The organism is Methylobacterium sp. WL116, from assembly GCF_008039455.1.
Lineage (GTDB): Bacteria > Pseudomonadota > Alphaproteobacteria > Rhizobiales > Beijerinckiaceae > Methylobacterium.
In genome coordinates, this window is sequence record NZ_VRUV01000001.1 from 54,833 (window position 1) to 109,867 (window position 55,035).

Below are 55,035 nucleotides of genomic sequence, written 5' to 3' on the forward strand. Positions count from 1 at the left end.
ATCTCGAACATGCCGGAGCTCCAGGGACGACGTAGGATGATGTTGCGGCAGGTGCGCCGGAGCCCCGGGGTCGCTTTCCGCTTCGAGCCACGAATGCGGCACCCGTCGGAAACCGCCGGCCGAACAACCTGCCTGGGGCAAGCCGCGGTCCCCGAGGGCGGTATCGCCGGCTACCCGGCAATCGCCACGAAACCTCATCGGCGACCGCGCCGGCTCATGAGCCCGCGGACGCCGCGGCCATCATACCCCGTGGGGGTTTAATGACGAAATGTAAGCTTGGCAAATCGCGATGTCGAGCGACACGCGTCCGCTTGACGAACTTGCAACTCCGTCGCTCGACATCGCGTCATGAGCCTAAGACCCGTCAATGCCGGTCGTCGGAGTGTCCGTCCTCGCCGTGGCCATGCTCGTGCACGACCTCGTGATGGTCTTCGTGGTGTCCCATCTCTCGATGCTCTTCGACGACGTGATGTTCGTCATGATGGCCATCGTGATGGTCGCCATGGATGGTTACGGAGGGTCCGTCGTCGGCCCTGGCGGGATGCCCGGCAAGGGACAGCGCCAAAGAGGCGGATACCGCCAAGGTGAATGCAAAGAATGGCTTGTTCATCGTCGTCTCCCATCGGATCGTGGACGGCCTATGGAACGCGACATTGCCCATATACGATCCGGGGGTATAGTCGGATTTATCTCGGACGGGACAGCCGCGGTCCGGCCTGCGGCAGCGATGACCTTCCCGAGGCGGATGCGTGCCTCGGGCTCCGTGGCGTCGGCTTACGCGTATCGTGCGATGTAACCTTCCCGGTCTTCTCGTCGGATTGATGGATGTGACGGTCGACCCGTTGTTCGCGCGACCGACGCGGGCGGTCGGAGCTACGCAACGCCGCCGGTCCCACCGGTGCCGGTGTTCCTGCGAGAGGGAGCGGACAATCATGACGGCAGGCACGCTCGCTGATCTTCCCTCGGGCGAAGGCCTGTCGCGTTACCTCGACGAGATCCGCAGGTTTCCGATGCTGGAGCCGAACGAGGAGCTCACTCTCGCCAAGAGCTGGCGCGGCGGGGGTGACCGGGAGGCCGCGCACCGCCTCGTGACATCACACCTGCGTCTCGTCGCCAAGATCGCCATGGGCTATCGCGGCTACGGCCTGCCGATCGGCGACGTGGTGTCGGAGGGCAACGTCGGGCTGATGCAGGCGGTCAAGCGCTTCGATCCGGACAAGGGCTTCCGGCTGGCCACCTACGCGATGTGGTGGATCAAGGCCGCGATCCAGGAATACGTCCTGCGCTCGTGGTCGCTCGTGAAGATGGGTACCACTGCCAACCAGAAGAAGCTGTTCTTCAACCTGCGCAAGGCCAAGGGCAAGATCTCGGCCCTCGACGAGGGCGACCTGCGGCCCGATCAGGTGAAGCAGATCGCGACCCGTGTCGGCGTGCCCGAGCAGGACGTCATCGACATGAACCGCCGCCTCTCCGGCGACGCCTCCCTCAGCGCGCCCCTGCGCGAGGAGGGCGAGGGCGAGTGGCAGGACTGGCTGGTGGACAACAGCCCGAGCCAGGAGACGGTGCTCGTGCGCGAGCAGGAGGGCAAGAACCGCCTGACGGCGCTCCGCGATGCGCTGAGCGTCCTCAATCCGCGAGAGCGGCGCATCTTCGAGGCGCGCCGGCTCGCCGACGACCCGATCACGCTGGAGGACCTTTCGGGCGAGTTCGGCGTATCGCGCGAGCGTGTCCGCCAGATCGAGGTGCGCGCCTTCGAGAAGGTGCGGGAGGGGGTCAAGCGCAACGTCGCCGTAAGAGAGCTGTCCCATGTCGGCATCGACGCGCGCGATTGGCCGTCCGTGAAGCCGGGAAGCCGACAAGCCCGTCAGCCTTCGATGGCCGCGTTGTCACGTACACCCACGCCGCCGCGTGGAAGCGGGATACGTCCGGCCCGCGCCGAGGACGACCGGGCCCCGTGATCCACCGCGAGGTCGAGCTCCGTACGCTCCTGACGGAAGGCCTGCTGGGCCGATCCGCGGACTATCGTCGGTTCCTGGAATGCCTGGGACCGCACCTTCGCGCATACTATAGGAACAAGTTGAGCCGGTCGGGACGCGGCGACACCGAGGCCGAGGACCTGGTCCAGGAGACCCTGATGGCGGTCCATACCCGACGCCACACCTATGACGTCACCCAACCGGTGACCCCATGGGTCTACGCCATCGCACGCTACAAGCTCATCGATCACCTGCGGCGCACCCGTCCCGGGACGGCAGACGTCCCGGTCGAGGACGCCGGCGAACTCATGGCCGCCGATGATCATACGGCGACGGAGAGCACTCTCGACGTCGAGCGCCTGCTCGCGCGGTTGCCCGCGAAGGCGCGGCTGGCGATCAGGTCGATGAAGGTTGAGGGCTTGAGCGCGGCGGAGGCGGCCGAGCGGGCCGGGATGTCGGAGACGGCGGTCAAGGTGAGCGTCCATCGCGGCCTGAAGGCCCTGGCGTCGTTCGTGGGAGGCAGGACGAAATGAAGACCGACGAACTCATCGGCCTGCTGGGCACCAGCTTCGAGCGCGAACCGGTCGGGACGCCCTGGATGACGCGCCGGCTCGCGCTGGCGGTCGCGGTCGGCGCGACCGCCGCGCTGTTCCTTGCGCTGGCGTTCCTCGGCTTGCGCCCCGGCCTCACGCAAGCCCGGCCGCTCCTGTTCCTCGCGTTGAAGGTCGCGTTCGCGGCCGCGGTCGGGGGGCTCGCGCTGCGGTACCTCGTCAGGGCCGCCAGGCCGGGCGGCGAGAGCCGCGTGCATCTCGGGGTCGTGGCCTCACCCTTCCTGGCGGTCGCGGCGCTCGCGGGCGTGAGCCTCTCGATGACACCGCCCGCGCATTGGCACGGCCAGATATCCGGCCATACCTGGCTCGAATGCCTCGTCTCGATTCCCGTGATCGCCATCGTTCCGTTCGCCGTAATCACGTGGGCTGTTCGACGGTTCGGGGCGCCGACGGATCTCTTGCGGGCGGGTGCCTTGGTCGGCCTCTCCGCGGGTGCCGTCAGCGCCCTCGGCTATTCGCTGCATTGCATGGACGACACCGTTCCGTTCGTCGCCGTCTGGTACGGGGGGACTATCGCCATCTGCACGCTGGCCGGGGCGCTCCTGGGACCGCGCCTCCTTCGCTGGTAGCGGTCCGTTTCGTGACATCCTCCGGACTGCCCGACCGATTTCGATGGGCGACGTGACGGTTCCGGCGCCCGCTCGCCGGTCGGCGCTTCACGCCGCCGGGCCTCGGTGCAGTATCTCCGAGATTGGGAATCGGCCATGACGGGCACGATCCGTCCTACCAGCCCCGCGCCCGTGCGAGCGGCGTGCCGAACCGTACGCATCCCGCAGGCGATTGCAGGCGCCTCTCCCACCGGGTGAGCAAGGCGCCGCGCCAGGCGACACCGGCCGTACCAAACAAAAGCTTTGCGACGCGCTGTAACGGTAAGCCCAGGACATCCGGACTTAAGGATGAGGAGCAGCAAGCTTCCCACCGGAAAAAACGGGTCCCGCCATGAAAAGCAAGATCATCACCGCCTTCGCAGGCATTGCCATGCTCGCCGGACTTCCGGGTTACGCACTGGCGGGGTGGATGGACAACGTCCCGGCCCGTTTCCTGCCTCAAACCCATCAGTCGCAACGGGCCACGCCGCATTACGTCGAACCGCCGGAAGTCGGCCTGACGACCGGATCGATCAACGCGGTGCCCCGCCGCCCTGACGCCCGCCCGCCGGCGTCGCCCTCCCAGAACTTCTGACGCTCCCGCATGCCCCGGACCGGCAGTTCGGGCTTGCAGGGTGTCGGAGCGTCGCGTTTCCCGGCGCCCGGGAATGGCCATGGCGGGCCACGCCGGACGCGCCATGGCGAGGTCCGGCAGGCTCACGAGGGATGGGGGCCCGGGACACCATCCCGACGCGGTCGGTCGGCGGGTTTGCCGACCGACGAAACGGAGCCTTGACCATCCCTACGCGGGACGGGCCATCTCCTCCGACACTGGCCTTCCGCCCGGATCGAAAAACTGGCATCGTGAATTCGTGACGTTCTTGATCGCCCTTCGGCGACTGTTGCCGCTCATGGCGGTCCTCAGCCTCGCCCTGACGCCGGTGGCCGCTCCCGCGGCCGCCGCGGGCATGCGCGCGTTCATGACCGCGCAGGCGCTGGCATCGCATGTGGCGACGCCGGCCCTGGACCATGCCGCCATGGCGGGGATGGACGTGGGCGACACGGACATGGCCGGCATGCCGTGCTGCCCGCCCGGGAAGGCGGCGAAGCCCGACTGCGCCAAGGCGGGTTGTCCGCTGCTGGCCCTCTGCCTCGCCAGCATCGCCTCCCTCCCGCCGACCGCGGCGTCCGTCCCGGCACCGGTGGCGACGCGGACGAGCCGGGCTTGGCCCGATGCGGCGTCCTTCGCCAACGTGTACGGCCCCCCGTTACCCGAGCCCCCCCGAGCCTGAGCCCGATGCCGCCGGCGTGAGCGCCGGCACGATGCCGCGCGTCCACGCGTGGCCATCCATCGTGTTCAGGAGACGAACCCCGTGATCAAGAACCCCCTCGCGCGCGCTCTCGCGGCCGCGCTGCTCGGTGCCGCCCTGTCGGTAACGGCCATGCCGGCGCTCGCCGGCATCAAGGACTACGCCTTCGAGCTGACCCGGACAGAGGCGAAGGTCGGCGAGGCCGTCCTCTCGGTGCGCCTCGTGGACAAGCGTACCGGCAAGCCGGTGCCGGACGCGGTGATCTTCGCCAAGCGCATCGACATGGCGCCCGACAGCATGGACGAGATGACCTCGACGATCGAGCAGATTTCCTCCACGGAGCCGGGCCTCTACCGCTTCAAGGCGAAGCTCACGATGGCCGGAGGCTGGCGGCTGTCGCTGGGGGCGAAGGTCCAGGGCGAGACAGGCACGGTCGAGGACAAGCTCGTCTTCAAGGCCGTCAAATGAGCCGCTCGGCATGGCTCGTCGGCTCACTCGCCGCGCTCGCGGTTGGGGGCGCCGGGTACTGGGCGTGGCATGATGGCAGCCTCGCTCCGGTCCTCGTCGAGCGCGCACGGACCGAATTCGCCCACCGGGTTCCGGCCGCCATGGCGGGTCCGCAGGCGCCGGCGTCGGCGAAGGTCTCGGGTCAGGTGGTGTACTACCAGGATCCTGATGGGAAGCCCGTCTACTCCGCGTCGCCGAGAACCACTGCGGACGGGCACGACTTCCGGGCGGTGCGGGCCAGCGAGGACGTGCGCTTCGACAAGGCCCGGGAGGGCGAGGCGATGTCCCCCGACATGGCCGGGCACGACGTGCCCGGGCACGACACGGCGGCGCCTGGAACGACGAAGGCCGAGAAGCCCGACGCGGGCACCCGCAAGCTGCTCTACTACCGCAACCCGATGGGCCTGCCGGACACCTCGGCGACGCCCAAGAAGGATTCGATGGGGATGGACTACATCCCCGTCTACGAAGGCGAGGACAGCGACGGCAATGTCGTCACCGTCTCGCCCGGCAAGGTCCAGCGCACCGGCGTACGGACCGAGGTCGTCGAGCGCCGGGTCGTCGCCCAACCAGTCCGCGTGCCCGGAACGGTCGCCCTCGATGAGCGGCGGGTGACGGTCATCGCGACCCGCTCGGACGCCTACGTCGACCACGTCGAGAACGTCACCACCGGCGACCGCGTCCGAAAGGGCCAGGCGCTGGTCCACGTCTACTCGCCCGAGATCAACGCGGCGGCGGCCCAGCTCATCGCCAACCCCGGCTTCGACGGGTCTCGGAGGCGCCTACAGAACCTGAACGTCTCCGAGGCGGTCATCGACGAGATGGAGCGCACCCGGAAGGTGCCGATGGCGATCACGTGGTCTGCGCCCCGGGACGGCATCGTCCTGCAGCGGACCGCCATCGAGGGCATGAAGGCCGCGGCCGGGGATACCCTGTTCCGCATCGGCGACATCGCGACGATGTGGGTACTGGCCGACGTGCCGGAGCGCGACCTCGCCAACGTCCGCGTCGGGCAGGTCGCCACGATCCGCCTGCGTTCGGCCCCGGGCCGTACCTTCACCGGCAAGGTCGGAGTGATCTACCCGCAGGTGAACCCTGAGACCCGGGTCACGCGGGTGCGCATCGAGCTCCAAAACCCGGACGGCACGCTCCTGCCCGACATGTACGCCGACGTCGAGATCGCGACGGGCGACGCCAAGCCGATCGTGGCGGTGCCGGACGACGCGGTCATCGACACCGGCGAGCGCCAGGTCGTGCTGATCGACCGGGGCCAGGGTCGCTTCGAGCCCAAGGCCGTGAAGGTCGGCGTGCGCGGCGGCGGCTACACCGAGATCCGCGACGGCGTCGCGGCCGGCGACACGGTGGTGACGGCGGCGAACTTCCTCATCGACGCCGAGAGCAACCTGAAGGCGGCGCTGCAGGGCATGGCGCCCCCCAAGGACGACCGGCAGGCCGCCGACGCGGGAGCGACGCCATGATCGCGCGCCTCATCGGCTGGTCGGCCCGCAACCTCGTCCTGGTGCTGGTCGGAACCGTGTTCGCGGTCGCGGCCGGCGTCCTGGCGCTGCGGACCCTTCCGCTCGACGCCATCCCCGACCTCTCGGACGTGCAGGCCATCGTCTACACCGAGTACCCGGGTCAGGCTCCGCAGGTCGTGGAGGATCAGGTCACCTACCCATTGACCACCGCCATGCTGACGGTGCCGAAGGCCAAGGTCGTGCGGGGCTTCTCGTTCTTCGGCGTGTCGTTCGTCTACATCATCTTCGAGGACGGCACAGACCCATACTGGGGCCGCTCGCGGGTGCTCGAATACCTCAATGCCGCCGCCAGCAAGCTCCCGGCCGGCGTGACCCCAACGCTCGGGCCCGACGCGACGGGCGTGGGCTGGGTCTACCAGTACGTGGTGGTCGCCAAGGAGCGCACGCTCGCCGAACTCCGGTCGCTACAGGACTGGGTGGTCCGGTTCGGTGCCTCGCGTGCCGAGGGCGTCGCCGAGGTCGCCGGCGTCGGCGGCTTCGTCAAGCAGTACAACGTCGTGGTCGATCCGAACCGCCTGCGCGCCCAGGGCATCAGCCTCAACAAGCTCCGGGACGCGATCCGGTCGAGCAATGCCGACGTCGGCGGCCGCACCGTCGAGCTCTCTGAGTTCGAGTTCATGGTGCGCGGGCGCGGCTACATCCGCAGCGTCGCCGACATCGAGAACATCGTTCTCAAGACGGCCGGCGGCGCGCCTCTTCGGGTGCGGGACGTCGCCCATGTCGAGCTCGGCCCCGACGAGCGGCGCGGCCTCACCGAGATGAACGGCGAGGGCGAGGTCGCCGGCGGCATCGTCCTGCAGCGCTTCGGCGCGAACGCGCTGAACGTCATCGAGGGGGTGAAGGCGAAGCTCGCGGAGGTGGCGAAAAGCCTGCCCGCGGGCACCGAGATCCTGCCGGTCTACGACCGCTCGCAGCTCATCGACGCGGCCATCGAGACCCTGCGTCACACGCTCGTCGAGGAGAGCATCGTCGTCTCCATCGTCTGCATCGTGTTCCTGCTGCACGTCCGGAGCGCGCTCGTCGCCATCCTGATGCTGCCCGTGGGAATCCTCATGGCGTTCGTCGGCATGCGGGCGCTGGGTCTGGGCGCCAACATCATGAGCCTCGGCGGCATCGCCATCGCGGTCGGCGCCATGATCGACGCCGCCATCGTCATGATCGAGAACGCCCACAAGCACCTGGAGCGGGCGCCGCCGGGCAAGCCCCGGGTCGAGATCCTGGTGGAGGCAGCCTCCGAGGTGGGTCCGTCGTTGTTCTTCTCGCTCCTCATCATCACGGTCTCGTTCCTGCCCATCTTCACCCTGGAGAGCCAGGAAGGACGGCTGTTCGGGCCGCTGGCCTTCACCAAGACCTTCGCCATGGCGGCGGCCGCGATCCTGTCGGTGACCCTGGTTCCGGCGCTGATGGTGCTGTTCGTGCGGGGCCGGATCATCCCGGAGCACCGCAACCCGCTGAACAGGCTCCTCATCTGGCTCTACCGGCCGCTCATCGCCGGCGTGCTGCGAGCTCGCGTCCTCACCATCCTGCTCGCCCTTGGCATCCTCGCGGCGACCGTCTGGCCGGCCCGGCAACTCGGTTCCGAGTTCATGCCCGACCTGAACGAGGGCACGCTGATGTACATGCCCACGACCCTGCCGGGCCTGTCGGTGACCAAGGCCGCCGAGCTGCTGGCGACCCAGGACCGCATCATCAAGTCCTTCCCGGAGGTGGCCTCGGTCTACGGCAAGGCAGGTCGCGCCAACACCGCGACCGACCCGGCGCCGATGGAAATGTTCGAGACCATCATCACCCTGAAGCCTCAGGCAGAGTGGCGCCCGGGGGTGACGCAGGCCTCGCTCAAGGCCGAGATGGACAAGGCGCTGCAGTTCCCGGGCGTGTCGAACGCCTGGACGCAGCCGATCCGCGCCCGCATCGACATGCTCTCGACCGGCATCCGCACGCCCGTCGGCATCAAGGTGCTGGGAACGGACCTGAAGGAGATGGAGGGCGTCGCCCGCCAGGTCGAGGCGGTGGTGCGCAACGTGCCGGGCACGTCCAGCGCCTACGCCGAGCGGGTCATCGGCGGCTACTTCCTCGACATCACACCGGACCGGGAGGCGCTCGGCCGTTACGGCCTGATGGTTGGGGACGTGCAGGACGTCATCGCGACCGCACTCGGCGGCCAGAGCGTGACGAACACCGTCGAGGGACGCGAACGCTACACCGTCAACGTGCGCTACCCCCGGGCCTTCCGGTCCGATCCGCGGGCCATCGCCGACGATGTGCAGGTGCCGCTGCCGGCCGGGGGCACGGTGCCGTTGCGCGAGGTCGCCAAGGTGGCGCTGACCCGCGGACCGACCTCGATCCGAACCGAGAACGGCCAGCTCGCGGTCTACATCTTCGTCGACCTGAGCGGACGCGACCTCGGCGGCTACGTCGCCGACGCACGCGCCGCCGTATCGAGGGAGGTGAAACTGCCCCAGGGCACGACCTTGCAGTGGAGCGGGCAGTACGAGTACCTGGAGCGGGCCGAGGCGCGCATGAAGGTGGTGGTGCCGCTGACGCTGCTCGTCGTCTTCCTGCTGCTGTTCATCAACTTCCGGCGCCTGACCGAGACGCTCATCGTCATGCTGTCGCTGCCGTTCGCCCTGGTCGGCGGCATCTGGCTGATGTGGTGGATGGGCTTCAATATGTCCGTGGCGGTTGCGGTCGGCTTCATCGCGCTCGCCGGCGTCGCGGCCGAGACCGGCGTGATCATGCTGGTCTACCTCGACCACGCCCTCGACGAGGTCCGGGCCGCTTGTGACCGCGAGGGGCGGCCCCTATCCCGCGAGGATTTGCGGCGGGCCATCATGGTCGGCGCGGTCGAGCGGGTGCGCCCGAAGATGATGACGGTCACCGCCATCATGGCCGGCCTCATCCCCATCCTCTGGAGCACCGGCGCCGGCTCCGAGGTCATGCAGCGCATCGCGGTGCCGATGATCGGCGGGATGGTCTCGTCGACCGTGCTGACGCTCGTGGTGATCCCGGCGGTCTACGGCTTGGTCAAGGGCTGGGGGCTACCGAGGTCCGATACCGCGGTGAAATCCGTCGAACGTGAAACATTACCGTTGGCAGCCGAGTGAGGACGGGAGAGCGAACATGATCGACACGACGAGGACGACCCGGCGCGCCGTGGTCCTGGGCATGGCGGCATCGGTGGCCTTCGGGCGGCATGCCCTGGCGCAGGGCCTGTCAACGGTCGCGGTGACGAAGGACCCGACCTGCGGCTGCTGCGAGAAATGGGTGGCGCACCTCCGCGAAAACGGGTTCACGGTGACGGTGACCGAGGGGCCCGTGAACCCGCTCAAGGTCCGCCTCGGGGTCCCGAGGGAACTCGCCTCCTGCCACACCGCCCAGGTCGGCGGCTACGTCGTCGAGGGGCACGTCCCGGCCGGGGCGATCAAGCGCCTCCTGGTGGAGAAGCCCCAGGGTACGGGGCTGGCTGTGCCGGGGATGCCGACCGGATCGCCAGGCATGGTGGTCGAGGGCATGGAGCCGGACGTCTACGACGTCGTCCTGTTCGGGCCGTCCGGGCGCGGCACCTTCGCCCGCTATCGAGGCGACACCGTCCAGTTGTAGGCCGACAAGCATGGCGAGAGCTTGAGGACATCGTTCTCGCCACCCTGATGGCTCCGCATGCGGAAGCATTCAATGGGCGCCAGGCGGCCTTATCGCTACGTGTGTAGCCAACAATACAAGAAAAGCACGGCGGCGATGGCCAACGACGCCATCAGGAAGGACCGTTGCGCCGCCTTCAGGACATGCGGCCGTACCTTGCGTCGGCGCCTGCTTCCGCCCCCCCATTCCCCGATCTGCCGGGCGAGCTTCTTGCCGGTCATCGCCCCATGATCCGATACCGAAGCATTATCGAATGGGCGACGAGGCGTACCCGCACATGACGCTTCGGCACACTCAAGGGACTGTCTCGCCGATCAGGTCCGCCATGTGGGCACCGGCGGGGTGGCCAGTGACAGTGCGGTGGTTCTCCGAGCAGGCCGCGTAATCCGGGCCGGACATGGACATCACCAACGCGCGGGTGCCGTCCGGCGACGTGCGCGTCGCCAGGACAGCCCGGCCCGAGGGCCATACCAGCGACCCCGGGGCGGGGCCCGGCCGTGGCTCGCCGTAACGGCGCACCCCCTCGCGCCGGATGGTCTCCCGGGCGGTGTCATAGGCCGATCCGACGAGCGGACGACCGACCCAGACGACCTGCTGGAGACCCTGCTCCCTGCACACCACCAGCACCACCTCGACGGTGTCGGGTCCCGAGGCGAGTGGACGGTCGTGGAAATAGTACAGACCGGTCAGGTTCGCCTCGCGGTCGACCATCGAGGGCGCATCGACACGGTCTACGGCTCCCCAAGCCAATCCGAACGGCGCCTCGCCGGCCGTCGGTTCCGCGGCCATGGCCGCGCCTGTCCACGCCAACATCGCCAGGGCGAGCATGGGGCGGCGAGGCATCGGCTTACTCCGCCGCCTGGGGCAGGACGGGGCGTGCATGGGGACCATCCTTCTCGACGGTGGCCTTCCTCGGTGCGACGGCACTGGCGAAGCGCGCGTAGAGGGCCGGCAGGACAACGAGGGTCAGCAGGGTCGCGCTGATCAATCCGCCGATCACCACGGTGGCGAGCGGCCGCTGGATCTCGGCCCCCGTCTCGGTCGCCAGCGCCATCGGCACGAACCCGAGCGATGCCACGAGGGCCGTCATCGCCACCGGCCGTAGACGGGTCATCGCACCCTCCAGGATCGCCTCGCGGTGCGGCTTCCCTTCCGCGATCAACTGCTTGATGTAGGTCAGCATCACGAGTCCGTTGAGCACCGCCACCCCCGACAGGGCGATGAACCCCACCGCCGCCGGCACCGAGAACGGCATCCCACGCAGCCACAGGGCGGCGATGCCGCCGGTGAGCGCCAGCGGGACCGCGCTGAACACCAGCAGGGCGTCACGCGCCGAGTTCAGGGCCGAGAAGAGCAGCAGGAAGATCAGGAAGAAGCACACCGGCACCACCACCATCAGGCGCTGCCGCGCGGAGGCGAGGTTTTCGAATTGCCCGCCCCAGGTCACGTAGTATCCGGCCGGAAGCTGGACCCCCGATGCGACCTTGGCCTGCGCCTCGGCGACGAGCGAGCCGATGTCGCGGCCGCGCACGTTGGCGGTGACCACGACCCGGCGGCGCCCGTTCTCGCGCGAGATCTGGTTCGGCCCCTCGGTGACGGAGAAGCTCGCCACCTGCTTCAGCAGCACCGAGGCGGCGCGTCCGTTGAGGCCGGGAGGCAGCGGCACCGGGATGTTCTCCAGGGCCTCGCGGTCCTCGCGGACCTTGTCGTTCAGGCGCACCACGATGGGGAAGCGACGGTCGCCCTCGAACACCATGCCGGCCTCCCGGCCGCCGATGGCCGCGCCGATGACGTCCTGGATCGCGGACGTGCTCAGGCCTAGACGGCCCGCCTCCGTCTTGTTGATCTTGATCTCCAGGAACGGCAGGCCGGCGGTCTGCTCGACCTTGACGTCGTCGGCGCCCTCCGTGCCGCGCAGGATCGTGGCGACCTGGTTGGCGGCCTTCAGCATCGGCTCGAACTCCTCGCCGAACACTTTCACGGCAAGATCGCCGCGGGTGCCGGCCAGGAGCTCGTTGAAGCGAAGCTGGATCGGCTGGGAGAACTCGTAGACGTTGCCCGCAAGCGCCCCGAGGGCCTTCTCGATCTGCTCCTGCAGGTCGGCCTTGGACAGGTCCGGTTCGGGCCATTCCTCCTGAGGCTTCAGGATGACGAAGGTGTCGGACGAGCTCGGCGGCATCGGATCGGAGGCGACCTCCGCGGTGCCGGTCTTGGAGAAGACGTAGGCGACCTGGGGGAATCTGCTGATCGCCTGCTCGACCTTCAGCTGCATCGCCTGCGACTGGGTCAGGGAGGTCGAGGGGATGCGCTGGGCGTTGAGCGCGATGCTCTTCTCGTCGAGCTGCGGGATGAACTCTTGGCCCAGCCCCCTGAATAGGAACCCGGCGCCGACGAGCAGCACCAGGGCGACCGCGACGAAGGTCATCGGGATGCGCAGGGCCGCCCCGAGGACCGGGCGGTAGGCGGCCTTGATCCCGCGGATGAGGACGTTGTCGGTCTCCGTGACCTTGCCGGTGATGACGATGGCGATCATCGCCGGCACGAAGGTCAGCGACAGCACGAACGCCGAGACGAGGGCGATGATCACGGTGAGCGCCATCGGTTCGAACATCTTGCCCTCGACCCCGGTGAAGGTGAGCAGCGGCACGTAGACGAGGATGATGATCGCCTGCCCGTAGAGGGACGGCTTGATCATCTCCTCGGCCGAGGCGCGCACGGTGACGAGGCGCTCCTCCAGGTCGAGCTTGCGCCCGAGTCCCCCCTGGCGCTCCGCGAGGTGGCGCAGGGCATTCTCGGTGATGATGACGGCGCCGTCGACGATGAGGCCGAAGTCGAGGGCGCCGAGGCTCATCAGGTTGGCGCTGATCCGGCCCTGGACCATGCCGGTCATGGTCATCAGCATCGCCACCGGGATCACCAGCGCCGTGACGATGGCCGCCCGGATGTTGCCCAGCAGCAGGAACAGGATGACGATGACGAGGGCGGCGCCCTCGGCCAGGTTCTTGGCCACCGTCCGGATGGTGGCCTCGACCAGCAGGGTCCGGTTCAGGACGGTCTGGACCTCGACGCCGGGCGGGAGCGTACGGCGGATCTCGGTCATGCGCGCGTCGACGGCGGCCGAGACCGTCCTGCTGTTCTCGCCGATCAGCATCAGGGCGGTGCCGATGACGACCTCGCGCCCGTCCTCACTGCCCGACCCGGTGCGCAGGTCGCGCCCGATCCGGACCTCGGCGATGTCGGAGATGCGCACCGGCACGCCGCCGCGCGTGGTGACGACCACGGAGCCGATGTCCTCCATGGTCTCCAGGCGGCCGGCGGCACGGACGACGTAGCCCTCGCCGTTGTCCTCCAGGTAGCGGGCGCCCTGGTTGGCGTTGTTGGCCTCCAGCGCCCGGCCGATGTCGGCGAACGACAGGTCGAGGGCCGTCAGCTTCATCGGGTCCGGCTGGACATGGTACTGCTTGTCGAAGCCGCCGATGCTGTCGACGCCGGCGACGCCCGGCACGGTCTTCACCTGAGGGCGGATGATCCAGTCCTGAACGGTGCGCAGGTAAGCCGTGCGTTCGAGCTCGGTCGCGAGCCGCTGGTTCTCCGGGGTCAGATAGCTCCCGTCACCTTGCCAGCCCGCCTTGCCGTCCGGGGAGACCTTGCGGTCCTTCGGTTGGGCGTAGTGGATCGACCACATGTAGATCTCGCCGAGGCCCGTCGAGATCGGGCCCATGTGAGGCTCGGCCCCTGGCGGCAGGGTCGACTTGGCCTCCCCGATGCGCTCGGCGACCTGCTGGCGGGCGAAATATACGTTTGTCGCTTCCGAGAAGACCGCGGTGACCTGCGAGAAGCCGTTGCGCGAGAGCGAGCGCGTGTATTCCAGGCCCTTGATCCCGGCGAGCGCGGTCTCGACCGGGTAGGTCACCTGCTTCTCGATATCGACCGGGGAAAGCGACGGCGCCGTCGTATTGATCTGCACCTGGTTGTTGGTGATGTCCGGCACCGCGTCGATGGGCAGCTTCGTCAGCGAGAACACGCCGAAGCCGGCTGCCAGCAGCGACAGCAGCACCACGAGCCAGCGCTGGTGGACGGAGAAGTCGAGGATCTTCGAGATCATGATGGCCGCCCTCAGTGGTCGTGGTCGGCTTCGGCCTTGCCGAGCTCGGCCTTCAAGACGAAGGAGTTGGCCACCGCGACCTCGTCGCCGGGCTTGAGGCCGGTCAGGATCTCGAAGGCGTCGTCGTCGGCCTTGCCGATGGTCACGTCCCGGCGCTCGAAGCCCTCCTGGGTTCGGACGAACACGACCTTCTCGCCGCCGATGGTCTGGATCGCGGACTTCGGCAGCCGCACCTTCACCGGGTCGCGGGCGATCTCGACCTCGGTTGTCACGAAGGTGCCCGGCCGCCAGGCCATGTCCTTGTTCGGCAGGGCGACGATGACCCGGGCGGAGCGCGTCTCCGGGTTGAGAATCGGGCTGACGAAGACGACCTTGCCCTCGCCGCAGGGACCGTCGTCGCTTCCGACGATGGTCACCTTGGCGCCCTCCCGGACCTTCGAAAGCTCCGTGGTCGGGATGGCGAGCTCGATCCACACGGAGGAGAGGTCTGCGACGGTGTAGACGTCGGCCGGATCGCCCTCCTTGCCGACGGCGGTTCCGACATCGACCTTACGCTCGACCACGTGGCCGGCGAGCGGGGCCTTGAGTTCGTAGCGGCGCAGCGACGACAGGTTCGGGGTGGTCTCGTCCTTCTTGGCGGACGTCGCGACCTCGGCCGCGTTGAGGCCCAGGGCCGATAGCTTCTGGCGTGCGAGATCGACGCGCAGGGTCGCCTCCGAGTAGGCGGCCTTGGCGTTCAGGAATGCGGACTCGGCCGAAATCCGCTTGTCCCAGAGAGCCTGCTGGCGGTCGAAGTTGATCTTCTCCAGGTCGGCCTTGACCGTCGCAGTGAGGAAGTCGCTCTTGGCCTCGGCCACCTCGCGGCTGTCGAGGACGGCCACGACCTCGCCCTTGGCGACCTCCTCGCCGAGGCGCTTGCGCATCTCGGCCACGGTGCCGACGACGCGCACGGGCACCCGTGCGATCCTGTCGGCGTCCTGGGCGATGGTGCCCGGCACCAGCAGGTGGCGCGATAGGGTGCCGCCCTCGACCGTGGCGAGCTTGATGTCCTGCTCGGCGGCCTGCTCGGCCGTCATCTTGATCTTGCCCTCGCCCTCCTCGTCGTGGCCGTGCGCCTCGCTCTCGGCGTGCTTGTGGCCGCCCGCTTCCGGCTTGGCCTCACCCACGGCATGCTCATGGCCGGGCTCGCCGTGACCGTGCCCGTCGTCGGCGGCTGCAGTCGTCGGCTTGGTCATGGCTGCGTTGGTGGGTGGCGCCCCCCGGGCGTTCGTCAGGCCGGCGGCGGCAAGGGCGCCCTGCACGACCTCGGACACACGGGGGAAGGCACCGCCGATGGCGATGCCGATGGCCAGGAAGGCCACGGAAAGAAATGCACGCATGGGAAAGGACCGGGTCCGCCGGGGACGTCGCAACGCCGCTCATGCGGCTCGGGACGGTCCCGTACTGGGGTTTTCGCGATGGTGAGGCGGCCGGGTCCTGCGAGGGGCCGGCCGAGACGCGCTACGGACGTGGCGACGTCGCCTCAGGCGCGAGGCGGCCTAGGAAGGCGGTCGGGCGAGACTGATCCGATGGGGGTGGTCACGGTCGCGTAGGAGGCGCGCGCGGTCCCGCGGGACGGCAGGGCAGGCGTCGCGTCGACGTTCAGGGCTTGGTGGCAGCCGCAGTTGGCATGGCAGGCCGGGCAGGCGTCGGCGTGGTCGGGCCTAGCGGCATCCCCCGGGGCCGACATGGAGAGTTCGTGGCCAATGGACCGGTGGACCTCGACGGAATGGATCGCGCCGGGGACGACGAGCGCCATGACCAGGACGAGCGAAAGCACGCGGACGGTGGTCGCCCACCAGCCGCGCATCGTCTCGTAGGCCCTGATCCGGGGTCCCGTGGTCATGCCCGCCTTATGAACCATTCAGGGCCACCCGTACATGCCGGGTGACCCTCGACGAGGACGGAGCCTCAATAATCGTCGTGATGATGATGGTGGTGGTGCTCGCGCTCGCCGTAGAACCGACGCTCCCCATAGAAGGCTCGGTCGCCGTAATCCCGATGCGGACGGTGGATGACGACGTCGTCGTGGTCGCCATGATGGTAGCGGTCGACATGGGCGCCGCCCCGCCGATCGAAATCGCCGCCGTAGTATTGGGCCGACGCCGCGGCGGGGGCGAGGATCAGGGTTGCGGCGAGAAGGGCTGGAATGTGGGCGCGCATGGCTCGTTCCTCGTGGGATGATGCCGCCAGGATGCCCATGGTGCCTTGAACGGGGCCTGAAACCTACGTTCATCCATCCTGGAGGCTTCTGGTGCTCCCGTGGCCCCGCGAACGAGGATCGCGAGGCCACGGACCGGCCGGTTCAGTGGCGCTCGATCACGGTGTTGCGACGCTCGCCGCCATTGGCCGCCCCTCGATGGCGGCGGTACGTTGGTGCGGTCCACCCAGCCAATCCCCCGACATCGCCACGATGGGCTACCCCCGGGACGGAGGAATCCGGTCAGCCGATCATCTCGTCGAGAAGGAGGAGGAGCAGGAAGCCCACGAAGAACATAGCGGTGACCCAGGGCCTGTCTTCTGTCTCGTGTGCCTCGACGAGCAGTTCCTCCGTCACGAGGTACAGGAGCGCGATCAGCCCGAAGGCGAGGAAGCCGCCCTGGACGGCCGCTGGCAGCGCGCCGACGGGCCCGCCGAGGAGCGCCCCGAGGGGAAGCAGGAGGACGAGGGCCGCCGTCAGGCCGACGATCTTCCGCTTCGAGGCGCCGCCCTCGCCGAGCTCGTTGGCCACCGTCAGGCCGAGGAACAGCACTTCGATGGTCAGGGCGACGGTGAGCAGGATGCCGGCCTTACCCCCGGCCGCGAAGGCGATGCCGAGCACCAGGCCGTCCACCAGGATGTCGATGCCGGTGACCGACATCAGGCCGACCGGCCCTTTCACCCGCTGCTCCAGCGTTCGGACGCCGAGCATCGCCGCGACCCCGAGCCCGCCGCCGACGAGGGTGGCCCAAATCGACCCGGCATGCTTGAGGTCCGGCAGGATCTCGCCCGCCGCCGCGGCGAAGACCACGCCGGCCGCGAAATGCTGGATGGCACTGACCAGGACCGGGCTTGGCCGCAGGTTGACCGCGACTGCCGCTCCGACGATGGCGGCGACCGCGGGGATGAGCGTATAGACCCAGGCTTGCATCACGCCCTCAGACGACGTGGTCGGGCGCGAGGGCGCAGGCGTTGTCCGCGCTCGTCTCGACCTGCAGGGTGGTGTGGCCGATGGCGAACCGTTCCCTGATCCCGGCGGCGGCGTCCATGAGGAAGGCGTCGTCGGGGCGGCCGCCGGGCATCAGAAGGTGCGCCGTCAGGCAGGTCTCCGTGGTGCTCATCGCCCAGACGTGCAGGTCGTGCAGGGCGGTGACGCCCGGCAGTCCTTCGAGGTGGCTTCGGACGGCGGCCGGATCGATGCCGGGCGGGACGGCGGCGAGGGACAGCGTGAGGCTGTCGCGCAGGAGGCCCCAGGTGCTCCATACGATGACCGCGACGATGGCGAGGCTGACGACGGGATCGAGCCAGGTCCACCCGGTATAGAGGATCACCAGCCCGGCGATGACCACGCCCGCCGAGACGGCGGCGTCCGCTGCCATGTGCAGGAAGGCGCCCTTGATGTTGATGTCGCCCTTGGCCCCGGAGGCGAACAGCCAGGCGGTGATGCCGTTCACCAGGATGCCGATCGCGGCAACGATCATCACCGTCTTGCCGGCGACAGGTGCCGGCTCGCCGAAGCGCTGGATCGCCTCCCAGGCGATGGCGCCGACGGCGACCAGCAGGAACACCGCGTTGAACAGGGCTGCCAGGATCGACGAGCCCTTCATCCCGTAGGTGTAGCGCGCGCTTGGGGCCCGCTTGGCCAGCGCCATGGCGACCCAGGCCACCACCAGGCCAAGCACGTCCGAGAGGTTGTGGCCGGCATCCGCCAGCAGGGCCACCGAGTTTGCGAGGACCCCGTAGGTCGCCTCGACGGCGACGAAGCCGACGTTCAGGGCGATGCCGATGGCGAACGCCTTCCCGAAGCTCGCCGGGACGTGCGCGTGTCCCGGTCCATGCGCATGCCCGCCATGGTCCCCATGCCCATGGTCAGCGTGGTCGTGGTCGCGGTCGTCGTGATCCTTTGGCATTGTCGTTCAGATCCTGGTCCGGAGTAGCCGCAGCGCGTTGGCCGTGACGAGCACGGTCGCGCCGGTGTCTGCGAGGATGGCGGGCCAGAGCCCGGTGATGCCGAGGACGGTCGTGCATAGCAGCACCGCCTTCAGGCCTAGCGCGATCGCCACGTTGGTCCGGATGTTCGCCATCGTCCGCCGCGACAGGACGATCATCCTGGAAACGTCGGCGACCCGTCCGTGCAGGATGGCGGCGTCCGCCGTCTCAAGCGCGACGTCCGCGGCGCCGCCCATGGCGATCCCGACGTCGGCCGCGGCCAGGGCGGGCGCGTCGTTGATGCCGTCCCCGACCTTCGCCACGACCTTGCCGCCCGACTGCATCTCGCGGACGATGCCGAGCTTGTCCTCGGGAAGGAGCTCGGCCCGGGGCGCCATGCCGAGCGTTTTCGCAATGGCGCCTGCGGTCCGGCGGTTGTCGCCAGTAAGCATGACCACGTCGACGCCAAGCGCGCGTAGCGAGGCGATGCCATCCACGGCATCGGGCCGCGGCTCGTCCCGCATCGCCACGAGGCCGGCCACGGCGGTGCCGGCGAGGAGGACGGACACCGTCTTGCCCTCGTCGGTCAGGGCCGTGACGCGCGAGTTTTGCTCATGCGTGAACGCGACACTCTCGGCGGCCGCCTGCGCCGAACCGAGGAAGATCCCGACCCCGCCGACCACCGCGGAAATACCCTTCCCGGCGAGCGCCTCGGCCTGGGCGGCCGGCGGGATCGGGGCGGCGACTTCCGCGGCCTTGGCCAGGATCGCGCGGGCGAGCGGATGGTTCGAGCCGCTTTCCAGGGCGGCCGCGAGGGAAAGGACGTCGCGTTCGGATCGCCCGAAGGGGACCACGTCCGTGACCCGGGGCTTTCCCAGGGTCAGGGTCCCGGTCTTGTCGAAGGCCACCATCGTGACCGTGCCGAGGGTTTCCAGGATGGCGCCGCCCTTGATCAGGAGCCCGCGGCGGGCACCCGCCGACAGACCCGCCGCGATGGCCGCCGGCGTTGAGATGACGAGGGCGCACGGGCAGCCGATGAGCAGGATCGCCAGGCCCTTGTAGATCCATTCGTGCCAGGGTCCGTCGAGGAGGAGCGGCGGTACCGTCGCCACAAGCACTGCGACCGCGACGACGGCCGGCGTGTAGTACCGCGAGAAGCGGTCGATGAACCGTTCGGTCGGGGCCTTGGCGTCCTGGGTTTCCTCGACGAGGCGGACGACCCGGGCGATGGTGTTGTCGCGCGCTGCCGCCGTGACCCGCACGCGCAGGACGGACCCGCCGTTGATGGTCCCCGCGAAGACCGGATCGTCCACGGACTTCCGCTTCGGCACGCTCTCGCCGGTCACGGGCGCCTCGTCGACCTCGCCGGTCCCCTCCGACACGATGCCGTCCGCCGGGATGCGGTCGCCAGGGCGCACCATCACCGTCGATCCGATCGTCAGCGTCTCCGCCGGGACCTCTTCGACGCGTCCGTCCCGCTCCACAAGGGCGGTTCGCGGCACGAGGTCGGTCAGGCCCCGGATCGAGGCGCGTGCGCGGCTCGCCGCGACGCCTTCGAGCAGTTCGCCGACGAGGAACAGGAACACCACGCTCGCGGCCTCCTCGATGGCGCCAATGAAGACCGCGCCAACGGCCGCGATGGTCATGAGCATCTCGATGGAGAACGGCGTCCCGAGTCGGGCGGCCACGAGGGCCCGCCAGGCAATCGGCACGAGGCCGACCGCCATGGCAGCCAGGAAGGCGTAGGGGGCCATGGCGGGATAGGCCTGGCCGGCAAGGTACGCCGCCGCCAGCGATCCGCCGCACGCTAGGGTGAGGCGTCCCCGCGGGCCACGCCACCACGCCGGATCGTCCCCCTTAGATTCGAGTGCGTTCGGTTGTTCACCCGTCCCGGAAGCGGCATCGACCGCAGGGTCGGCGACGCCGAAGCCGAGTGAGGTTACCGTCGCGGCCAGCGTCGCCCGCGTGACGCCGGCGCGGTGCCTGATCGTCACCGTGCCGGCGGGGACCGAGACGGCGACGTCCTCGATCCCGTCCAGTCGGCGGACGGCGTTCTCGATCTTCGCGGCGCACGAGCCGCAATCCATTCCCGAGACGACCAGTCGGAGCTGCGGGATCGCGGGTCGGGTGGCGTCGTCCGGTGGGCCGGGGATCGCGACGTCTGGTCTGGCCATCGACGGTCTTCCTTCTGGGTCGACGACGGCTTAACTCCTCCAGTGGCTAGAGGAGCAAGCGATAAATGGAAATTTCCATCGGCGAGCTATCGAAGCGCACGGGCGTCCTCGCGACGACGGTGCGCTACTACGAGGATGTCGGCCTGATGCCGGCCCCGCCACGCACCGCCGGGGGGCGTCGGAACTACGGGCAGGCCCATGTGGCGCGGCTGGCTTTCATCCGCCACGCCCGGCAGCTCGGTTTCGAGGTCGATGCCATCCGCGAGTTGCTCGCGCTTAACGCCCGGCCGGATCTTCCCTGCGCGGAGGTCGACGTCATCGCCCGGCGGCATCTCGCCGAGGTCGACGGGCGCATCGAACGCCTCACCGCTTTAAGGGCCGAACTCTCACGCATGGTCGGCGAATGTGGGCACGGACGCGTCGGCGAATGCCGCGTCATCGAAGTCCTGTCCGATCACGGCGAATGCCTAGGCGACGGTCACTGAGGACCGGTTAGGCACGTCAAGCCGAGTTGAAAAGACCGAGTCGCCCGTCGCCACCTCGCCCGGGTCGCCTAGCTCATTACCCTGAGCGGCGAGCTTTCGTGCATGATCGGCGAATGCGAGAATGGAGCGGTCGGAGAATGCCGGTTCATTCCCGCACCCTCCGACAATCGGCGACGCGGTATCGGTCGGCATCAGCAATCCGAGGGCCATTGACCTTACCACCAAGGGAAGCCCCATCTCGATGGGACGTCACCAAATAGGATAGTCGTCATGTTCGAGATCAAGGTCACCAAGATGAACTGCGGCGGCTGCGCCAAGTCGGTCACCCGCGCGATCCACGGCGTAGATGCCGGCGCCACCGTCGCGGTCGACCTCGCCGCCGGCACGGTCGCGATCGCCAGCACCGCCGGTGCCCCGGTCGGACGCTTCGTCGATGCCGTCCGAGCCGCCGGCTACGGGGCCGATACCTTGCCCCTCGCGGCCTAATCAACAGTCATCGGAAACCGACGTTCGGGTCGATAGGGCGCGGTGTAGCTGAGGGCGCCCTACGACTCGACCACTGGCTGCAAGTTCAACTGAGCAACTGCATGTTCAACAACCTCGACCACGCCCTCGGAGAGGTCCGGGCCGGGTGCGCACGCGCGGGACGCCCCCCTCGCGCGCGAGGACCTAAGGCGGGCCATCATGGTCGGCGCGGTCGAGCGTGTCCGGCCCAAAATGATGACGGTGGTCGCCATCATGGCCGGTCTCCTGCCCATCCTCTGGAGCACGGGCTCCGGGTCCGAGGTCATGCAGCGCATCGCGGTCCCCATGATCGGCGGCATGTTATCCTCGACCGTGCTGACCCTCGTCGTGATTCCGGCGGTCTACGCCCTGGTGAAGGGGCGAGGGCTGCGCCCGGCCGATGCGGCGCGACACGGCGTGGAAGAAGAGGACGTTCGGCTGCCCTTGGCGGCCGAGCGAGGACTAACGGGAGATGACGATGCGGCACGATACGGTGCCATCACGGAGAGCGTTGCTCGCGGGTTTGGCGGCAGGGCTAGCGTTCGGACGGGACGCCATGGCGGAAAGTCTGCCCAGGGTCGCGGTGACCAAGGACCCGAGTTGCGGCTGCTGCGTGAAATGGGTCGCGCACCTGCGTGAGGCCGGCTTCATCGTGACGGTGACCGAGCGTCCCGTGAACCCGGTGAAGGCCCGGCTCGGGGTGCCCCGGGACCTCGCCTCCTGCCACACCGCCCAGGTCGGCGGCTACGTGGTCGAGAGACACGTCCCGGCCGGCGCGATCAAGCGCTTGCTGGTGGAGAGTCCGCAAGGCACGGGACTGGCCGTGCCTGGCATGCCAACGGGATCGCCCGGCATGGAGGTCGACGGGATGGAGCCCGACACTTACGAGGTCGTGCTGTTCGGGCCGCGAGGCCGCAGCGCATTCGCTCGCTACTGCGGAGGGAAGGTGATCTGAAGTCCCTTCCGCGCGACATACTCGGATCGCGCACTGCCGGCCTGAACGGGCAAGCATGCACGAACAGAGATAAGGGGCCCGCCAGGGCCCCTTTCAGATCACATACGGTGATGGCGGCCCATGTGATGCCGCATCATGCGCCCGCGCATCATGTGACGGCCGCGCATATGGCCGTGGCCCATCATGCGGTGATGCCCGTGCATGCCGTCCATCCGCACGTCGACGACATTGGTGGTGGCATCGACGGCGCCGATCACGCCAGGCGCAGCCGAGGCGGGAGCGGCCAAGGCGCCGAGAGACGCCAGGACAGCGGCTGCGAAAAGGGACTTCTTCATGAGGTTTCCTCGTTTTTAGATTGACGGAACGAACCGGATTGGCCCGTGACCGGGGCCGGGCATGGACGGCGATAATCGTCGATGAACGGCTCCGCTTCGATGAGGGTTCCCGGAAGTAAGCACTACTCCTCCTACAACGCTCAAGAGAAGGTTCTTCCCCGTTGATGCTGACGGGGCGGTAAGCAACTCGTATCCGTGTCACTCCGCCCGGGGGCCTTTACGCGGAAGGCAAACGGGAAGTCAGTCCTGTCGTTCAGCGGCAGCTTCGGCGGGACGAGGCGCGGGCCCTGTTCGAGGCCGCAAGGCACAGCGAGGGATCGTAGGGCTCGGGCGGCACCTCGACGCCGAGGCCGAAAAGACCTCCGACGTCGTTGGGGACCAAGACGGCTTGCCCGAAGGCGGGCACCGTCAGGGAGGCGGCGCCGGTTAGGATGCCGGCAACACCGCAGGACATAACACCCAGCAGGTTGCGTCGCACGGGCTAGAGCAGCAGTCCCTGCCTATCTCGTCGGATTGGATCGTTCCAGCCGCGCCCACGGGCAAGGCCATGGCTGCGATGGTCGGACGGGTTGGTGAGGCCACCGATGTCAGGGGTCTCGACGAGGTCGGGGCAATCCCCGGTGCGGCCTCACAGCGACCTTTCTATGCCCGGGATGGTGGGGGCCCTCATGAGCCTGCACGGCAGATGGCGCGACGGCGGCGATGATCGTCGCGCTCATCGCCGCCGTCAGGGGCACGAGTTGCAGGTCGAAGGTCAGGAACGATCTCCCCCCGTTTCGAGACCTGGTTCGTAAGGGGAATGATTGAAACGGAACTATACGTTCCGGCACCGTCCGGTCAGGCTGCAAGAGGCTGGGTGTCCGCGCCGTAGCCGGCGGCACGGACGGCATCGACGAAGCGTCCGACCGGGGCACCGGCGGGGCTGGCGATCGCGACCGTGCCGGCGGCGAGGTCGACCGCGACGGTGGCGCTGGCATCCACGCCGTGGATCGCGCGGGTGACCGACTTGGCGCAACCGCCGCAGTTCATCTTGATGACGTTGATCTGGAACATGACGGCTCTCCTATCGGGTCTCGTCCCATCGAGATGGGGCTTCCCATGGTTGGATGGTCAAGACCCCGGTCTCAATTTCCGTCCTTGTCGCCCTCAGAACTCGTCATTGTCGTAATGACCATGGTCGCGAGTTGTCCTGGGATAGTCGTCGTGGAAATCCTCGTGGGAATGGCCATAGCGATGATGGTAGCGACGATGGTCGCCGGCACTTTCGAACAGTCCGAATTCGTGGGCGGCCTCGTGCGCGCGGTCCACGCGCTCATGGAAGCGGCCGTGCTCGGCGTGGTCCCGTAGATGCTCGTATTCCTCGTCATGGGCCGACGCTGGTCCGAGGGGCACCGCCAGCGTGAGGACGATGGCTGCGAAGATGGCCTTCCTGATCGACATGGCATCCTCCGATGCGGCCAGCCCAGCGGCCGCCGTAAGCCAGGATCATGGCCGGACGGCTCTGAACCCGCTCTGAAGGCTCGGTTCAGGCTTCAGTCCGGACCGCGCCCTTGGGCTGGTTTGGAAATCGGGGCGCCGCCCCGAGACTCGTCGGCATGAGCCGAGACTGCCGGGCTGTCGGTCGGTGCGGCCTCGGGTGCCGCCTGGGCATGCCCGTGACCGCCATGCCCGAAAAAGTGCATCAGGGGGCAGGCCAGCAACAGCGTATAGGGGAGCAAGAGGAAGACGTGGGTGGTATGATAGGTGAGCAGGTACGCCCCGAGCGCTGCCAGAATCAGCGATAGGGTCCAACCCATCGGCGTCCCGAGCAGGGGGAACCGCTTCGATCCCGGAAGCCCCGCGTCGACGGGTGGCGTCATGTTCATGTCGGGGTCTCCCGTATCGGGGGCGAGGTCGGCCCGCTCAGCGCTCTGCCATCCGATTGTAGACGGGGACGAACAGCAGGGCCGCGATCCAGGCGGCGACCGCGCTGCCGAAGACGCCCTCGACGGAGGTCTTCGCGATGTTGTCGGGCTCCGTCGCGAACAGGCTTATCCAGCCGTGGGAGAGCAGGGCCGTCGGCCAGATGCCGGCGAGGACCTCGCATATGACGAAGATCCCCACGAGCGCGCTCGTCATCGCCCACCCGGTGGCGACGAGGTTCAGCGGCGAACGGAACCCGGCCCGGAGGGATGACGATGTCCTGTCGGTGCGCAAGGTCGCCATGATGGTCTCCGCCGTCATCGAAGCTGATCGATCCGAAGCCTAGGCTCCCGGACGCGGATGTCCTTGATGCAGATCAAGGCCCGGGGAAAGGTGGAATGCGATCCTCCTGCCGTCGGTGGACCGTTCCGGAGCCACCCTGAGGGCAGGTCCGATGCACGATACAGGGTCCGCCTACGGCCTCTGGGGCCTCGCGCTCATCAACGCGACAGTCTTCATCCTGTTCGCCCTAAGCTTCTTCAAGCCGAGCACGCCGCGGGACTGGCGGTCGTTCGGCGCGTTCAGCGGCTTCGTCGTGGCCCTGTTCGCCGAGATGTACGGTTTTCCGCTCACCATCTACGTCCTGTCGGGCTGGCTGCAGACCTACTACCCCGGGGTCGACTGGTTCTCGCACGACGCCGGCCATCTCCTGGAGACGATGTTCGGATGGAAGACCAATCCCCATTTCGGGCCCTTCCACATCCTTAGCTACATCCTGATCATCACGGGATTCATGGTCATCTCGGCGGCCTGGAAGACCCTCTACACCGCCCAGAAGGAAGGCCGCCTCGCCATGGACGGGGCCTATGGCTACGTCCGCCATCCCCAGTACGCCGGGTTCGTCCTGGTACTGCTCGGGTTCCTGGTCCAGTGGCCGACCCTGCTGACGCTGGCGATGTTCCCGTTCCTGATCGTCATGTACGTCCGCCTCGCCCGGAACGAGGAACGGGAGGCGTCGACGCGGTTCGGGGAAACCTACGCGGCCTACGCGCGACAGGTGCCGGCCTTCATACCCAGATGGTCATCTCTCGTAGGAGGGGCGCCTACGGTGGCGCCACCGCGGGCGTGAGCCGGAAGCCGCTTCGCCTCGGCGCCCGGCGACGTCTTCGCTTGAACAGGAAGCTACCCGCCATGAAACGCCCGAGAGCCCTTCTTGCCCTGGCAGCATCGCTGGTCGTGATGTCGGGACCCGTGCGCGCACAAGCCATCAACGGGCAGGTCGAGAAAATCGACCTCGCGGCGGCTCGGATCACGCTCAGGCATGAGGCCATCCCCATGCTAGACATGGACGAAATGACGACGGGCTATGCCGTCACGGACCGCACGCTACTCAAGGACCTGAAACCGGGAGACTTCGTCGAATTCGATGCCGATCGGGTGAAAGGCCACTACGTCGTCACGACGATCCGAAAGGTGCGATGAGGACGGTTTCTTGAGATCCGTAAGACACTGGGGTGGGCCTCGGCGCAAGTCATGTAACTCCACCTCGCCGATAGCGTACGAAAGTGCTGCGCACGTTCAAGCGAATCGCCTCATGATTCTCGAAGCGAATCGAGCATTCCCGAAAAACTCGCTCCTGTCGTGAGATTGGCGGGCATCGGAATGGGTGAGGCGCATTTACTCGGCCGCCTCGACGGATCGTCGGTACATGCGTTCGGCCGGTTGCTGGATCAATGGCGCCTTCCCGAACCGCGTGTAGAGTGCCGGCAGGACGGCGAGGGTGAGCAGGGTCGCGCTGATTAAGCCGCCGATGACCACGGTCGCCAGCGGCTTCTGGACCTCCGCCCCCGTGCCCGTCGCAAGCGCCATCGGCACGAAGCCCAGCGCCGCGACGAGTGCGGTCATAACCACCGGTCGGAGCCGGGTCATCGCCCCCTCGCGAACGGCGGTCGGGACGGCGGCCCCATTGGCGACCAGTTGCTTGACGTGGTTGAGGAGCACGAGGCCGTTGAGCACCGCGACCCCGGACAGGGCGATGAACCCGACGGCCGCCGAGACTGAGAACGGCATCCCTCGCAGCCCCAGGGCCGCGACGCCGCCGGTGAGCGCCAACGGCACCGCGCTGAACACGATGGCCGCGTCACGGGCGGAGCCGAGCGCCCCGAGAAGCAGGATGAAGATCAGGGCGAAGCAGGCCGGCACCACGACCATCAGGCGCTGCCGGGCCGCCGTCAGGTTCTCGAATTGGCCGCCCCAGCGCACCTCGTACCCCGCCGGCAACGTCACCTCCTTGGCGATGCGTGCCTGCGCCTCCGCCACGAGCGAGCCGATGTCGCGACCGCGCACGTTGGCGGTCACCACGACCCGACGGCGTCCGTCCTCGCGGCTGACCTGGTTCGGCCCTTCGGTGAAGCTGAACGAGGCGACCTGGCGCAACGGCACGCTCGCACCCTCGGCCATGCCTGGCTTGGCCGGCAGCGGTACCGGCAGGTTCTTCAGCGCCTCGACGTCGCCGCGGATCGCGTCGGAGAGGCGGACGACGATCTTGAAGCGGCGGTCACCCTCGAACACGAGACCGGCGTCCTTGCCACCGATTGCCGTGCCGATGACGTCCTGAACGTCGGCGAGGCTGAGACCCCGCCGCCCGATCTCTCGACGGTCGATCTTGATATCCATGAACGGCAATCCGACCGCCTCCTCGACCTTCACGTCGGCCGCGCCTTCGAGCCCGCGCAGGATGCCGGCGATCTTGTTCGCGCCCTCGACCATCGGTCCGAATTCCTCGCCGGAGACCTTGACCGCAAGGTCGTCGCGGACGCCGGCGATGAGCTCGTTGAAGCGCATCTGGATCGGCTGGGAGAACCCGAGCAGGGTGCCGGGGATGAGCTTCGCCTCGGCCTCAAGCTGGCCGATCAGGGCCTCCTTGGTAAGGCTCGGGTCGGGCCACGCGGCCTGGGGCTTCATGATGAGGTAGGCGTCGCAGGCGTTGGGCGGCATCGGGTCGGCGGCGATGTCGGGGGTGCCGCATCGCGAAAAGACGAAGGCGATCTGCGGGAACTTGCTCATCGCCCGCTCGACGCCGAGCTGCATGGATTGGGACTGCGAGATCGAGGTCGACGGGATGCGCCGGGCCTCCATAACAATGTTCTTCTCGTCGAGGGTCGGCGCGAACTCCTGCCCGAGAGTCGTGAACAGCGCGCCCGCTAAGCCGAGCAGGACAACCGCGCCCGCGACGAAGGCCATTGGTACCCGGATCGCACCATCCAAGAGCGGGCGGTAGGCCGCCTTGATCCCCCGGATGAGGGCATTCTCGGATTCGCTCACGCGGCCGGTAACGAAGGTCGCGATCATCGCCGGCACGAACGTCAGCGACAGCACGAAAGCCGCCACCAGGGCTATTAGCACCGTCAGCGCCATCGGCGTGAAGGTCTTGCCCTCGACGCCGGTGAAGGTGAGGAGGGGCACGTAGACCAGGATGATGATGGCCTGCCCGTAGACGGTGGGCTTGATCATCTCCTCGGCCGAGACCCGGACCGTGGTGAGGCGCTCCTCCTGCGAGAGCTTGCGCCCGAGTTCGTGCTGGCGTTGCGCGAGGTGACGCAAGCTGTTCTCGGCGATGATGACCGCGCCGTCGACGATGAGGCCGAAGTCGAGGGCGCCCAGGCTCATCAGGTTGGCGCTGATGCGGCCGGCGAGCATGCCGGTGGCGGTGAGCATCATGGCCACCGGAATGACCAGGGCCGTGATGATGGCCGCGCGGATGTTGCCGAGCGCCAGGAACAGCACGGCCACGACGAGGAGCGCCCCCTCGGCGAGGTTCTTGGCCACCGTCCTGATCGTAGCGTCGACGAGCTCGGTCCGGCTCAGCAGGGTCCGCGCCACGATGCCCGGCGGCAGCAGCCTGTTGATCTCGGTGATCTTGGCATCGGCCGCGGCCGACACCGTACGGCTATTGCCGCCGATCAGCATCAGGGCGGTGCCGAGCACCACCTCGCGTCCGTTCTCGCTGGCCGAGCCGGTGCGGAGTTCGCGCCCGATGGTGACGTTCGCGACGTCCCGCACCAGGATCGGGACCCCGGCGCGGGTGGCGACCACGATCTCGGCGATCTCGCCGATGTTCTCGATTAGGCCGCCGGCCCGGACGATGTAGCCCTCGCCGTTGCGCTCGACGTAGTTGGCCCCGCGGGTGGCGTTGTTGGCCTCGATGGCGTCGGCCACGTCCTTGAACGACAGCCCGTAGCCGACGAGCCTCATCGGGTCGGGCTGGACCTGGTATTCCTTGACGTAGCCGCCGATCGCGTCGGCGCCGGCGACTCCCGACACGCTCTTCATCTGCGGACGGATGATCCAGTCCTGCACCGTGCGGAGGTAGACGGTGCGACGGAAGTCGTCGGAAAGGCGCTCGCCCTCGGGCGTCAGGTAGCTGCCGTCGGTCTGCCAGCCGGGCTTGCCGTCCCGGACGGGCGCCCCTTCGCCGGGCGGAAGGTACTCGACCGCCCACCAATAGATCTCCCCAAGGCCGGTGGAGATCGGCCCGAGCTTGACCTCGACCCCCGGCGGCAGGCTCCCGCGCACCTCGACGAGGCGCTCGTTGACCTGGGCGCGGGCGAAGTAGACGTCGACCTTGTCGCTGAACACGGCGGTGAGCTGGGCGAACCCGTTGCGCGAGAACGAGCGCATCGTCTCCAGACCAGGCGTCCCGGCGAGGGCTCTCTCGATCAGCACCGTGACCTGCTTCTCGATCTCCACCGGCGTCAGGGATGTGGCGACGGCGTTGATCTGGACCTGGTTGTTGGTGACGTCTGGCACGGCATCGATGGGGAGCCGGGCCAGCGACCACGCACCGAGGGCGGTGGCGATGAGGGTCACCAGGATGACCGCGTAGCGGTTGGTGACGGAGAAGGCGAGGACCGGGCGGATCATGGCTCAGTCCTCCGCCGCGCCCTTGCCGAGCTCGGCCTTCAGAATGAAGCTGTTGGCGACGACGATGACGTCGCCGGGCGCCAGCCCGGTGGTGACCTCGATGCTCCCGTCGTCGGATCGCCCAACTCCGACGGGTCTCGCCTCGAAGCCGCCCTCGACCTTCACGAACACGATCGGCTTGCCCGCGATGGTCTGGATCGCCGCGGACGGGACGAGGTTGCGCACCGGCTTGTCGGAGACGGCGATCTCGGCCGAGACGAAGGACCCGGGCCGCCAGTGTTCGTCGGGGTTTGGCAACTCGGCCACGACGCGGGCGGCGCGGGTGTTCTGGTCGAGGACCGGACCGATGAAGACGATCCTGCCCTCGGCGCGCTCGTCGGTCGCCTGGGTCCACACGGTGACCGTCTGGCCCTCGCGGGCCAGAGGCAGGTCGCCCGGAGAGACCGCGAGGTCGACCCAGACCTGGGCAAGGTTCACGACGCTGTAGAGCTCGGTCTCCAGGTTGTCGCGTCCGACCGCGGCGCCGAGGTCGACCCGCCGTTCGACGATCCTGCCTGCGATGGGGGATCGGATCTCCTGCCGCTCGAACTGCGCCGCCGGAAGGGTGGGCAGGGCCTCGATCTCGGCGGGGCTTAAGCCGAGGAAGGTGAGCTTGCGCCGGGCGGAGTCCACCTTGACCTTGAGCTCCTCGTAACTCGCCTGGGAGCGCAGGTACTGCTGCTCGGACGAGATGCGCTTGTCCCAGAGCGACTGATCACGCTCGTACAGGGTCTTCTGCAGGCCGGCCGAGAGACGGGCGGCGAGGTACTCGCTCTTGGTGTCGGCGATCTCGCGGCTGTCGAGTAGGGCGACGACCTCACCCTTGGCGACCCGGTCCCCAAGCCCCTTGCGCAGTTCCGCCACCGTCCCTTGCGTCTTCACCGCGATGCGGGCGGTGTTGTTGGCGCTCGGGACGATGGTGCCCGGTACGTGGAGATGGCGGGCGAGCCGGCCGCCCTGGACGGCGTCGGTGCGGATGCCCGCCTTGACGATCTGGTCCTGGGTCAGGCGAACGAGGCCCGGCTCCTCAGGCTTCGGTGCCGCCGCCGGCATCGGCGCAGGGCTGCCGGTGGCGGAGGGAGAGGCTGGGAGAAGGCCGCTTTGCGCAAGGCGCGACCGGAGGGCGTCCGGTGCGCCCGGCCAGACGGTCGCGATCAGGAAGCCGCCGCCGGCGGCCCCCAGGACGAGGAGGGTACGTTTGAACATGTCGATGCCATGAGCCATCGCCGCCGGGTGCCGCCGAATGGCGGGTCCTGGGAGCGCAGGTGCGTTGGAGGAAAGGGCCCGACGTCGCCGGGCGGCCCTGCCTCAGCCCCTGGGTGGCTCGAACGGCGCCCTGCCTTCGCGACCGACCCTGGCTCGGTCGTGGACGGCCCGGAACCGGACGTCGGCGCCATTCACGTTCGTGGGCATGGCGGACGGATAGGCGGTCGCCAGGGTCTGGGCGTGGGAATGCGCGTGATGGGCGAGGTCGCCCGGACCGGAACCGTCGGGACCATGATCGTCATCGTGGTCGTCGTGATCGATCGCGTGGAAGGCGTGGAAGGCTTGGGTATGGGCGGCCGCGCTGTCGCCGCGCGCTTCCGCGACCAGCGGCATCACCGAGGTCGCGATCAGCACGAGTGCCACGAGCACTGCCAGGAACCGCCCGATCCGACCCACCCTCGACGCCACGCCTCCACCCGATGCAGCCGCACCGGGGCCGCAAATCCGTCTTCCCACATCCCACCCGGGGGGATAGGATGTCATCATGCAGCACGCGTCGCATCCCGATATCGTCAAGCGCCTCAAGCGGGCCCATGGTCACCTCGCCGGCGTCATCGCCATGATCGAGGAGGGGCGACCTTGCGTGGACCTCGCCCAGCAACTCCATGCGGTCGAGAGCGCGATCACGAACGCGAAGCGCGTGCTGATCGAGGATCACATGGAGCATTGCCTGGCGGACGGCGTCGGGCACGGGGGTAAGTCCGCCAAGGACGCGCTGTCCGAGTTCAAGGCGATGGCGAAGTACCTCTAGGACCCGACGCCATGCTCGCCGTCCTTTCGAACCGGACCTACCGGCATCTCTTCGCCGCGCAGGTCATCGCCCTCATCGGCACCGGCCTTCTCACCGTCGCCCTGGGGCTACTGGCTTACCGGCTGGCCGGGGACCGGGCCGGTGCCGTGCTCGGAACCGCCCTCGCGATCAAGATGGTCGCCTACGTCGTGGTCGCGCCCGTGGCAGGCGCCTTCACAGGGCAATTGCCGCGACGGGCCTTCCTGGTGGCCACGGACCTCGTCCGCGCCGCCATCGCGTTGATGCTGCCCTTCGTCGATCAGGTCTGGCAGATCTACGTTCTGATCTTCGTCCTGCAATCGGCCTCGGCAGCGTTCACCCCGACCTTCCAGGCGACCATCCCGGACATCCTGCCGGACGAGCGCGACTACACCCGCGCCCTGTCGCTCTCCCGCCTCGCCTACGACCTGGAGAACCTGCTCAGCCCGACCCTGGCGGCCCTGCTGCTGACGGTCATCAGCTACAACTGGCTGTTCGGGGGCACCGTCGTGGGCTTCCTGTGCTCGGCGGCCTTGGTGGTCTCTGTGACCCTGCCGGTGGCCACCCGGTCCGACCGGCAAGGTGGCGTCTACGACCGCACCACGCGGGGCCTACGGATCTACCTGGCGACCCCACGCCTGCGCGGCCTGCTCGCCCTGAACCTCGCGGTCGCCGCCGCCGGGGCGATGGTCATCGTCAACACCGTGGTGATCGTTCAGGCCCTGCTCGGACGTCCCCAGGACGACGTCGCCATCGCCCTCGGGCTCTTCGGGGGCGGCTCGATGATCGCGGCCCTGGTGCTGCCGCGGGTGCTCGACCGCCTGTCAGACCGTGGCGTCATGCTGCCGTCCGCGGCCTTCCTTGGCGTCGTCCTCGTCGGGGTCGCGGCCCTGACCTGGGGCGGGGCCATCGGCTGGCCGGTGCTGCTCGGGACCTGGCTCGCCCTCGGGATCGGCTACTCCGCCGCCCAGACCCCGACCGGCCGCCTGCTGCGTCGCTCGGCGAGCCCCGAGGACCGGCCGGCGGTGTTCGCCGCACAGTTCGCGCTCTCGCACGCGTCGTGGCTCGTGACCTACCCACTGGCAGGCTGGCTCGGCGCCACCGTCGGGATGCCGGCGACCCTTGCGGTCCTGGGTGCGCTGACCGTCGCGGGGGTCGTGGCAGCCGCCCTGATGTGGCCCGCCTCCGACCCGGACGTCGTCGCCCACGCCCACGGGGATCTCGATCCGTCACATCCGCACGTCCAAGGGGTCGGTCACTGTCGGCACGAGCACGCGTTCGTCATCGATGACCTGCACCGGCAGTGGCCTGCCAGGGCGGGTTGAGACCGGGCTATAATCGGGTGGGGCTTTACCCCGTTCGGCACGGTCGTCCCCTTTGATAGAGGCGCTCCGAGCCTCGCGACGAAGCGTGATTTCGCGAGTCGCCGATTCCGACGACCGCAATTTTTCTCAAGGCGGCACTTGGCCACTCATCGGAGGCGGTCTCGTTGCCGGGCACCGAGGCTGCGAACGGACCGAGAGGGACCGTCTCGGCGGTTGGACCGAATGTCGCCCCTGCCGGGGCAGCACGGGGGCCTCCGAGAAGTCCGAGACGTGTCAGCGAGACGGAAGGCGCAATGCCTCTATCCGCGCGGCACCATACGGATCTCGACCGTGAGGTGGGACAGGTTTCCGAACGGCGCGAGAAGGTGACGATAGAAGTCCGGCCCGCGCGCCTGTGCCGTGGCAACCGAGACGATGGCGCCGAGGTGACCGGGGCCCAACCGCCACACGTGCAGGTCGGCGACGCGGTCGCCCTGTTCCTCGATGACGCTCCGCACCTTCCGGACGAGACCCTGATCGGGCTGCATGTCGAGAAGGACCCCACCCGTGTCCCGTACCAAGGTGTAGGCCCAACTCGCGATCACGACCGATCCGATGATGGCGGCCACGGGATCCATCCAGGTCCAACCCAGGAAGCGGGCGAGCAAAAGGCCGCCGATCACCAGCACCGAGACGGCGGCGTCGGCCACCACGTGCACCACGGCCGCTCGCATGTTGTTGTCCCGGTGCATGGCGCCGTGATGCCCATGCGCATGCTCCTCGAAGGTCACGGACCCGGCCCGTTCCGATCCCGGGAAGCACAGGGTCGCCTCGAAGGCGTGGGGCTCTGGGATCATCTCGATGCTCTCGACGACGTCGCCCTTGCGGGTCATCGCGAAAGTCTGCCGCGTTCCGTCCGGACGCACCGTTTCGATGGTCATGGCCTCGACCGGGGCGAGGGACTCCGCACCCTGCGCTGTCAATCGGAAGCGTGGCGGCACGCCGTCCTCGTGGATCTCCAGGCCGAACGTCTCCGTCGGTGTCACGATGGTCCGCGCCGCGTCGTCATGGTCTTCGTGACCATGCTCGTGGCCGTGATGATGTCCGTGGCCGTGGTCGTGGTCGCTTCCCAGGAGCCAGACGCTGGCGAGGTTCACGCCGAGGCCGAGCACTGCGATGGCGATGGTCTCGTTGTAGTCGATGGCCACGGGCTCGATGAGCCGGAGCACCGCCTCGTAGGCGATCAGCAGGGCGATCATCGCGAGCACGATGGCGCTGGTGAACCCGGCGAGGTCTCCGAACTTACCCGTCCCGAAGGTGAAGCGGTCATCGTCGGCATGCCGGCGTGCATAGCGATAGGCCATTGCGGCGAGCAGGAGGGCCCCCGCATGCGTCGACATATGCAGGCCGTCGGCGACGAGGGCGATGGAGCCGAACAGCATGCCGCCGACGATCTCGGCGGCCATCATGACACCGCAGAGCGCGATGACGGCCCAGGTCCGGCGCTCGTTGCGGTCATGACCTTCGCCGAGAAAGATATGTGAGTGACCGTGGGCCTCGGCCGGGGCGGAGGGAGCGTGCCCCGGGTTTGCGTGCATCATGTCCATGCGGGATCTCACTTCAGGTAGGTGCGGATGACCTCGATCAGCTCGGACGCACCCCTGGCACGGTTCGGATCGGGTTCGTGTGCGGGATCGACGACGTGATGGCGGATGTGCTCCTCCATCAGTTCGGAGGTCAGTCCGTTGATGGCCCCGCGCATCGAGGCGACCAGCATAAGGACGTCGGAGCAGCCGATCTCCGCCTCCAGGGCGCGCTCGACGGCCTCCGCCTGTCCCTTGATCCGGCGCACGCGCGCCAAGAGCTTGGTCTTGTCCTTGACGGTGTGGGCCATGACATCGGCTTCCTCGTTCCTCTAGTAACATAGGGGGCTACCCTATACATGTCGAGTGGCCGTTGGACGCACGTTTTCGGAAGGGCGCTCTCATGAGGAAGGACGATCCGTGCACGGGGGTCTGCCGCTTCGACGGCAGGACCGGGTGGTGCTTGGGATGCGGCCGCACCGTTCCGGAAATCCGTGCCTGGCGGAAGCTGACCCCCTTCAGGCGAACGGCGCTTGTCCGCGAGTTGCCTCGCCGCGTTTCACAGGTCGGCGAAGGCACGCTCGTGGATGGGGAAAGCTGACCCTGGCGGTCCTCGCGACCTCGCGCCTCGATGGCATTCAGGCATGGCCGATTTCTTCAAGCCGAGGAGCTTGCCCGGCCTGACGTGACAGGCCACACGGTCGTATCCATCCCGTCAGCGCACGGGAACTCCTACGTCGGTCGCCTATGGCCCTCGACGCGCGGCATCTATCCGTTGCGAAGGAGCGTGACCGCCAATCCGAGATTTGCCAGGGCGAGTATCAGCAGCAGGCCGTAGGCCACGTCCGGACCGCCATAAGCCAGCGCTAGGGCTCCGAGCGCAGGTGCCAGCGCCTGGGCGATCAGCCCGGGCCGGGCGAGGCGCCCGATCAGCACAGGGTAGCGAACCGGCCCGAAGAGGGCGAGCGGGACCGCACCACGGGCGATGGAGTAGATGCCGTTGCCGGCCCCATACAGGACCAGCGCGACGCCGACCGCGGGAAGGCCGGCCGCCAGGATGCCGAGGCCTAGGGACACCAGCGCCATGGCGGCGGCCAGCGTCCAGAGCGGATGGTGGCGGCCCTTGCCCGCCATCTCGACGAGACGGGCACCGACCTGTGCCGGTCCGATCAGCGCGCCGTACGTGACGGCGGAGGCCAGGGCCACGCCCCTCGCCTGGAGCAACGCGATCAGGTGCACGGAGACCATCGCCATCACGGTGCCCCCGAACACGAGGACGGCCGCCATCAGCAGGTAGGCCCGTCGCTCGCGGGCGGTGAGCGTGCCTCCGTCACGGCGCTCCCGAACGCTTCCGACGACCTTGGCCGGCATTGGCGGGATCATGAGGAGCGCCAGCGGCAGGGTCACCGTGATGTGCAGGCCGGCATAGGCGAGGCAGGTCCCACGCCATCCGATCCGCGCGACGAGGAAGGCCGAGAGCGGCCAGCAGACCGTGCTCGCGAACCCACCCCATAGGGTCAGCGTCGTGATGGCGGGGCGCGCGTCGGACCCGTAGAGGCGGCCGAGCGTCGCGAAGGCCGGATCGTAGAGGCCGCAGCCCATGCCGAGCCCGATCACGATCCAACCCGCGAGGTAGACCGGCAGGTTCGGTGCGCCGCCGAGGATGGCGAGCCCCACGGCGAGAAGCACTGCCGCCAGCGCAAGGACCGGTCGGCCCCCGTGCCGGTGGATGGCGAGCCCGACCCGTGGCGATGCGAAGGCCGCCGCCAGAAGGCCGACCGACAGGCCGCCGACCACCCAGGCCAACGGCCAACCCGTCCCGTCGGCGATGGGGCCGGCGAGCACCGCCGGCAGGTAGAACGAGGAGCCCCAGGTCAGGATCTGGATGACGCCAAGGGCCGAGATCACCGGCCAGCGGCGCGCCGGACCCATCGGATCGCTACCGGGCCCCGAGCACCGGCAGCCAGAGCGCCAGCGCTGCTAGGGTCACGAGGAGGACCGGCGGGGTGATGACGAGGCCGACCCGCATGTACTGGCCCCAGGTGATGCGCTGCCCCTTGGTGTCGAGGACGTGGAGCCAGAGCAGCGTCGCGAGGCTACCGATCGGCGTGAGCTTCGGTCCGAGGTCGCAGCCGATGACGTTGGCGTAGACCATCAGCTCGCGCATCAGGGGCGACAGGTCCGGGGCCTGTTGGATCGAGAGCGCGCCGACCAGCACGCTCGGCATGTTGTTCATCACCGACGACAGGATCGCGGCGGCGACCCCCGTGCCGATGGTGGCCACGAACGGTCCGTGACCCGAGAGCCAGGTCAGCCCCTGAGCCAGGTAGTCGGTCAGGCCGGCGTTCTTCAGGCCGTAGACGACGAGGTACATGCCGAGGCTGAACAGCACGATCTGCCACGGGGCTCCCGCCAGCACCTTGCGGATGGGGATCACCCGGCTCCGGTTCGCGAGACCGAGCAGGATCAGGGCACCGGCGCAGGTGACGACCGAGACCGGCACGCCGAACGGCGCCGTCACGAAGTAGGCGACCAGCAGCAGTCCGAGGAGCGGGAACGCCGCCCGGAACACGAGCGGGTCGCGGATCGCGTTTCGAGGCGCCTCCAACTCTCCGACAGGGTACGTTGCCGGCAGGTCGCGCCGGAAGAACAGCCACAGCACCACAAGGGTCGCCGCGAGCGAGACGAGGTTCACCGGCACCATCACCGCGGCGTAGCGGCTGAACGAGATGTCGAAGAAGTTCGCCGAGACGATGTTGACGAGGTTGGAGATCACCAGCGGCAGGCTGGTCGAATCCGCGACGAACCCGCAGGCGACGATGAAGGCCAGTGCCGCCGCCGGCCTGAATTCGAGGCGCAGCAGGATGGCCAGCACGATGGGCGTGAGCAGCAGCGCGGCGCCGTCATTGGCGAACACCGCGGCGATGGCGGCCCCGAGCAGGATCACCAGCGGGAACAGCAGGCGCCCCCGACCCCCGCCCCAGCGGGCGATGTGGAGCGCGGCCCAATGGAAGAAGCCCGCCTCGTCGAGCAGCAGCGAGATGATGATGAGCGCCACGAAGGTGAAGGTGGCGTCCCAGACGATGTGCCAGACCACCGGGACGTCACCGGGGCTGATGACCCCGGTGGCCAGCGCCACGGCGGCCCCGATCAGGGCGCTCCATCCGATCCCGAAGCCCTTCGGCTGCCAGATGACGAAGACGAGGGTGACCGCGAAGATGGCGAGCGCGAGCATCGGGACCGTTTCTTGTTCTTGGGGGCTTGGAACGGTTCAGGCGGTGGCGACGCGGCGCCCGTGCTCGTCGACGACGCGCTCGCCGTCCTCCTTGACGAACTCGCCCTGCTGGGCCGGCAGGAGGTCGAGGACCGCCTCGGAGGGGCGGCACAGGGAGACGCCCTTCGGGCTCACCACCAACGGGCGGTTCAGCAGGATCGGGTGCGCTTCGATGGCATCGAGAAGCCGGTCGTCCGTCAGGGCCATGTCGGCGAGGCCGAGCTCGGCGTAGGGCGTACCCTTCTCGCGGAGGAGGCCGCGCACGGTGAGGCCGGCACGCTCCGCGAGTTGGCGAACCAGGGTCCGGCTCGGTGGCGTCTTGAGGTACTCGATCACGTGGGGTTCGATGCCGGCGTTGCGGATCAGGGCCAGGGTGTTGCGGGACGTGCCGCAATCCGGGTTGTGGTAGATCACGACGTCCATCACGCGACCTCCGGACGGGGCGAGGTGTTGCCGGCCTGCTGGCCGATCTCGCGGACCCGGGCGGTCAGGGCGACTGCGTCGAGGCTCGCCATCGGCAGGGCGAGGAAGGCCGAGATCCGGTTCTTGAGGTAGCGCTGGGCGGTGACGAAGGCGGTCTTCCGCTCGATCTCGCTGCCCTCGACCGCGGCGGGATCCTCGATGCCCCAGTGGGCGGTCACCGGCTGGCCGGGCCAGAACGGGCAGGCCTCGCCGGCGGCGTTGTCACAGACGGTGAAGACGAAATCCATGACCGGTGCGTCCGGGCCGGCGAACGCGTCCCATGACTTCGAGCGAAGGCCCTTGGTGGGGTACTCGGACTCGCGCAGGACTTGGACGGCCATCGGGTTGACGTCGAGCTTGGGCTGGCTTCCGGCGGAGAATGCCCGGAAGCGGCCTTGGCCTTCCTTGGCCAGCATCGCCTCGGCGAGGATCGAGCGGGCCGAGTTGCCGGTGCACAGGAACAGGACATTGTAGACGCGGTCAGGCATGGGCGGTGTCTCCGGTGGGGGTGCAACAGGCGGCGAGCGCCGCGACGGCGGGGGCGCAGACCTCGGGACGCCCCTGGCAGCAATCGCGCATCAGGAACTGGATCAGGTCCGACAGGTCCGGGTAGGCGGCGCTGTAGATGATCGACCGGCCCTCGCGACGGGAGGCGACGAGGCCGGCGTGGCTCAGTTCCTTCAGGTGGAACGACAGATTGGTGCCGGACACGCCGACCGCCTCGGCCAGCATGCCGGCGGCCATGCCTTCCGGTCCGACGGTGACGAGGTGGCGCACGATGCGGAGCCTGTGTTCCTGCCCAAGGGCCGCGAAGGCAGCGACGGCTTGCCGTTCGTCCATCATGATGTCAATATCTCAATCATCGTTGAAACGTAGAGGATAGAAGCTCTTTGGACAAGCCCAAACAGCCCTTCGCCGACGGAATGCCGAACCTGAGCGAAGGACACTTCGTCGTTCCGACCACCGCAGACTTGCAGGTGGCCACGCTGTTCACCCATGCCCAGCGCTTCCTGATCCTGTACGGATCGCTCCGGGAGCGCTCGTTCAGCCGGTTTCTCGCCTACGAGGCCGCGCGCCTGCTAGAGGCGATGGGCGGCGAGGTCCGGATCTACGACGCGCACGGCCTGCCGCTGCCCGACGACACCACCGCGGATCACCCCAAGGTGCAGGAGCTGCGAAACCTCTCGATCTGGTCGGAGGGGCACGTCTGGGTCAGTCCCGAGCGTCACGGCGCCATGACCGGGGTGATGAAGAGCCAAGTCGACTGGCTCCCGCTGTCCGAGGGGTCGGTACGACCGACGCAGGGACGGACCCTGGCGGTGATGCAGGTCTCGGGCGGGTCGCAATCGTTCAACGCCGTGAACGGCCTGCGCATCCTCGGGCGCTGGATGCGGATGATCACCATCCCCAACCAGTCGTCGGTGCCGATGGCTTACAAAGAGTTCGACGAGGCTGGCCGGATGAAGCCGGGACCGCTGTACGACCGCGTCGTCGATGTCTGCGAGGAGCTGTGCAGGTTCACGCTGCTGACCCGCGAGCGATCCGTCTACCTCGTCGACCGGTATTCCGAGCGCAAGGGGCGCGTGTCCGACCGGCTGGACGCCGTGGCGGCCGATATTGGGTTCGCGAAGGCCTGAAATTCCCTCTGCACCGGCTTATTCGCGATGGTGTCGGGAAAATTGGCAATGTACACGGCGAAGCTCACGGCATTCGATACGACTGTGACCATCCGTGGGTCCGCGATGCCGGTGTTCAGGATAGCCCCGTTCTGCTTCGCCGCCCCCCCATGGAACTGGAATTCGTTGTCCTTCATGGTCGGACCGAACCGCGTCGATGACGGCGCTGCTGCGGTGTGCGGTCGTCAAGGCCGTCGACAAGTGCTCTCCACCGAAACTTACAACACGATGGCGCCTCGTCCTTCACGTTGCCCCGTATTGCAATGAGAGGGGGCATACCTGCTGCGGCCGAGGATGCGTTCACTGGTGCGTAGCCAGACAGGGCGCTACCGGGATTGCCAACGACCGTCGAAGGGCGAACCGATGAGCCACGACCCGACGATGCAAAGTCGAGGAGGGGTTCGTGAGCGAGCGTCAGGATCCGCAGCCCGATAAATCTGCGAAGATTTTATTCGTTTTCATTCATCAGGTTCACGGCGGCGAACAGCAGCTTACGGAACACCTCCGAGTGATTGGAGGCCTCCTGGACAAGGACCAACAGATCGGGCGGCTTGGACCCGGCATCTCCAAGAGCGTCGTCGACGAAACGCCTGATGGCAGCCCTCAAGGCGGGTCGGGGGTTCTGTCCGGCGGAAAGCAGCTTGGAAACCGTTGATTGGCTGGTTCCCAGAACGCGCGCCAGCCCGGTCTGGGACAGGCCGCGATCCCGACGCGCGCGTTCGAGGGTCGTCGCGACGAAGTCCGGATGGACGCCGGAAGGCATGGCACGACACACCTTCCGGGTTTTCAACAGGCCCGTGCCGCGTTCCAGCGAAATCTGTTCCAGCTCGGCGTGGACGCCGCCCATATCCTGGCGAACCTGGAAGGGGTTCGCCATTCAATGCCTTGGCAACATCGCCTTCGCATCGGGCTTGGCGCAGCGTTGTAGACCCGCGCCGAGGCTCCGTTCACGAGCCCGGGATCGGCCACTGCCCCGGTACGGTCGGGAGAGATGTACCGGGGCGGGCGGCGCGGTCGCGTCGTCATCCTTGGCACGGCCGGCGCCATCCGTCCGTTGGGCGCCCTCAACCTTCCGCCCGCATCGCGGGACGGCACTCAGAACCAGAAGGCCTCGTCCTCCTCGTGGGAGATGGCGCGCGCCACGGAACCTACCTGCCCCAGGATGAACTCGCCTAGCTCGTCGTGGTCGAACTCGACATCGAGCAATGTCGAGTCGGAGTGGTTTTCCCGGTCGGGTCCCGAGACATCGCCCCCCCGGACATCCGCGTCCGTGTAGGGACGGACCCCACCCCTCGTCCGGTCGCGGGCCGTCCTGGGGCTTGCACGGGAGGCGCGTTCGTTCTTCCGCCGCCAGGCGGGACGGCGTGCTGCGCCGCCGGTCGATCCGGGTGAGGCCTGCTCGAAGTCGGTCTTGGTACGGGCGTTCATGGGAAACTCCTTGGCTTAGGCGATGGCGATGGCGGAGCGAGGGCAGTTTGCGGCATGGCGGACGGTCGCCGGCGGCGGTCGGACGGTTCGGTTTCCGACCGACCGGGTCGGGTTCAGCGAGCCACGTCGGTCTGGCCGACGGTTCGCAGCAGCCATGCGGCGGCGGCTGTCTGTCGGTGCCCATCTCAGCCCGGGGCCGCGGTCGAGGTCGTCGGCGAGGTCGAGCAGGTCTTCCCGAAGCACGGTTTCCGCGTCGGTCAGCGTCGTGGACGTGCCATCCGCCGCGAGCAGGTTCGCGACCTCTGCGGGATCGAGGCTCGGCGCGTAGGGGTCGTCCGCCGCGATGCGCAACGCGGCCGCAAGGCCGACGGCGCGCCGATGAAGGCCACCGCACCGGCAGCCGCGCCTGATCTCGGCTGCCTCGTAAGGCCGCAGCATCGTCATCCGCACCGGGAGCGTATGAGGTGGATCGTGCCGAGAACGACCGGTCGCGGAGAGCAGCCAAGGCGGTGCCAGGGTTGCTGTCCGGGACGTGCATTCCGCTGTCATCGCCCGGAAGGCGCCGTCGCGGGCGACCAGGCTGGGACCGAACGCGATCACCGCGAGGTCGATGCGGCTCCGGACGCTGACGTTACCCAGCTGTGCCAGGGGCAACGCGACCATCAGGTGCCGTCCCGACGCCGTGGCCGCATCGAGGTAGTCCGGGATCGCATCGGCGAGGGCGTTGCTGCCGGCCAGGACGCCCGGCGCCCCTGGATCATGGCCATTCAACCCTCCACTCGCGAGGAGAGCCGCCTGGCTAGCCGACATGTCGTCGGCAAAAAACCCGATGTTCATGACGAAGGTCCCGTTTGTCGATCCGTGCTTCTGCGACACGGTGGAATTATACCCCACAGGGGTATATTGGCCAAGCGGCTTCTCTAGTGACTGGAGGTTCGTCGTGGGAAGTGGTAAACCATTCCCTGGGCTTGGTCCGATGGGACGGACCGTCGTAATGCTATCGACAAACCGTGGCGGAAGGCTCGAACCTTATCCAATGGATCCTTCGTGCGGCTTGATCAGATGTCCTAGTTACAAACGATAGTGAAAAGCGGTGTCGTACTCCGAAAATTGCATCCCGTTCGGTATTGGCGAACTTCGCGCCGCGCTCTCGCACGAATGAAGTCGAACCGCTGTCGAACGAGATCGGTCAATGATCTTTGCAACGAACCGACCTTATTGCGGTGACGATCCCCCCGGCAACCGCTTCGATCGTAATCTGCTGCCGTGTTCGTATAAGACCGAGGACACCCCAGGTATGGGGAATGCTTTCCGTCCCTTGGAGCACGCACGAAAGCATGCGAACTTAAAGTTGATGCGGGCCCACGATAAGGACCCGCATCCGCCCTGGACGTGTGTACCCCGTGACAAGCGGGTGAGCTTCTACCGCACCGATTCTGATCGTCCCCATTACCGGATCGACGCCTGCGCGTACGCTGAAGAAGCAGACGCCCTACGAGGAAATGCCAGTTGCAGGACCAGGAACACGGCTCGGAGGGCGTGGACAGGGAGGATTGGCTCGATCGCATCAATCGGAACGACCTCCGTTCGGCGAAGCCTCAGGCCATCGTGGCGGCCTGTCGCCGTCTGAATCCCGAGCGGGACGTTTTGCTGCGCGGAAGGTTGCTCGACCATCTCGTCAAGCTCGCGACCGATCACTTGGCGTTGCGGGTCGACCGGCAACTGCCGAACGAGGGGCGTGATGCCATCGGGGAAGTCGTCGGGAACATGGTCGCTTCGATCATCGACCCGGATGCCGCCGACGGCCGCGGTTTCGAGCACTCGTTCATCAACAAACTGGAACATCGGCTGATCGATCACGTGCGCAGATGGCGACGGGAGACGGTGGTCATCGAGCCACAATTATCGGACGAGGTAACGGGGCATGCGCTCGAAACGCCGGATGGATACGGTCTGAGCCCGGAGGATGAGGCGATGGCGCAAGACATCGTCGCGGGTCTGCCCGACAATTACAGAAAGGCTTTCCTGCTCAGGAGGGCGGGCTTCGCCTACGACGCGGCAAGCCGAAGCGAAAGCATTGCGGCCATGCTGGACGTAACCCCGAAAACGGCGAAGGCATGGGTCGAGAAAGCCCACGCCCTGATCCATCATCAACTGGGCATCGGACGATGACCGTGACCGATCATGAGCTCGACGACATGCTCTTCCGCTTCCATTGCGAGGCGACGGAAAAAACGGTGACGCCTACTCTCGTCGCGAGGTGGACCGCAGCGTATCCGCACTATGCCGAGGATATCCGGGAGCATGCCGTGGAGCTCCTCGACATGAGCTTCCGGGCTTCGGCGAACGAGGCGGCAACCTCGGCCGGCCGATCCCCGGCACGGCTTGAGGCGGTGACGGTGTCGATCCCCGAGATGACGTCCGGGACGGCCCCGTCGACGCTGCGTGAGGCGCTGCGGACCGTGGGCCTGACGCTGCGCGATTTCGCCGACGGCATCGACATCGCCCGCTCGATCGTCACGGACGTCAACGACGGCGAGATCGTCAAGGAGACCATTCCGCGTCGTTTCCTGCGGATCGGAGCCGCTCGCGCGGGAACCGCCACGGATTGGTTCAAGACGGTCGTCATGGCGACGAACGACAAGGGAGAGCGTCCGGCCTTCAAGTCGACGGGCGATCCCCTGCCGGGGCGACAACGCACGTGGGAGGAGGCCATCAGGGATACGGACATGGATGAGGACCGGATGGCGTTCTGGCTCTCGGACGAGGGCTGAACCGTGGATCCCTGGCGTGATATCCGCCTGAAGGCCCGCCGACGCCACGCCGAGGCTTGCGAGGTCGCGACGGCCCGGACCGCCGAAGCCCTCGTCAAGGCGGCGCTGAAGATCGCCAAGCTGCAGGTCAGTCGGTTCGCACCCGGGACCCGATATGCCGTCGGCGTGCTCGGTGCCTTGGACCGCAGCGGCGGCTTCGTCCGGCTTGCATCCAACCTCGACGCGCATCAGAGGGTTATCGTGTCCGCCCACGAGATCGGGCATTTCTGGCTGCACGACGAGACGGCCTTCATGGTCCGGTCTACCGTCTCGGGTTTCGGCGGCCGCCCTGTCGAGACCGGCGCAGACCGGGTCGTGGCCTACTCGCCCCGGCAACGGATGGAGGTGCAGGCCGACATCTTCGCCCAGGAATTTTTGCTGCCCTCCGAGCTTCTTCACGAGATGATGGTCGCCCAGCGGAAGCGCCCCCAGGACATCGCCGCGGAGTTGGGGCTTCCCGTCGACTTCGTCAGGATGCAGGCGATCCGGGCGCTGCTACTGCCGCCCTTGGCGCCGCCGCCGGAGCGGTCCGTCGGCCCGAGGGCGCCGCTTCCGCCGGATCCGCAACAGCTTGAGGCGGCACGCTGGGACGAACGGCCCCTCATCCTCGACGCCGGGCCCGGCACCGGAAAGACGCGCACGCTGATCGCCCGGATCGAGTTCCTGCTCGCCGCAGACGTACCTCCGTCGGCCATCCTCGCGCTCACCTTTTCGAACAAGGCGGCGGCGGAGATGATCGAGCGCATCGAGATCCTGGATCCGGTCGCCGCCCCGATCATCTGGGTGGGCACCTTCCATGCCTTCGGCCTCGAACTTCTGCACCTCTATCATCGCGAGGCCGGGCTGCCGCAGGCGTTCGAGGTTCTCGACGAGATCGGCGCCCTCGCCATGCTTGAGCGGCTGTTGCCGACGCTCGGGCTCCGTCACTTCCAGAATCTTTGGGATCCGACCCTGGAGCTGCGGCCGATCCTGCGCGCGATCTCGCGCGCGAAGGACGAGATGGTGACGGCCGAGGCATACGGGCTCGCGGCGGCCGCTTCCCTCGACGCCGCTTCCACGCCGGAGGAACGCGAACGCGCCGAGAAGGCGATGGAGGTCGCGCGGGTCTATCGGGCCTACCAGGCCGAGCTTGAGCGCAGCCACGCCGTGGACTTCGGGGACCTGGTCTGGACGGCCGCGCGGTTGCTGGCCGAAAACCCGAAGATCCGCGAAGCGGTGCGCGGAAAGCACCGCTTCGTCCTTGTCGACGAATACCAGGACGTGAACTACGCCAGCACCGCGCTCCTCGAACAGATCAGCGACGGCGGGCTGCGGGTCTGGGTCGTCGCCGACCCGAGGCAATCCATCTACCGCTTCCGCGGCGCCGCGCCGGCGAACGCAGCGGAGTTCACGGAGCGCTACCCCGACGCGGAACGTCGTCAGCTCAAGACCAACTATCGGTCATGCGAGACGGTGGTGCGCGTCTTCGAGACCTACGGGGCCGGCATCGCGGCGGCCCCCTTGCCGGCTGTCAGCTGGAAGGCCCATCGGGGCAAGGTCGGGTTCGTCGATCATGTCACGGCTCCCGACCTCTACTCCGAGGCCCATGCCGTGAGGGACCAGATCGAGCGCCTGCGCGAGCAGGGCATCCCCTATGACGAGCAGGCGATCCTGAGCCGCACCCATCTCTGCCTCGCGCGGTTCTCGCGCATCCTGCAGGAACTAGGCGTGCCCGTCCTCTATCTGGGCGATGTGTTCGAGCGACCCGAGATCCGGGACCTGCTCGCCCTCGTCTCCCTCGGCGCTGACCCCGCCGGGGCGGGCCTGATCCGGGTCGCCCGATTTCCCGAATACGGGGCGACCCGCGACGACGCGCTCCTGGTCATCGCGGCGGCGCATGCGGCCGAGGAGGACGTCATCACGACCTGCGGCCGTGCCGCGGACCTGCCGGGTATCTCGGAGCGCGGCCGACGGGGCCTCGGCCTTCTCGCCGAACACCTGGCGGGCACGGCGTGGAAGACGACCGCCTGGAAGCTCCTGTCCAGCTATCTCTTCGACACCAGCGACTATCTGAGGCCCCTGCTGGAAGCGAACGACGTCCGTTCGCGGCAATCCCTTATCGCGATCTATCAGCTCCTGAAGTTCTGCCGGGAGCACCATGACGCGAACGACGGGCGCGGCGGCCGCAAGGTCTTGTTGAACGAGATCCGCCGCCTCGAACGCCTGGACGACGACAGGCAGTTCAGGGTCGTGCCCCCCGAAGCCGACGGGATATCGGCGGTGCGCGTGATGACCATCCACGGGTCCAAGGGACTGGAGTTCCGGGCCGTGCACCTGCCGCAGGTCGCCACCCGATACGTCCCGGGGCAACGACGACCGACGACGTGCCCCGCCCCGGCGTCGCTCGAACGCCTCCAGACGCCGCCGGAGGATCATGCGGCGGAGGAGGAATGTCTGTTCTTCGTCGCGCTGTCCCGCGCGCGCGACGTCATGACCGTGAGCAACGCGAAGCGCTACACGGAGAAGCAGACCTGTAATCCGTCGCGCTACCTCGGGACGATCGGTGGCGTCCTCCCGCCGGCGCGGCTCGCCCCCGCCCGTTCGCCGTCGGTGGGTGTCGCGACCCTGGCACCGCCGGAACCCAGGGCGGAATACGAGTTCCGGCATCTCGAAACCTACATGAAATGCCCGGCCAGGTATCGTTACGAGCATGTCGACGGGCTGGGCCACCTGGCTGAGAGGAGCGGGTATCTCCGCTTCCATGGATGCGTTCGCCAGACCGTCGCCTGGATCTGCGAGGGCGTCGCGAAGGGTGACGTCGTCACCCCCGAGGCCGCGGTCGCGCATCTGATGGAGATCTGGCCGAAGCGGGGCCCGACCGATCATCCGTTCGAGGCGATCTATCGAACGGAGGCGACGCGGATGGTCGAACGGTCCGCAACGGCCATCGACGCCCGGGAGGTGACCCTCGACAACGCTTGGACGGTCACGTTGGCCGGAAGGCGGATCGCGCTTCGACCGGACAGGGTGCTTCAGACGCCGTCGGGTACCATCGTCGCGCAACGCTTCAAGACAGGTAGGAAGACGAAGGGCGAGGCGGAGAAGCCTGTCTGGGAACTCCTTCAGGAAGCCAGCCGCCAGGGGTTCTCGGGCCGGGAGATCCGCCTTGAGGCGTTCTATCCCGCCGCTGGCGAGCGTGAGGTCATCGCCCCGAAAGGGGACGGGAAGGGGTTGGACAGGTTCGTCCGCGCCCTGGAGGGTATCGAGGCGGGCGACTTCAAGCCGATCCCGGCCAGGGAATGCCCGGACTGCCAGTTCTACTTCATCTGCACCTCGCAGGATTTTCTCTGACGCGATTACCGGATCGGGTGGTGGAGCTTCGCTGAGAAGGCAGAAGGGCAGGCCCGTTCCGAGGCGCCCCCTGATCGACCAGCGAGGCTCCACGATGAACGACCACCACGACCCCGACCGTTTCCAGATCCAGGTCGGCGGCCCCGACCTGGACTTCCGCACCATCACGCTCCCTGATCCGGTTCCCACGGGGCGCCAGATCCTCAAGGCGGCAGGGGCCCTGCCGGTCGAGGATCATGCCGCCGTCGCGTTCATGCCCGACGGGGTGTTGGAGACGCTCCGCCTGGACGAGACCTTCGACCTTCGCGGGCACGGCGTCGAACAGGTCCTGGTGTTCCGGACCGACCGCTTCTTCCGTTTCCTGATCAACGACCAGGACGAGGAATGGGGCGTTCCGATGATCAGCGGTCGCGTGCTCAAGGGACTGGCAAAAGTCGATCCCGCCGCGCACGACGTCTTTCTCGACGTCCGCGGTGGCAGCGACATCCTCATCCGCGACAACGAACTCTTCGACCTGGACAAGCCCGGCGTGGAGCGCTTCGTGACGGCACCCAGGGCCGAAGGCCACGACGGATCGGTGCCGATCACCGTCGTCGTCAACGGGGAACCCACGGTGGTCGCCGCGAAGGCGGGGGATCTCTTGGCGACGGTCCGGGAAAAGGCGCTGACGCAGACCGAGAACGTCGGGCAGCCGCCGGAGAACTGGGAGCTGAAGGACGATGCGGGTGTCAGCCTCGACCTCGCCGCGACCGTCGGCTCGTTCGGCTTCGGCCGGCATGTCACGCTCTACCTGAGCCTGAAGGCGGGGGTGGCCGGTGCCTGAGATACAGTCCGTCGATCCGACGGTCTCACGCACGAAGTTCGATCGCGAGATCGCGAGGTATCGCGACCGGGAAGCCCACCATCACGGGCGGGGCTGCTTCCTGGTCGACGCGTCCTTTCCGAAGGCGCTGGTCCTCTTCGCCTCCAGGAAGGTCAAGCCCACGGTGCTCGTGGCGGGCGCCGTGCTCGACTTCTCCAACTACGACCTGCGCCCGCCGTCCGTGACGTTCGTCGACCCGTTCACCCGGGCGCCCCTGCTCGCCAAGGACCTCACCATCTCGATGCTGCGGCGGCCGCCGATGCCGTCGATGCCTCCGGAGATGCTGCAGGCCATGCTTCAGAGCGGCCAGGTCGTGCTCTCGAACATCATCCAGTTTCACGGTCCCGAGGAGCCGCCGTTCCTCTGCCTGCCGGGGGTCCGCGAGTACCACGATCATCCGGCGCACACAGGTGACTCATGGCTTCTGCACCGGGGTTCTGGCGAAGGCTCCTTGGACTTCATCCTGAACCAGATCTGGAAGTACGGCGTGGACCCGTTCGACCAGATCCAGATCCAGGACGTGAAGGTGACGTTGGGAGGGCTGGGGGCGTCGTTCGACGCGATACCCGAATGACGCTTTCCGACGTCGCACGCGTCGTCGTGCCCCGGACCTGCATCGAACAGGTCCAGCGGCACATGCGTGCCGTCGGCCAAGACGGACACGAGGGCCTCGGCCTCTGGGTCGGGAAGCAGGACGGGGCCCGCTTTACGGTGCTTGAGGCGATCATTCCTGCGCAACGCCACGTCCGGACCGCCGACGGCGTCTGCGTCGTGGTGGGCCCGGATGAACTGCACCGCATCAACAAATGGCTCTTCGAGCACAGGCTGACGCTCGTCGCGCAGATCCATAGCCACCCCGGAAGGGCCTACCACTCAGGCACGGACGACGACTTCGCCGTCGCCACCCGGGTCGGATGCCTGTCGCTGGTGGTGCCGGACTACGCCACGGGACGTTTCGAACTCGCGACCACCGCGACCTTCCGGCTCGATGCGAGCGGGCGCTGGCGCGGGATCCGGACGCCCGAAGTGCGCCGCCTCATCGAGATCGTGGAGTGACCATGGCCTTCGCCAATTTCTTCAACCGCGCCGCCACCGCTGCCTCCCAGGTCCTCAGCGGCTTCGACCTTCCGGCCTTCCGCGGGACCCTGGACGGACATGTCATCGGGATCGCGTTCGACGTCGAGGCCATCCGGTCGACGGAGGCGGCAGCGACCCTCGACCTTCTCGTGAGGCTGGTCTCTCGCCTGCATCCCTCGGTGTGCCTGATCGCCCTCGACCACCATGCCGAGTCGGCCCGTGACAGCCTCATGCAGCTGGCGCTGTCCATCAACCCTGACATCGACCTGTCACGCCATTCCGGCGAGGTGACGGAATGCGTCGTCGTCGGCCGGAGCCGCCCGCGCATCGAAGCCACGATGGTCTTCGCAGGATCGAATGGCTGGACGGCGACGCTCTCGCGGTCCGGCCCCCAAGGATCGGGCCCGTCGCGCAATCCCTTCGGTGCGGGCGCGGCGGCGTGCATCGCTGCCGCGAACGTCTTCCGAATGGTATTCGCCGATCGGCTGCCCGGCGGGGATCCCGATATGGAGGTCACGCTTTCCCTGTTGGACTACGGGAACGGGCCCCACGGCCGGGAATTCGACCCGGACACCGTCGATCTCGGCGAGGCCCACCTCGTCGGCCTGGGCGCGATCGGTAACGGGGCGGTCTGGGCGTTGTCGCGCATGCCCGGGCTCGCCGGATCTTTGCACTTGGTCGACCATGAGGCCGTGGACCTGTCGAATCTGCAGCGGTACGTGATCGCCGACCAGGCGACGGTCGATGTGGCGAAGGTCACGGCCGCGGAGAGGCTGCTGGCGGACACCCGCCTCACGATCTTTCCCCATCGGAAGCGTTGGGGCGACTATGCCGGGGAGCGGGGGGACTGGTCCTTCGAGCGCGTGGCTGTCGGCCTCGATACCGCGGAGGATCGCATCGCCGTCCAAGCCTCGTTGCCGAGATGGATCGTGAATGCCTGGACCCGCGACATCGACCTCGGCGTCTCGCGCCACCGCTTTGGATCGGACAAGGCGTGCCTTGCCTGCCTCTACCTTCCGGACGGTCAGGTGAAGGCCGAGGATCAGAAGGTCGCCGAGGAGATCGGCCTTCCCGACGCAGTATTGGAAGTCCGAGGCCTGCTGGCGACCAACGGTCCGGTAAACACGGCTTTCGTGACGAGGGTCGCCGAACGCCTGGGGGTGCCCGTCGCGGAACTGATGCCCTTCGTGGGCAGGCCCCTTCGCAATTTCTACCAGGGGGCGATCTGCGGCGGCGTGGTCTTCAACCTCACCGGTGGCGCACGCCCGGTACGGGCGACGGTGCCCATGGCGTTCCAATCCGCGTTGGCCGGGATCATGCTGGCAGCGGAGCTCGTGAAGCATGCGGCGGGGGTACCCGAGGCGTCCACCACGAGCACCCGCGTCAACCTCCTCCGGCCGCTTCGAGGCCACCACGCCGACCCCAAGGCGAAGGCCGCTCCCGGCCGCTGCATCTGCAGCGACTCCGACTTCATCCGGGCCTATGAGGCGAAATACACGGCGTCGCCATGTCCGATGTGAGGTCGCCGCCGGCACGGGTCCCTCGACCGCCCTTGACGCGAACCGTTCCGCGGACACGGCCGTCGCACGGCGGATCGACCCGTCGGATCAACATCGTGCCCTTCATGAGGAGAGGAGATCCACGCGTCTCCACGCCGTCCGTCGGGACCGCCTCAGCCTGGAGCCCCTGCCGCCCCTGCGCGCTGTTTGTTCGTCCCGTCCTGCGGCTTCCTGTTCACCGCCTTCGACCGGGCTCGCTTGGCATCGCCATCGACGCCGCGCTGCTTCGCCCGCCGACGGACGAGTTCGGCCTTCAGCTCCTCGCGCGGGAGCAACACCGCCGCCGCGGCGGCCGGCTCCAGCAGTCGCTCCCACGCCTCCATCACGGGACGCTTGAAGGCGAGCATCTCCGCCTCCGTATAGCGCCGCGTCGTGCCGTTGGTCTTCCTCACGCCGACCTCGTCGTCGGCATGATCGAGGACGTGGCCGACGAGGGCGATATGGATCCCGGCAACGTCCTGGACAGAGGACGAGATCACGCGACGCATGTCGTGCGGCGAACTCGACGAGCCCGGGATCGCCGTCATGGTGTGCGTGAGCGTGTCCGCCACGAGATGGCCCACCCTCGCGGGCCGCCCGGCCTTGGCAGGTCGTTGCTTGGGGAATGCCCAGGGCGTCGCCCCGTCGTATTCGAGCCGGTGCCACGTCAGGTAGGCCATCACGACCCTCCAGCATGCCGGGGGAAGCGGGATGACATGCGGCTTGCCGGTCTGGTTCGTGCGTCGGACCTTCCGGTGGTAGCAACGCCAAAGGCCCCATCCCGGCTCACCGTCCCAGGGCTCGAAATGCTCGACCTCGGCGGTGACGATCGAAAGGCGCCGCTGCCCGGTCCACACCGCCAGGTGCACGGTCGCCGCAACCGCCGGATTGAGGACGCCGGATGCCCTGGAAGTCGCGAGGATCAGGCCCGCCTCCGCCAGCGAGGGGAAGTGCTGCCGTCCCTTCACGCCCGAGAGCTTGGGGGCGCGGACGCGGTCCATGATGCCCTCGCGGACCCCGGAGCGTCGCTCCTGGGCGGGCTCGGCGAGCCAGCGGAAAAAGCGCTTCATGTTCCGCGAGACGTCGTTCGCCTGACTGCGCTTGCCTTCCTTGACGAGGCCTTCGACGGCCATGGCGAGGTCGGCCGCCTCCAGTCGCGCCACGTGGCGCTCATCGAACGGCAGGAGCGCCGGGCATGTCAGGACCTTGCTGTAGTTTCGGATGGTCGCGGGAGCGAGATTCCCCACCGCCTCCTCCGACTTGAGCCATTCCACGTAGGCGACCCGGGCCTCGGCGTAGGTCCAGGTCGTCGCGGCGGGCTGCCTCGCCATGACCTCCGGCACGTAGGGGACCGTCGCATCGCCATGCCCCTTCTTGCGCGCGTCCGCGGCAAGGAGCGCCTGTCGGTGAAGCTCGATCCACTCGTCCGTCGGGGGGCCGTTGCCGGTCGAGACATGGCGCACGATGGAGGCGCAGACCGTCCGGGCATGAGCCAGGCTCCAGGCATCGATACGCCCGATCCGGACCCGGAATTCCCGCCCTTGGTATTGGACCCGCGAGAAATAGGTCGCCCCGCGCGGCTGTATCCTGACGCGCAACCCCCGCTGGATCGTATCGGAAAACTCAGTGCTGAACTTGATCTTCACGTCCCGGATCAAGCCGGACAGGCTCTCGATGAAGGCGACCGAAAGTTCCTGCTTACGGTCCTTCGGCACCACGGGCGGCGGGACGTCGAGCTGCCATGCGACGTTCGAGTAGATCACCCCCGGCAGCCGGGGTCCTTCCTTGCGCTTGCCGCCCATCGAAAACCGTCCGAGTTATCCGTTTGTGAGACCTCATAACTCGGACGGTATTCGGACGGCCATCGGTTTCGCTCGCTTGGACGTGGTTAACCTCGCTCGATCCACCGGAAATGCTGTTTGCCCATCAGAGGGTTGGGCGTTTCGGCCTTCTGTGAAGGTGAAAAGCGCGTGGTGGCGGAAAGGCTTGACCCAGGCCCGGACCCGTGGCTTCTGGGCCTGCTGGCACCCCAGACTCCGTAGCTCAGCTGGATAGAGCAGCCGCCTTCTAAGCGGCAGGTCGTTGGTTCGAGCCCAACCGGGGTCGCCACCGCTCCGTGCGGCCGCAGACGGCGCGAGACGCTGTCGGCATCGGCACCCGATCATCGTCCGGTTCTTCGATTCGGCATCGCGTCTGCCCCGCACCGCATCGTCGACCAGGGCATCTCCGATACCCCCTTCGGACGATCGGGACCGTTGCAAGGGTTCCGCGTGAGGAAGCCCCGCGGGACTTCGCGCTCAATCGCAGAATCGACAATCATCAAAAATTAAGACAAGTCCGCCGCGATTGCGTTACTTGGGTCTCGTCAACTCAGTTCCGACTTGGAGACACCAATGATCCCTTATCGCGTGAGCGTGCTGGCACCCAACGCCGACGACGACCGAAGCCATAAGGTGATGGTGTTCGGCACCTATGCCGACACCGATGGCGAGGCCTTGCGGACCGTGTCGGGCGCGATGCCGGACGGGTGGCGGGTGGATCGCATTGCCGGTCTTCTGTCTCGGGCCGAGGTCGAACAGCTGCGCCTCGCTCACGGCGAGGTCCGCGAAGTCTCGTCCTTCACCATCGATGGCTTGCTGACGCCCGAGGATGCGCTCTATGCCAGCCAAGAGCGTTCGCGGCCCGAAGCGCGGTGAGTGCCCGGTGAGCCGGATGGCGGGCTCATCGCGGGGCGAACACGGTGATGTTGCTGTTGAGCTGATACGTTCCGGTCGGCGGCGTGTTCACGAAGCGCAGGTAGATCGGGCTCTCGCCGAGGATCGCGCCGAAGGACGGCGTGACCGGCATCGGAAAGCACTTGGCGAGGGCCGCGTCGGCCGCCTCCTGATAGTGCCGCTGCGCCTCGGCATCGCCCTTGAGCTGGCGCGCGATGATGCGCGGCGTGCCGCGGATCGCCCCCGTCTTGTCGAGGCCGAAGCGGTAGGCGAGGAGCGAGCCGTCCGTGCCCGCCGGCACCGTCCAGCACGTCGCGAGGGCGGACCGCATGTCCGCCCAGTTGTTGGCTCGCGCTCGCGCTTCGGGTTCCGCCCCGGCCGGCCCGGCGATGCCGCAGAGCACCGCCGCGGCGGCGGAGAGACGGGCGGGGACCTTTCGCATCGGCGAGCGCTCCTGTGGGAAAGGCGCCCCTTCGCGCCATCCGCGTCAACGTGCCGAAGGCCGCTCGGGCTTCACGTCCGTCGCGTTCCGCGCGCCTCACCGCTTTCCCCCTCGGATCAGCCGGAGACCGCCCATGCCCGGCGGCAGGTCGGGCGGACCTGCCCGGTCGAGGTCCGGAAAGTGGGCCTGGCACCTTGGCACGTACTGGTTGCCCCTTCGCGCGCCCGGTCGTTCCCGCCAGGGGCAATCGAGGGCGATGCGCTCCAGCACGTCCGCCAGCGGGGTCTCCGGGCCGAACTTCGCCGCAAGGCGCGCGAGGCGGTAGCTCCCGCTCCGGTGCGGGCACAGGGTGCAGGCCACCCGGATGACGATGAAGGGGTAGGCCGCGAGGCATGGGACCTCTGGCCGTCTCGGTGGCACCGCATCGACTCACTGGTTCAACCCACGGTGAGAACGAACAAGGAACGAGGCATGCCACCATTGGTTCGGTCAAGCTCGATCCCGACATGCCTCCGGGATCTGTCCCGGGCTTGGCCGCAGGGCGGGGCGGCGACCGGGTGGCGAACTGGTCCGGCGGATGCTTAGAGACCCGCCCGCCACCGCAGGGATGCCGATGCACTGGCCCGCCGCCTACGCCGACTTCAACGTCTTCCGTCGCCGCCGGAGGCCCGAGCTGCGCTGCGCCGTCCGGCAGGATCGTCCGGTCCCGCGCTTCATCGACGGCGCGATCTGGGAGTTCA

The 55,035-nt window shown here is 67.9% G+C and carries 58 protein-coding genes, 1 tRNA gene and 1 pseudogene (2 of these 60 only partly in view); 30 read left to right on the top strand and 30 right to left on the bottom strand.

The window, feature by feature from the left end; genetic code table 11:
* Together FV223_RS00290 and FV223_RS00295 are read right to left on the bottom strand one after the other, a co-directional pair.
* Positions 1-11, bottom strand: partial view of a DUF2231 domain-containing protein gene (locus tag FV223_RS00290; RefSeq protein WP_147724600.1) — the start only. The gene continues 598 nt to the left of window position 1, outside the view; 11 of the gene's 609 nt are visible here — the first part of the coding sequence; the start codon lies at positions 9-11; its stop codon lies off the left edge, out of view.
* A 353-nt stretch (positions 12-364) separates the two neighbouring features.
* Positions 365-610 (bottom strand): hypothetical protein, encoded by a 246-nt coding sequence (locus FV223_RS00295; RefSeq protein ID WP_147724602.1) that lies wholly within the window; start codon positions 608-610, stop codon positions 365-367.
* 322 nt (positions 611-932) lie between these two features.
* On the opposite strand from FV223_RS00295, the pseudogene rpoH reads away from it, so the two are divergent.
* The 9 genes and pseudogenes from rpoH to FV223_RS00340 all read left to right on the top strand — a co-directional run.
* Positions 933-1,802: pseudogene (gene rpoH, locus FV223_RS00300) on the top strand (RNA polymerase sigma factor RpoH); the annotation flags it as partial.
* 152 nt (positions 1,803-1,954) lie between these two features.
* Positions 1,955-2,509, top strand: a complete 555-nt coding sequence (locus tag FV223_RS00305; RefSeq protein ID WP_147724604.1) for a sigma-70 family RNA polymerase sigma factor — start codon at positions 1,955-1,957, stop codon at positions 2,507-2,509.
* Entirely contained in the window at positions 2,506-3,156 is a 651-nt protein-coding gene (locus FV223_RS00310; RefSeq protein ID WP_147724606.1) for a DUF1109 domain-containing protein, read from the top strand. The genes FV223_RS00305 and FV223_RS00310 overlap by 4 nt, the downstream gene beginning before the upstream one ends.
* Before the next feature lie 370 nt (positions 3,157-3,526).
* Positions 3,527-3,769, top strand: coding sequence for a hypothetical protein (locus FV223_RS00315; protein WP_058191690.1), 243 nt, complete (start codon positions 3,527-3,529; stop codon positions 3,767-3,769).
* A 277-nt stretch (positions 3,770-4,046) separates the two neighbouring features.
* Entirely contained in the window at positions 4,047-4,466 is a 420-nt protein-coding gene (locus tag FV223_RS00320; RefSeq protein ID WP_147724608.1) for a hypothetical protein, read from the top strand.
* Between the two features lie 81 nt (positions 4,467-4,547).
* Positions 4,548-4,952 (top strand): FixH family protein, encoded by a 405-nt coding sequence (locus FV223_RS00325; RefSeq protein WP_187275993.1) that lies wholly within the window; start codon positions 4,548-4,550, stop codon positions 4,950-4,952.
* Positions 4,949-6,469: an efflux RND transporter periplasmic adaptor subunit gene (locus FV223_RS00330; RefSeq protein WP_147724610.1), complete on the top strand. Its 1,521-nt coding sequence runs from the start codon at positions 4,949-4,951 to the stop codon at positions 6,467-6,469. Before FV223_RS00325 ends, FV223_RS00330 begins: the two co-directional genes overlap by 4 nt.
* Positions 6,466-9,633 carry a CusA/CzcA family heavy metal efflux RND transporter gene (locus FV223_RS00335; protein WP_147724612.1) on the top strand — a complete coding sequence of 1,056 codons (3,168 nt, stop codon included), beginning with the start codon at positions 6,466-6,468 and terminating at the stop codon, positions 9,631-9,633. The genes FV223_RS00330 and FV223_RS00335 overlap by 4 nt, the downstream gene beginning before the upstream one ends.
* Positions 9,634-9,649: 16 nt before the next feature.
* Positions 9,650-10,129, top strand: a complete 480-nt coding sequence (locus FV223_RS00340) for a DUF411 domain-containing protein (RefSeq protein WP_147724614.1) — start codon at positions 9,650-9,652, stop codon at positions 10,127-10,129.
* A gap of 333 nt (positions 10,130-10,462) precedes the next feature.
* Here the strand turns inward: FV223_RS00340 and FV223_RS00345 are convergent, their stop codons facing one another.
* From FV223_RS00345 to FV223_RS00360, 4 genes are all read right to left on the bottom strand, one after another.
* Positions 10,463-10,996 carry a threonyl-trna synthetase gene (locus tag FV223_RS00345; protein ID WP_246689554.1) on the bottom strand — a complete coding sequence of 178 codons (534 nt, stop codon included), beginning with the start codon at positions 10,994-10,996 and terminating at the stop codon, positions 10,463-10,465.
* Positions 10,997-11,015: 19 nt separating this feature from the next.
* Positions 11,016-14,273, bottom strand: a complete 3,258-nt coding sequence (locus FV223_RS00350; protein ID WP_147724618.1) for a CusA/CzcA family heavy metal efflux RND transporter — start codon at positions 14,271-14,273, stop codon at positions 11,016-11,018.
* An 11-nt stretch (positions 14,274-14,284) separates the two neighbouring features.
* Positions 14,285-15,652 carry an efflux RND transporter periplasmic adaptor subunit gene (locus FV223_RS00355; protein ID WP_147724620.1) on the bottom strand — a complete coding sequence of 456 codons (1,368 nt, stop codon included), beginning with the start codon at positions 15,650-15,652 and terminating at the stop codon, positions 14,285-14,287.
* A 143-nt stretch (positions 15,653-15,795) separates the two neighbouring features.
* Positions 15,796-16,158, bottom strand: a complete 363-nt coding sequence (locus FV223_RS00360; protein ID WP_246689555.1) for a hypothetical protein — start codon at positions 16,156-16,158, stop codon at positions 15,796-15,798.
* A 41-nt stretch (positions 16,159-16,199) separates the two neighbouring features.
* On the opposite strand from FV223_RS00360, the gene FV223_RS00365 reads away from it, so the two are divergent.
* Entirely contained in the window at positions 16,200-16,496 is a 297-nt protein-coding gene (locus FV223_RS00365; RefSeq protein WP_147724622.1) for a hypothetical protein, read from the top strand.
* A 259-nt stretch (positions 16,497-16,755) separates the two neighbouring features.
* Here the strand turns inward: FV223_RS00365 and FV223_RS00370 are convergent, their stop codons facing one another.
* The 3 genes from FV223_RS00370 to FV223_RS00380 are packed head-to-tail and all read right to left on the bottom strand — an operon-like array spanning position 16,756 to position 20,527.
* On the bottom strand, positions 16,756-17,442 hold the full coding sequence (locus FV223_RS00370; RefSeq protein WP_147724624.1) for a transporter: 687 nt from the start codon (positions 17,440-17,442) through the stop codon (positions 16,756-16,758).
* Positions 17,443-17,449: 7 nt separating this feature from the next.
* Positions 17,450-18,421 (bottom strand): cation diffusion facilitator family transporter, encoded by a 972-nt coding sequence (locus FV223_RS00375; RefSeq protein ID WP_147724626.1) that lies wholly within the window; start codon positions 18,419-18,421, stop codon positions 17,450-17,452.
* 6 nt (positions 18,422-18,427) lie between these two features.
* Positions 18,428-20,527: a heavy metal translocating P-type ATPase gene (locus tag FV223_RS00380; protein WP_147724709.1), complete on the bottom strand. Its 2,100-nt coding sequence runs from the start codon at positions 20,525-20,527 to the stop codon at positions 18,428-18,430.
* Between the two features lie 152 nt (positions 20,528-20,679).
* On the opposite strand from FV223_RS00380, the gene FV223_RS00385 reads away from it, so the two are divergent.
* The 4 genes from FV223_RS00385 (at position 20,680) to FV223_RS00400 (ending at position 22,558) form a co-directional block, all read left to right on the top strand.
* Positions 20,680-21,099 (top strand): helix-turn-helix domain-containing protein, encoded by a 420-nt coding sequence (locus FV223_RS00385; RefSeq protein WP_147724628.1) that lies wholly within the window; start codon positions 20,680-20,682, stop codon positions 21,097-21,099.
* A 270-nt stretch (positions 21,100-21,369) separates the two neighbouring features.
* Positions 21,370-21,585: a heavy-metal-associated domain-containing protein gene (locus FV223_RS00390; RefSeq protein WP_147724630.1), complete on the top strand. Its 216-nt coding sequence runs from the start codon at positions 21,370-21,372 to the stop codon at positions 21,583-21,585.
* A gap of 198 nt (positions 21,586-21,783) precedes the next feature.
* Positions 21,784-22,242, top strand: coding sequence for an efflux RND transporter permease subunit (locus tag FV223_RS31395; RefSeq protein ID WP_246689556.1), 459 nt, complete (start codon positions 21,784-21,786; stop codon positions 22,240-22,242).
* A complete protein-coding gene (locus FV223_RS00400; protein ID WP_246689557.1) occupies positions 22,127-22,558 on the top strand; it encodes a DUF411 domain-containing protein in 432 nt (143 codons plus the stop codon). The genes FV223_RS31395 and FV223_RS00400 overlap by 116 nt, the downstream gene beginning before the upstream one ends.
* A 98-nt stretch (positions 22,559-22,656) precedes the next feature.
* Here FV223_RS00400 and FV223_RS00405 read toward each other — a convergent pair whose 3' ends face one another.
* From FV223_RS00405 to FV223_RS00425, 5 genes are all read right to left on the bottom strand, one after another.
* Entirely contained in the window at positions 22,657-22,893 is a 237-nt protein-coding gene (locus FV223_RS00405) for a hypothetical protein (protein WP_147724634.1), read from the bottom strand.
* Positions 22,894-23,730: 837 nt separating this feature from the next.
* The gene (locus tag FV223_RS00410) at positions 23,731-23,946 is read right to left on the bottom strand and encodes a heavy-metal-associated domain-containing protein (RefSeq protein ID WP_147724636.1); all 216 of its coding nucleotides are present in this window, start codon (positions 23,944-23,946) and stop codon (positions 23,731-23,733) included.
* A 93-nt stretch (positions 23,947-24,039) separates the two neighbouring features.
* Positions 24,040-24,333, bottom strand: coding sequence for a hypothetical protein (locus FV223_RS00415; protein ID WP_147724638.1), 294 nt, complete (start codon positions 24,331-24,333; stop codon positions 24,040-24,042).
* A gap of 92 nt (positions 24,334-24,425) precedes the next feature.
* On the bottom strand, positions 24,426-24,689 hold the full coding sequence (locus tag FV223_RS00420; RefSeq protein ID WP_187275994.1) for a DUF2933 domain-containing protein: 264 nt from the start codon (positions 24,687-24,689) through the stop codon (positions 24,426-24,428).
* A 106-nt stretch (positions 24,690-24,795) separates the two neighbouring features.
* Positions 24,796-25,116, bottom strand: coding sequence for a hypothetical protein (locus tag FV223_RS00425; RefSeq protein WP_147724640.1), 321 nt, complete (start codon positions 25,114-25,116; stop codon positions 24,796-24,798).
* Positions 25,117-25,249: 133 nt separating this feature from the next.
* On the opposite strand from FV223_RS00425, the gene FV223_RS00430 reads away from it, so the two are divergent.
* Positions 25,250-25,924, top strand: coding sequence for an isoprenylcysteine carboxylmethyltransferase family protein (locus tag FV223_RS00430; RefSeq protein WP_147724642.1), 675 nt, complete (start codon positions 25,250-25,252; stop codon positions 25,922-25,924).
* A gap of 62 nt (positions 25,925-25,986) precedes the next feature.
* The gene (locus FV223_RS00435) at positions 25,987-26,277 is read left to right on the top strand and encodes a copper-binding protein (protein WP_147724644.1); all 291 of its coding nucleotides are present in this window, start codon (positions 25,987-25,989) and stop codon (positions 26,275-26,277) included.
* Between the two features lie 195 nt (positions 26,278-26,472).
* Here the strand turns inward: FV223_RS00435 and FV223_RS00440 are convergent, their stop codons facing one another.
* The 3 genes from FV223_RS00440 to FV223_RS00450 form a co-directional block, all read right to left on the bottom strand.
* A complete protein-coding gene (locus FV223_RS00440; protein ID WP_147724646.1) occupies positions 26,473-29,718 on the bottom strand; it encodes a CusA/CzcA family heavy metal efflux RND transporter in 3,246 nt (1,081 codons plus the stop codon).
* Positions 29,719-29,721: 3 nt separating this feature from the next.
* Complete coding sequence (locus FV223_RS00445; RefSeq protein WP_147724648.1) at positions 29,722-30,963, bottom strand: efflux RND transporter periplasmic adaptor subunit; 1,242 nt, start codon at positions 30,961-30,963, stop codon at positions 29,722-29,724.
* A gap of 102 nt (positions 30,964-31,065) precedes the next feature.
* On the bottom strand, positions 31,066-31,386 hold the full coding sequence (locus tag FV223_RS00450) for a hypothetical protein (RefSeq protein WP_147724650.1): 321 nt from the start codon (positions 31,384-31,386) through the stop codon (positions 31,066-31,068).
* Positions 31,387-31,507: 121 nt separating this feature from the next.
* Here FV223_RS00450 and FV223_RS00455 point away from each other — a divergent pair, with 121 nt between their 5' ends.
* Entirely contained in the window at positions 31,508-31,774 is a 267-nt protein-coding gene (locus FV223_RS00455) for a metal-sensing transcriptional repressor (RefSeq protein ID WP_147018773.1), read from the top strand.
* A gap of 11 nt (positions 31,775-31,785) precedes the next feature.
* Positions 31,786-33,117: an MFS transporter gene (locus tag FV223_RS00460; protein ID WP_147724652.1), complete on the top strand. Its 1,332-nt coding sequence runs from the start codon at positions 31,786-31,788 to the stop codon at positions 33,115-33,117.
* A 299-nt stretch (positions 33,118-33,416) separates the two neighbouring features.
* On the opposite strand, the gene dmeF is transcribed toward FV223_RS00460, so the two are convergent.
* Together dmeF and FV223_RS00470 are read right to left on the bottom strand one after the other, a co-directional pair.
* Positions 33,417-34,694: a CDF family Co(II)/Ni(II) efflux transporter DmeF gene (gene dmeF / locus FV223_RS00465; protein WP_147724712.1), complete on the bottom strand. Its 1,278-nt coding sequence runs from the start codon at positions 34,692-34,694 to the stop codon at positions 33,417-33,419.
* Between the two features lie 17 nt (positions 34,695-34,711).
* Positions 34,712-34,990, bottom strand: a complete 279-nt coding sequence (locus tag FV223_RS00470) for a metal/formaldehyde-sensitive transcriptional repressor (protein WP_058191708.1) — start codon at positions 34,988-34,990, stop codon at positions 34,712-34,714.
* Positions 34,991-35,082: 92 nt separating this feature from the next.
* On the opposite strand from FV223_RS00470, the gene FV223_RS00475 reads away from it, so the two are divergent.
* Complete coding sequence (locus tag FV223_RS00475) at positions 35,083-35,280, top strand: DUF1289 domain-containing protein (RefSeq protein ID WP_147724654.1); 198 nt, start codon at positions 35,083-35,085, stop codon at positions 35,278-35,280.
* A gap of 167 nt (positions 35,281-35,447) precedes the next feature.
* On the opposite strand, the gene FV223_RS00480 is transcribed toward FV223_RS00475, so the two are convergent.
* From FV223_RS00480 to FV223_RS00500, 5 genes are read right to left on the bottom strand one after another with little or no spacing between them, the layout of a single operon-like run.
* The gene (locus tag FV223_RS00480) at positions 35,448-36,611 is read right to left on the bottom strand and encodes an MFS transporter (protein ID WP_147724655.1); all 1,164 of its coding nucleotides are present in this window, start codon (positions 36,609-36,611) and stop codon (positions 35,448-35,450) included.
* A gap of 7 nt (positions 36,612-36,618) precedes the next feature.
* The gene (locus FV223_RS00485; RefSeq protein WP_147724657.1) at positions 36,619-37,914 is read right to left on the bottom strand and encodes an arsenic transporter; all 1,296 of its coding nucleotides are present in this window, start codon (positions 37,912-37,914) and stop codon (positions 36,619-36,621) included.
* A 36-nt stretch (positions 37,915-37,950) separates the two neighbouring features.
* Positions 37,951-38,376: an arsenate reductase (glutaredoxin) gene (gene arsC, locus FV223_RS00490; protein WP_147724659.1), complete on the bottom strand. Its 426-nt coding sequence runs from the start codon at positions 38,374-38,376 to the stop codon at positions 37,951-37,953.
* Positions 38,376-38,903, bottom strand: coding sequence for an arsenate reductase ArsC (locus FV223_RS00495; protein WP_058191712.1), 528 nt, complete (start codon positions 38,901-38,903; stop codon positions 38,376-38,378). Before FV223_RS00495 ends, arsC begins: the two co-directional genes overlap by 1 nt.
* Positions 38,896-39,255 carry a metalloregulator ArsR/SmtB family transcription factor gene (locus tag FV223_RS00500; protein WP_187275995.1) on the bottom strand — a complete coding sequence of 120 codons (360 nt, stop codon included), beginning with the start codon at positions 39,253-39,255 and terminating at the stop codon, positions 38,896-38,898. Before FV223_RS00500 ends, FV223_RS00495 begins: the two co-directional genes overlap by 8 nt.
* Positions 39,256-39,305: 50 nt before the next feature.
* On the opposite strand from FV223_RS00500, the gene arsH reads away from it, so the two are divergent.
* Positions 39,306-40,052, top strand: coding sequence for an arsenical resistance protein ArsH (gene arsH / locus FV223_RS00505; protein ID WP_147724663.1), 747 nt, complete (start codon positions 39,306-39,308; stop codon positions 40,050-40,052).
* A gap of 487 nt (positions 40,053-40,539) precedes the next feature.
* On the opposite strand, the gene FV223_RS00510 is transcribed toward arsH, so the two are convergent.
* The 3 genes from FV223_RS00510 to FV223_RS00520 all read right to left on the bottom strand — a co-directional run bounded on the left by FV223_RS00510 (position 40,540) and on the right by FV223_RS00520 (position 42,290).
* Entirely contained in the window at positions 40,540-40,968 is a 429-nt protein-coding gene (locus FV223_RS00510; protein ID WP_210247482.1) for a helix-turn-helix transcriptional regulator, read from the bottom strand.
* A gap of 218 nt (positions 40,969-41,186) precedes the next feature.
* The gene (locus FV223_RS00515; protein ID WP_147724665.1) at positions 41,187-41,519 is read right to left on the bottom strand and encodes a hypothetical protein; all 333 of its coding nucleotides are present in this window, start codon (positions 41,517-41,519) and stop codon (positions 41,187-41,189) included.
* A gap of 15 nt (positions 41,520-41,534) precedes the next feature.
* Positions 41,535-42,290, bottom strand: a complete 756-nt coding sequence (locus tag FV223_RS00520; RefSeq protein ID WP_210247483.1) for a hypothetical protein — start codon at positions 42,288-42,290, stop codon at positions 41,535-41,537.
* 738 nt (positions 42,291-43,028) lie between these two features.
* Here FV223_RS00520 and FV223_RS00525 point away from each other — a divergent pair.
* The 7 genes from FV223_RS00525 (at position 43,029) to FV223_RS00555 (ending at position 51,121) form a co-directional block, all read left to right on the top strand.
* Positions 43,029-43,691, top strand: coding sequence for a hypothetical protein (locus FV223_RS00525; protein ID WP_147724669.1), 663 nt, complete (start codon positions 43,029-43,031; stop codon positions 43,689-43,691).
* Positions 43,688-44,293, top strand: a complete 606-nt coding sequence (locus FV223_RS00530) for a hypothetical protein (protein WP_147724671.1) — start codon at positions 43,688-43,690, stop codon at positions 44,291-44,293. Before FV223_RS00525 ends, FV223_RS00530 begins: the two co-directional genes overlap by 4 nt.
* 3 nt (positions 44,294-44,296) lie before the next feature.
* A complete protein-coding gene (locus tag FV223_RS00535; RefSeq protein WP_147724672.1) occupies positions 44,297-47,662 on the top strand; it encodes a UvrD-helicase domain-containing protein in 3,366 nt (1,121 codons plus the stop codon).
* A 94-nt stretch (positions 47,663-47,756) separates the two neighbouring features.
* Positions 47,757-48,485 carry a multiubiquitin domain-containing protein gene (locus FV223_RS31195; protein WP_210247484.1) on the top strand — a complete coding sequence of 243 codons (729 nt, stop codon included), beginning with the start codon at positions 47,757-47,759 and terminating at the stop codon, positions 48,483-48,485.
* Positions 48,478-49,098 carry a putative metal-binding protein gene (locus FV223_RS00545; RefSeq protein ID WP_058191720.1) on the top strand — a complete coding sequence of 207 codons (621 nt, stop codon included), beginning with the start codon at positions 48,478-48,480 and terminating at the stop codon, positions 49,096-49,098. The genes FV223_RS31195 and FV223_RS00545 overlap by 8 nt, the downstream gene beginning before the upstream one ends.
* Positions 49,095-49,580, top strand: coding sequence for a Mov34/MPN/PAD-1 family protein (locus FV223_RS00550; protein ID WP_147724674.1), 486 nt, complete (start codon positions 49,095-49,097; stop codon positions 49,578-49,580). Before FV223_RS00545 ends, FV223_RS00550 begins: the two co-directional genes overlap by 4 nt.
* Before the next feature lie 2 nt (positions 49,581-49,582).
* On the top strand, positions 49,583-51,121 hold the full coding sequence (locus FV223_RS00555; RefSeq protein ID WP_147724676.1) for an E2 ligase fold family C protein: 1,539 nt from the start codon (positions 49,583-49,585) through the stop codon (positions 51,119-51,121).
* Positions 51,122-51,273: 152 nt separating this feature from the next.
* Here FV223_RS00555 and FV223_RS00560 read toward each other — a convergent pair whose 3' ends face one another.
* Entirely contained in the window at positions 51,274-52,941 is a 1,668-nt protein-coding gene (locus FV223_RS00560) for an integrase family protein (RefSeq protein WP_147724678.1), read from the bottom strand.
* Positions 52,942-53,171: 230 nt separating this feature from the next.
* Between FV223_RS00560 and FV223_RS00565 the strand changes: the two genes are divergently transcribed.
* Both FV223_RS00565 and FV223_RS00570 read left to right on the top strand, forming a co-directional pair.
* Positions 53,172-53,248, top strand: a tRNA-Arg gene (locus tag FV223_RS00565).
* A gap of 284 nt (positions 53,249-53,532) precedes the next feature.
* The gene (locus tag FV223_RS00570) at positions 53,533-53,835 is read left to right on the top strand and encodes a hypothetical protein (RefSeq protein ID WP_147724680.1); all 303 of its coding nucleotides are present in this window, start codon (positions 53,533-53,535) and stop codon (positions 53,833-53,835) included.
* Between the two features lie 25 nt (positions 53,836-53,860).
* On the opposite strand, the gene FV223_RS00575 is transcribed toward FV223_RS00570, so the two are convergent.
* Together FV223_RS00575 and FV223_RS00580 are read right to left on the bottom strand one after the other, a co-directional pair.
* Positions 53,861-54,295, bottom strand: coding sequence for a hypothetical protein (locus FV223_RS00575; RefSeq protein WP_147724681.1), 435 nt, complete (start codon positions 54,293-54,295; stop codon positions 53,861-53,863).
* A gap of 96 nt (positions 54,296-54,391) precedes the next feature.
* Complete coding sequence (locus FV223_RS00580; protein ID WP_147724683.1) at positions 54,392-54,715, bottom strand: hypothetical protein; 324 nt, start codon at positions 54,713-54,715, stop codon at positions 54,392-54,394.
* A 193-nt stretch (positions 54,716-54,908) separates the two neighbouring features.
* Here FV223_RS00580 and FV223_RS00585 point away from each other — a divergent pair, with 193 nt between their 5' ends.
* Positions 54,909-55,035, top strand: the 5' portion of a protein-coding gene (locus FV223_RS00585) for a hypothetical protein (protein ID WP_147724686.1). It continues 113 nt past the right edge of the window; the window shows 127 of its 240 coding nt (coding positions 1-127); the start codon lies at positions 54,909-54,911; its stop codon lies off the right edge, out of view.

Excerpts from the sequence above, each read along its gene's own strand:
- FV223_RS00330 (WP_147724610.1), top strand. The coding sequence starts at position 4,949 with ATGAGCCGCTCGGCATGGCTCGTCGGCTCACTCGCCGCGCTCGCGGTT.
- FV223_RS00500 (WP_187275995.1), bottom strand. The coding sequence starts at position 39,255 with ATGGACGAACGGCAAGCCGTCGCTGCCTTCGCGGCCCTTGGGCAGGAA.
- FV223_RS00375 (WP_147724626.1), bottom strand. The coding sequence starts at position 18,421 with ATGCCAAAGGATCACGACGACCGCGACCACGACCACGCTGACCATGGG.
- FV223_RS00405 (WP_147724634.1), bottom strand. The coding sequence starts at position 22,893 with ATGAAGAAGTCCCTTTTCGCAGCCGCTGTCCTGGCGTCTCTCGGCGCC.
- FV223_RS00355 (WP_147724620.1), bottom strand. The coding sequence starts at position 15,652 with ATGCGTGCATTTCTTTCCGTGGCCTTCCTGGCCATCGGCATCGCCATC.
- FV223_RS00385 (WP_147724628.1), top strand. The coding sequence starts at position 20,680 with ATGGAAATTTCCATCGGCGAGCTATCGAAGCGCACGGGCGTCCTCGCG.
- FV223_RS00410 (WP_147724636.1), bottom strand. The coding sequence starts at position 23,946 with ATGTTCCAGATCAACGTCATCAAGATGAACTGCGGCGGTTGCGCCAAG.
- FV223_RS00415 (WP_147724638.1), bottom strand. The coding sequence starts at position 24,333 with ATGTCGATCAGGAAGGCCATCTTCGCAGCCATCGTCCTCACGCTGGCG.
- FV223_RS00480 (WP_147724655.1), bottom strand. The coding sequence starts at position 36,611 with ATGGGTCCGGCGCGCCGCTGGCCGGTGATCTCGGCCCTTGGCGTCATC.
- FV223_RS00315 (WP_058191690.1), top strand. The coding sequence starts at position 3,527 with ATGAAAAGCAAGATCATCACCGCCTTCGCAGGCATTGCCATGCTCGCC.
- FV223_RS00570 (WP_147724680.1), top strand. The coding sequence starts at position 53,533 with ATGATCCCTTATCGCGTGAGCGTGCTGGCACCCAACGCCGACGACGAC.
- FV223_RS00515 (WP_147724665.1), bottom strand. The coding sequence starts at position 41,519 with ATGAACGCCCGTACCAAGACCGACTTCGAGCAGGCCTCACCCGGATCG.
- FV223_RS00430 (WP_147724642.1), top strand. The coding sequence starts at position 25,250 with ATGCACGATACAGGGTCCGCCTACGGCCTCTGGGGCCTCGCGCTCATC.
- FV223_RS00550 (WP_147724674.1), top strand. The coding sequence starts at position 49,095 with ATGACGCTTTCCGACGTCGCACGCGTCGTCGTGCCCCGGACCTGCATC.
- FV223_RS00530 (WP_147724671.1), top strand. The coding sequence starts at position 43,688 with ATGACCGTGACCGATCATGAGCTCGACGACATGCTCTTCCGCTTCCAT.
- FV223_RS00445 (WP_147724648.1), bottom strand. The coding sequence starts at position 30,963 with ATGTTCAAACGTACCCTCCTCGTCCTGGGGGCCGCCGGCGGCGGCTTC.
- FV223_RS00350 (WP_147724618.1), bottom strand. The coding sequence starts at position 14,273 with ATGATCTCGAAGATCCTCGACTTCTCCGTCCACCAGCGCTGGCTCGTG.
- FV223_RS00440 (WP_147724646.1), bottom strand. The coding sequence starts at position 29,718 with ATGATCCGCCCGGTCCTCGCCTTCTCCGTCACCAACCGCTACGCGGTC.
- FV223_RS00495 (WP_058191712.1), bottom strand. The coding sequence starts at position 38,903 with ATGCCTGACCGCGTCTACAATGTCCTGTTCCTGTGCACCGGCAACTCG.
- FV223_RS00460 (WP_147724652.1), top strand. The coding sequence starts at position 31,786 with ATGCTCGCCGTCCTTTCGAACCGGACCTACCGGCATCTCTTCGCCGCG.
- FV223_RS00345 (WP_246689554.1), bottom strand. The coding sequence starts at position 10,996 with ATGCTCGCCCTGGCGATGTTGGCGTGGACAGGCGCGGCCATGGCCGCG.
- FV223_RS31395 (WP_246689556.1), top strand. The coding sequence starts at position 21,784 with ATGGTCGGCGCGGTCGAGCGTGTCCGGCCCAAAATGATGACGGTGGTC.
- FV223_RS00455 (WP_147018773.1), top strand. The coding sequence starts at position 31,508 with ATGCAGCACGCGTCGCATCCCGATATCGTCAAGCGCCTCAAGCGGGCC.
- FV223_RS00555 (WP_147724676.1), top strand. The coding sequence starts at position 49,583 with ATGGCCTTCGCCAATTTCTTCAACCGCGCCGCCACCGCTGCCTCCCAG.
- FV223_RS00560 (WP_147724678.1), bottom strand. The coding sequence starts at position 52,941 with ATGGGCGGCAAGCGCAAGGAAGGACCCCGGCTGCCGGGGGTGATCTAC.
- FV223_RS00435 (WP_147724644.1), top strand. The coding sequence starts at position 25,987 with ATGAAACGCCCGAGAGCCCTTCTTGCCCTGGCAGCATCGCTGGTCGTG.
- FV223_RS00295 (WP_147724602.1), bottom strand. The coding sequence starts at position 610 with ATGAACAAGCCATTCTTTGCATTCACCTTGGCGGTATCCGCCTCTTTG.
- FV223_RS00425 (WP_147724640.1), bottom strand. The coding sequence starts at position 25,116 with ATGACGGCGGAGACCATCATGGCGACCTTGCGCACCGACAGGACATCG.
- FV223_RS00310 (WP_147724606.1), top strand. The coding sequence starts at position 2,506 with ATGAAGACCGACGAACTCATCGGCCTGCTGGGCACCAGCTTCGAGCGC.
- arsC (WP_147724659.1), bottom strand. The coding sequence starts at position 38,376 with ATGGACGTCGTGATCTACCACAACCCGGATTGCGGCACGTCCCGCAAC.
- FV223_RS00510 (WP_210247482.1), bottom strand. The coding sequence starts at position 40,968 with ATGGCGAACCCCTTCCAGGTTCGCCAGGATATGGGCGGCGTCCACGCC.
- FV223_RS00370 (WP_147724624.1), bottom strand. The coding sequence starts at position 17,442 with ATGCAAGCCTGGGTCTATACGCTCATCCCCGCGGTCGCCGCCATCGTC.
- FV223_RS00380 (WP_147724709.1), bottom strand. The coding sequence starts at position 20,527 with ATGGATTGCGGCTCGTGCGCCGCGAAGATCGAGAACGCCGTCCGCCGA.
- FV223_RS00470 (WP_058191708.1), bottom strand. The coding sequence starts at position 34,990 with ATGGCCCACACCGTCAAGGACAAGACCAAGCTCTTGGCGCGCGTGCGC.
- FV223_RS00420 (WP_187275994.1), bottom strand. The coding sequence starts at position 24,689 with ATGGGTTGGACCCTATCGCTGATTCTGGCAGCGCTCGGGGCGTACCTG.
- FV223_RS00360 (WP_246689555.1), bottom strand. The coding sequence starts at position 16,158 with ATGACCACGGGACCCCGGATCAGGGCCTACGAGACGATGCGCGGCTGG.
- FV223_RS31195 (WP_210247484.1), top strand. The coding sequence starts at position 47,757 with ATGAACGACCACCACGACCCCGACCGTTTCCAGATCCAGGTCGGCGGC.
- FV223_RS00575 (WP_147724681.1), bottom strand. The coding sequence starts at position 54,295 with ATGCGAAAGGTCCCCGCCCGTCTCTCCGCCGCCGCGGCGGTGCTCTGC.
- FV223_RS00335 (WP_147724612.1), top strand. The coding sequence starts at position 6,466 with ATGATCGCGCGCCTCATCGGCTGGTCGGCCCGCAACCTCGTCCTGGTG.
- FV223_RS00485 (WP_147724657.1), bottom strand. The coding sequence starts at position 37,914 with ATGCTCGCGCTCGCCATCTTCGCGGTCACCCTCGTCTTCGTCATCTGG.
- FV223_RS00475 (WP_147724654.1), top strand. The coding sequence starts at position 35,083 with ATGAGGAAGGACGATCCGTGCACGGGGGTCTGCCGCTTCGACGGCAGG.
- dmeF (WP_147724712.1), bottom strand. The coding sequence starts at position 34,694 with ATGCACGCAAACCCGGGGCACGCTCCCTCCGCCCCGGCCGAGGCCCAC.
- FV223_RS00340 (WP_147724614.1), top strand. The coding sequence starts at position 9,650 with ATGATCGACACGACGAGGACGACCCGGCGCGCCGTGGTCCTGGGCATG.
- FV223_RS00390 (WP_147724630.1), top strand. The coding sequence starts at position 21,370 with ATGTTCGAGATCAAGGTCACCAAGATGAACTGCGGCGGCTGCGCCAAG.